General features: G+C 42.1%; 63 protein-coding genes and 3 riboswitches (1 of these 66 cut by a window edge). Of the genes, 17 read left to right on the top strand and 46 right to left on the bottom strand.

Annotated features, from left to right (window positions below; all coding sequences use genetic code 11):
• Both comJ and WCV65_RS07895 read right to left on the bottom strand, forming a co-directional pair.
• Positions 1–105, bottom strand: partial view of a competence protein ComJ gene (gene comJ, locus WCV65_RS07900; protein ID WP_338781397.1) — the beginning only. Its footprint begins 294 nt before the window's first position; 105 of the gene's 399 nt are visible here — the first part of the coding sequence; its start codon is at positions 103–105; its stop codon lies off the left edge, out of view.
• Positions 105–461 carry a NucA/NucB deoxyribonuclease domain-containing protein gene (locus WCV65_RS07895; RefSeq protein WP_231889963.1) on the bottom strand — a complete coding sequence of 119 codons (357 nt, stop codon included), beginning with the start codon at positions 459–461 and terminating at the stop codon, positions 105–107. The genes comJ and WCV65_RS07895 overlap by 1 nt, the downstream gene beginning before the upstream one ends.
• 395 nt (positions 462–856) lie before the next feature.
• Between WCV65_RS07895 and WCV65_RS07890 the strand changes: the two genes are divergently transcribed.
• Positions 857–991, top strand: coding sequence for a hypothetical protein (locus WCV65_RS07890; RefSeq protein ID WP_269449399.1), 135 nt, complete (start codon positions 857–859; stop codon positions 989–991).
• Between the two features lie 110 nt (positions 992–1,101).
• On the opposite strand, the gene WCV65_RS07885 is transcribed toward WCV65_RS07890, so the two are convergent.
• From WCV65_RS07885 to WCV65_RS07860, 6 genes are all read right to left on the bottom strand, one after another.
• A complete protein-coding gene (locus tag WCV65_RS07885) occupies positions 1,102–1,482 on the bottom strand; it encodes a hypothetical protein (RefSeq protein ID WP_338781395.1) in 381 nt (126 codons plus the stop codon).
• A 70-nt stretch (positions 1,483–1,552) separates the two neighbouring features.
• The gene (locus WCV65_RS07880) at positions 1,553–2,878 is read right to left on the bottom strand and encodes a polysaccharide biosynthesis protein (RefSeq protein WP_338781393.1); all 1,326 of its coding nucleotides are present in this window, start codon (positions 2,876–2,878) and stop codon (positions 1,553–1,555) included.
• A gap of 70 nt (positions 2,879–2,948) precedes the next feature.
• Positions 2,949–4,016, bottom strand: a complete 1,068-nt coding sequence (locus WCV65_RS07875; protein ID WP_338781391.1) for a Ger(x)C family spore germination protein — start codon at positions 4,014–4,016, stop codon at positions 2,949–2,951.
• The gene (locus tag WCV65_RS07870) at positions 4,013–5,107 is read right to left on the bottom strand and encodes a GerAB/ArcD/ProY family transporter (RefSeq protein ID WP_338781389.1); all 1,095 of its coding nucleotides are present in this window, start codon (positions 5,105–5,107) and stop codon (positions 4,013–4,015) included. The genes WCV65_RS07875 and WCV65_RS07870 overlap by 4 nt, the downstream gene beginning before the upstream one ends.
• A gap of 13 nt (positions 5,108–5,120) precedes the next feature.
• The gene (locus WCV65_RS07865; protein WP_338782208.1) at positions 5,121–6,596 is read right to left on the bottom strand and encodes a spore germination protein; all 1,476 of its coding nucleotides are present in this window, start codon (positions 6,594–6,596) and stop codon (positions 5,121–5,123) included.
• A gap of 286 nt (positions 6,597–6,882) precedes the next feature.
• The gene (locus WCV65_RS07860; RefSeq protein ID WP_338781387.1) at positions 6,883–7,503 is read right to left on the bottom strand and encodes a cell wall hydrolase; all 621 of its coding nucleotides are present in this window, start codon (positions 7,501–7,503) and stop codon (positions 6,883–6,885) included.
• Between the two features lie 282 nt (positions 7,504–7,785).
• Here WCV65_RS07860 and WCV65_RS07855 point away from each other — a divergent pair, with 282 nt between their 5' ends.
• Positions 7,786–8,262, top strand: coding sequence for a sigma-70 family RNA polymerase sigma factor (locus tag WCV65_RS07855; protein WP_338781386.1), 477 nt, complete (start codon positions 7,786–7,788; stop codon positions 8,260–8,262).
• A gap of 48 nt (positions 8,263–8,310) precedes the next feature.
• Here the strand turns inward: WCV65_RS07855 and WCV65_RS07850 are convergent, their stop codons facing one another.
• The 3 genes from WCV65_RS07850 to WCV65_RS07840 all read right to left on the bottom strand — a co-directional run bounded on the left by WCV65_RS07850 (position 8,311) and on the right by WCV65_RS07840 (position 10,139).
• A complete protein-coding gene (locus WCV65_RS07850; RefSeq protein WP_035408875.1) occupies positions 8,311–8,505 on the bottom strand; it encodes a hypothetical protein in 195 nt (64 codons plus the stop codon).
• 60 nt (positions 8,506–8,565) lie between these two features.
• Complete coding sequence (locus WCV65_RS07845; RefSeq protein ID WP_338781385.1) at positions 8,566–9,204, bottom strand: SDR family oxidoreductase; 639 nt, start codon at positions 9,202–9,204, stop codon at positions 8,566–8,568.
• 62 nt (positions 9,205–9,266) lie between these two features.
• On the bottom strand, positions 9,267–10,139 hold the full coding sequence (locus tag WCV65_RS07840; RefSeq protein ID WP_338781384.1) for a patatin family protein: 873 nt from the start codon (positions 10,137–10,139) through the stop codon (positions 9,267–9,269).
• Positions 10,140–10,387: 248 nt separating this feature from the next.
• Here WCV65_RS07840 and WCV65_RS07835 point away from each other — a divergent pair, with 248 nt between their 5' ends.
• Positions 10,388–10,570 carry a DUF2187 family protein gene (locus WCV65_RS07835; protein WP_035408884.1) on the top strand — a complete coding sequence of 61 codons (183 nt, stop codon included), beginning with the start codon at positions 10,388–10,390 and terminating at the stop codon, positions 10,568–10,570.
• 72 nt (positions 10,571–10,642) lie between these two features.
• On the opposite strand, the gene WCV65_RS07830 is transcribed toward WCV65_RS07835, so the two are convergent.
• Positions 10,643–11,440: a peptidoglycan-binding protein gene (locus tag WCV65_RS07830; RefSeq protein ID WP_035408887.1), complete on the bottom strand. Its 798-nt coding sequence runs from the start codon at positions 11,438–11,440 to the stop codon at positions 10,643–10,645.
• 211 nt (positions 11,441–11,651) lie between these two features.
• Between WCV65_RS07830 and WCV65_RS07825 the strand changes: the two genes are divergently transcribed.
• Both WCV65_RS07825 and WCV65_RS07820 read left to right on the top strand, forming a co-directional pair.
• The gene (locus WCV65_RS07825) at positions 11,652–12,143 is read left to right on the top strand and encodes a GNAT family N-acetyltransferase (protein ID WP_035408889.1); all 492 of its coding nucleotides are present in this window, start codon (positions 11,652–11,654) and stop codon (positions 12,141–12,143) included.
• Entirely contained in the window at positions 12,140–12,694 is a 555-nt protein-coding gene (locus WCV65_RS07820) for a GNAT family protein (protein ID WP_338781383.1), read from the top strand. Before WCV65_RS07825 ends, WCV65_RS07820 begins: the two co-directional genes overlap by 4 nt.
• Positions 12,695–13,011: 317 nt before the next feature.
• Here the strand turns inward: WCV65_RS07820 and WCV65_RS07815 are convergent, their stop codons facing one another.
• From WCV65_RS07815 to queC, 5 genes are all read right to left on the bottom strand, one after another.
• Positions 13,012–13,233: a hypothetical protein gene (locus WCV65_RS07815; RefSeq protein ID WP_035408895.1), complete on the bottom strand. Its 222-nt coding sequence runs from the start codon at positions 13,231–13,233 to the stop codon at positions 13,012–13,014.
• A gap of 168 nt (positions 13,234–13,401) precedes the next feature.
• Positions 13,402–13,899, bottom strand: a complete 498-nt coding sequence (gene queF / locus WCV65_RS07810) for a preQ(1) synthase (RefSeq protein ID WP_035408903.1) — start codon at positions 13,897–13,899, stop codon at positions 13,402–13,404.
• A gap of 13 nt (positions 13,900–13,912) precedes the next feature.
• Positions 13,913–14,644, bottom strand: a complete 732-nt coding sequence (gene queE, locus WCV65_RS07805) for a 7-carboxy-7-deazaguanine synthase QueE (RefSeq protein WP_338781382.1) — start codon at positions 14,642–14,644, stop codon at positions 13,913–13,915.
• Positions 14,637–15,077: a 6-carboxytetrahydropterin synthase QueD gene (queD, locus tag WCV65_RS07800; protein WP_035408911.1), complete on the bottom strand. Its 441-nt coding sequence runs from the start codon at positions 15,075–15,077 to the stop codon at positions 14,637–14,639. The genes queE and queD overlap by 8 nt, the downstream gene beginning before the upstream one ends.
• Entirely contained in the window at positions 15,074–15,733 is a 660-nt protein-coding gene (gene queC / locus WCV65_RS07795; RefSeq protein ID WP_338781379.1) for a 7-cyano-7-deazaguanine synthase QueC, read from the bottom strand. Before queC ends, queD begins: the two co-directional genes overlap by 4 nt.
• Positions 15,734–15,885: 152 nt before the next feature.
• Positions 15,886–15,930: riboswitch (PreQ1 riboswitch) on the bottom strand.
• Between the two features lie 82 nt (positions 15,931–16,012).
• Between queC and WCV65_RS07790 the strand changes: the two genes are divergently transcribed.
• Positions 16,013–17,353, top strand: coding sequence for a DUF2254 domain-containing protein (locus tag WCV65_RS07790; RefSeq protein WP_338781377.1), 1,341 nt, complete (start codon positions 16,013–16,015; stop codon positions 17,351–17,353).
• Positions 17,354–17,535: 182 nt separating this feature from the next.
• On the opposite strand, the gene WCV65_RS07785 is transcribed toward WCV65_RS07790, so the two are convergent.
• The 9 genes from WCV65_RS07785 to WCV65_RS07745 form a co-directional block, all read right to left on the bottom strand.
• Complete coding sequence (locus WCV65_RS07785) at positions 17,536–18,000, bottom strand: hypothetical protein (protein ID WP_338781375.1); 465 nt, start codon at positions 17,998–18,000, stop codon at positions 17,536–17,538.
• Between the two features lie 11 nt (positions 18,001–18,011).
• The gene (locus WCV65_RS07780) at positions 18,012–18,779 is read right to left on the bottom strand and encodes a hypothetical protein (protein ID WP_338781373.1); all 768 of its coding nucleotides are present in this window, start codon (positions 18,777–18,779) and stop codon (positions 18,012–18,014) included.
• A 140-nt stretch (positions 18,780–18,919) separates the two neighbouring features.
• Positions 18,920–19,048 carry a DUF6254 family protein gene (locus WCV65_RS07775; RefSeq protein ID WP_231889954.1) on the bottom strand — a complete coding sequence of 43 codons (129 nt, stop codon included), beginning with the start codon at positions 19,046–19,048 and terminating at the stop codon, positions 18,920–18,922.
• A gap of 52 nt (positions 19,049–19,100) precedes the next feature.
• Complete coding sequence (locus WCV65_RS07770; RefSeq protein ID WP_338781369.1) at positions 19,101–19,400, bottom strand: hypothetical protein; 300 nt, start codon at positions 19,398–19,400, stop codon at positions 19,101–19,103.
• On the bottom strand, positions 19,363–19,602 hold the full coding sequence (locus WCV65_RS07765) for a hypothetical protein (RefSeq protein WP_338781367.1): 240 nt from the start codon (positions 19,600–19,602) through the stop codon (positions 19,363–19,365). Before WCV65_RS07765 ends, WCV65_RS07770 begins: the two co-directional genes overlap by 38 nt.
• 102 nt (positions 19,603–19,704) lie before the next feature.
• On the bottom strand, positions 19,705–21,057 hold the full coding sequence (locus WCV65_RS07760) for a hemolysin family protein (RefSeq protein ID WP_338781365.1): 1,353 nt from the start codon (positions 21,055–21,057) through the stop codon (positions 19,705–19,707).
• A 568-nt stretch (positions 21,058–21,625) separates the two neighbouring features.
• Positions 21,626–22,198, bottom strand: a complete 573-nt coding sequence (locus WCV65_RS07755; RefSeq protein WP_338781363.1) for an HAD-IA family hydrolase — start codon at positions 22,196–22,198, stop codon at positions 21,626–21,628.
• A gap of 21 nt (positions 22,199–22,219) precedes the next feature.
• Positions 22,220–22,951 (bottom strand): metallophosphoesterase family protein, encoded by a 732-nt coding sequence (locus WCV65_RS07750; protein ID WP_338781361.1) that lies wholly within the window; start codon positions 22,949–22,951, stop codon positions 22,220–22,222.
• Between the two features lie 45 nt (positions 22,952–22,996).
• On the bottom strand, positions 22,997–24,034 hold the full coding sequence (locus WCV65_RS07745) for a hypothetical protein (protein WP_035408931.1): 1,038 nt from the start codon (positions 24,032–24,034) through the stop codon (positions 22,997–22,999).
• A gap of 203 nt (positions 24,035–24,237) precedes the next feature.
• Between WCV65_RS07745 and WCV65_RS07740 the strand changes: the two genes are divergently transcribed.
• Entirely contained in the window at positions 24,238–26,382 is a 2,145-nt protein-coding gene (locus tag WCV65_RS07740) for an AAA family ATPase (protein ID WP_338781358.1), read from the top strand.
• 201 nt (positions 26,383–26,583) lie between these two features.
• Positions 26,584–26,709, top strand: coding sequence for a hypothetical protein (locus tag WCV65_RS07735; RefSeq protein ID WP_338781356.1), 126 nt, complete (start codon positions 26,584–26,586; stop codon positions 26,707–26,709).
• Between the two features lie 129 nt (positions 26,710–26,838).
• Here WCV65_RS07735 and WCV65_RS07730 read toward each other — a convergent pair whose 3' ends face one another.
• On the bottom strand, positions 26,839–28,533 hold the full coding sequence (locus WCV65_RS07730; protein ID WP_338781353.1) for a M3 family oligoendopeptidase: 1,695 nt from the start codon (positions 28,531–28,533) through the stop codon (positions 26,839–26,841).
• A 198-nt stretch (positions 28,534–28,731) separates the two neighbouring features.
• On the opposite strand from WCV65_RS07730, the gene motA reads away from it, so the two are divergent.
• Both motA and motB read left to right on the top strand, forming a co-directional pair.
• Positions 28,732–29,523, top strand: coding sequence for a flagellar motor stator protein MotA (gene motA / locus WCV65_RS07725; RefSeq protein ID WP_035408941.1), 792 nt, complete (start codon positions 28,732–28,734; stop codon positions 29,521–29,523).
• The gene (gene motB / locus WCV65_RS07720) at positions 29,516–30,277 is read left to right on the top strand and encodes a flagellar motor protein MotB (protein ID WP_035408944.1); all 762 of its coding nucleotides are present in this window, start codon (positions 29,516–29,518) and stop codon (positions 30,275–30,277) included. Before motA ends, motB begins: the two co-directional genes overlap by 8 nt.
• 38 nt (positions 30,278–30,315) lie before the next feature.
• Here motB and WCV65_RS07715 read toward each other — a convergent pair whose 3' ends face one another.
• The 3 genes from WCV65_RS07715 to WCV65_RS07705 form a co-directional block, all read right to left on the bottom strand.
• Positions 30,316–30,753: a MarR family transcriptional regulator gene (locus tag WCV65_RS07715; RefSeq protein ID WP_338781350.1), complete on the bottom strand. Its 438-nt coding sequence runs from the start codon at positions 30,751–30,753 to the stop codon at positions 30,316–30,318.
• A 70-nt stretch (positions 30,754–30,823) separates the two neighbouring features.
• Positions 30,824–31,828, bottom strand: a complete 1,005-nt coding sequence (locus tag WCV65_RS07710) for a phosphotransferase (protein ID WP_338781348.1) — start codon at positions 31,826–31,828, stop codon at positions 30,824–30,826.
• 13 nt (positions 31,829–31,841) lie between these two features.
• Entirely contained in the window at positions 31,842–32,789 is a 948-nt protein-coding gene (locus WCV65_RS07705; RefSeq protein ID WP_035408953.1) for an aldo/keto reductase family protein, read from the bottom strand.
• Between the two features lie 251 nt (positions 32,790–33,040).
• On the opposite strand from WCV65_RS07705, the gene WCV65_RS07700 reads away from it, so the two are divergent.
• On the top strand, positions 33,041–33,772 hold the full coding sequence (locus tag WCV65_RS07700; RefSeq protein ID WP_338781344.1) for a ZIP family metal transporter: 732 nt from the start codon (positions 33,041–33,043) through the stop codon (positions 33,770–33,772).
• Positions 33,773–33,815: 43 nt separating this feature from the next.
• Here WCV65_RS07700 and WCV65_RS07695 read toward each other — a convergent pair whose 3' ends face one another.
• The 8 genes from WCV65_RS07695 to WCV65_RS07660 form a co-directional block, all read right to left on the bottom strand.
• Positions 33,816–34,076: an aspartyl-phosphate phosphatase Spo0E family protein gene (locus tag WCV65_RS07695; RefSeq protein ID WP_035408963.1), complete on the bottom strand. Its 261-nt coding sequence runs from the start codon at positions 34,074–34,076 to the stop codon at positions 33,816–33,818.
• Positions 34,077–34,475: 399 nt separating this feature from the next.
• Complete coding sequence (cbpA, locus tag WCV65_RS07690) at positions 34,476–35,132, bottom strand: cyclic di-AMP binding protein CbpA (RefSeq protein WP_035408966.1); 657 nt, start codon at positions 35,130–35,132, stop codon at positions 34,476–34,478.
• 227 nt (positions 35,133–35,359) lie between these two features.
• Entirely contained in the window at positions 35,360–35,692 is a 333-nt protein-coding gene (locus tag WCV65_RS07685; RefSeq protein WP_338781338.1) for a hypothetical protein, read from the bottom strand.
• Between the two features lie 155 nt (positions 35,693–35,847).
• The gene (locus WCV65_RS07680; RefSeq protein ID WP_338781336.1) at positions 35,848–36,384 is read right to left on the bottom strand and encodes a cupin domain-containing protein; all 537 of its coding nucleotides are present in this window, start codon (positions 36,382–36,384) and stop codon (positions 35,848–35,850) included.
• Between the two features lie 14 nt (positions 36,385–36,398).
• The gene (locus WCV65_RS07675; RefSeq protein ID WP_338782207.1) at positions 36,399–37,016 is read right to left on the bottom strand and encodes a methylthioribulose 1-phosphate dehydratase; all 618 of its coding nucleotides are present in this window, start codon (positions 37,014–37,016) and stop codon (positions 36,399–36,401) included.
• Positions 37,017–37,024: 8 nt separating this feature from the next.
• Positions 37,025–37,687, bottom strand: coding sequence for a 2-hydroxy-3-keto-5-methylthiopentenyl-1-phosphate phosphatase (locus tag WCV65_RS07670; RefSeq protein ID WP_338781334.1), 663 nt, complete (start codon positions 37,685–37,687; stop codon positions 37,025–37,027).
• Positions 37,684–38,913, bottom strand: coding sequence for a 2,3-diketo-5-methylthiopentyl-1-phosphate enolase (locus WCV65_RS07665; protein ID WP_338781332.1), 1,230 nt, complete (start codon positions 38,911–38,913; stop codon positions 37,684–37,686). The genes WCV65_RS07670 and WCV65_RS07665 overlap by 4 nt, the downstream gene beginning before the upstream one ends.
• A gap of 82 nt (positions 38,914–38,995) precedes the next feature.
• Positions 38,996–39,109: riboswitch (SAM riboswitch) on the bottom strand.
• 96 nt (positions 39,110–39,205) lie between these two features.
• Positions 39,206–40,390: a pyridoxal phosphate-dependent aminotransferase gene (locus tag WCV65_RS07660; protein WP_338781330.1), complete on the bottom strand. Its 1,185-nt coding sequence runs from the start codon at positions 40,388–40,390 to the stop codon at positions 39,206–39,208.
• A gap of 103 nt (positions 40,391–40,493) precedes the next feature.
• Between WCV65_RS07660 and WCV65_RS07655 the strand changes: the two genes are divergently transcribed.
• The 3 genes from WCV65_RS07655 to mtnA all read left to right on the top strand — a co-directional run bounded on the left by WCV65_RS07655 (position 40,494) and on the right by mtnA (position 43,909).
• Complete coding sequence (locus tag WCV65_RS07655; protein WP_338781328.1) at positions 40,494–41,300, top strand: carbon-nitrogen family hydrolase; 807 nt, start codon at positions 40,494–40,496, stop codon at positions 41,298–41,300.
• A gap of 76 nt (positions 41,301–41,376) precedes the next feature.
• Positions 41,377–41,539: riboswitch (SAM riboswitch) on the top strand.
• Positions 41,540–41,635: 96 nt separating this feature from the next.
• On the top strand, positions 41,636–42,829 hold the full coding sequence (gene mtnK / locus WCV65_RS07650; RefSeq protein ID WP_338781326.1) for an S-methyl-5-thioribose kinase: 1,194 nt from the start codon (positions 41,636–41,638) through the stop codon (positions 42,827–42,829).
• 18 nt (positions 42,830–42,847) lie between these two features.
• A complete protein-coding gene (gene mtnA, locus WCV65_RS07645) occupies positions 42,848–43,909 on the top strand; it encodes an S-methyl-5-thioribose-1-phosphate isomerase (RefSeq protein WP_338781324.1) in 1,062 nt (353 codons plus the stop codon).
• 121 nt (positions 43,910–44,030) lie between these two features.
• Here mtnA and WCV65_RS07640 read toward each other — a convergent pair whose 3' ends face one another.
• The 3 genes from WCV65_RS07640 to WCV65_RS07630 form a co-directional block, all read right to left on the bottom strand.
• Positions 44,031–44,615, bottom strand: a complete 585-nt coding sequence (locus WCV65_RS07640; protein ID WP_338781322.1) for a metalloregulator ArsR/SmtB family transcription factor — start codon at positions 44,613–44,615, stop codon at positions 44,031–44,033.
• 431 nt (positions 44,616–45,046) lie between these two features.
• Positions 45,047–45,523 (bottom strand): methylated-DNA--[protein]-cysteine S-methyltransferase, encoded by a 477-nt coding sequence (locus tag WCV65_RS07635; RefSeq protein WP_338781320.1) that lies wholly within the window; start codon positions 45,521–45,523, stop codon positions 45,047–45,049.
• A gap of 3 nt (positions 45,524–45,526) precedes the next feature.
• Positions 45,527–47,731 (bottom strand): PAS domain S-box protein, encoded by a 2,205-nt coding sequence (locus WCV65_RS07630; protein ID WP_338781318.1) that lies wholly within the window; start codon positions 47,729–47,731, stop codon positions 45,527–45,529.
• 313 nt (positions 47,732–48,044) lie between these two features.
• Here WCV65_RS07630 and WCV65_RS07625 point away from each other — a divergent pair, with 313 nt between their 5' ends.
• Positions 48,045–49,052: an acyltransferase family protein gene (locus WCV65_RS07625; RefSeq protein WP_338781316.1), complete on the top strand. Its 1,008-nt coding sequence runs from the start codon at positions 48,045–48,047 to the stop codon at positions 49,050–49,052.
• Positions 49,053–49,439: 387 nt separating this feature from the next.
• On the top strand, positions 49,440–51,212 hold the full coding sequence (locus WCV65_RS07620; protein ID WP_338781315.1) for a radical SAM protein: 1,773 nt from the start codon (positions 49,440–49,442) through the stop codon (positions 51,210–51,212).
• An 18-nt stretch (positions 51,213–51,230) separates the two neighbouring features.
• Here the strand turns inward: WCV65_RS07620 and WCV65_RS07615 are convergent, their stop codons facing one another.
• The 4 genes from WCV65_RS07615 to WCV65_RS07600 all read right to left on the bottom strand — a co-directional run bounded on the left by WCV65_RS07615 (position 51,231) and on the right by WCV65_RS07600 (position 53,234).
• A complete protein-coding gene (locus WCV65_RS07615; RefSeq protein WP_197491616.1) occupies positions 51,231–51,404 on the bottom strand; it encodes a hypothetical protein in 174 nt (57 codons plus the stop codon).
• Entirely contained in the window at positions 51,401–51,568 is a 168-nt protein-coding gene (locus tag WCV65_RS07610) for a hypothetical protein (protein ID WP_338781312.1), read from the bottom strand. The genes WCV65_RS07615 and WCV65_RS07610 overlap by 4 nt, the downstream gene beginning before the upstream one ends.
• Positions 51,569–51,659: 91 nt before the next feature.
• Positions 51,660–51,800 (bottom strand): hypothetical protein, encoded by a 141-nt coding sequence (locus WCV65_RS07605; protein ID WP_338781310.1) that lies wholly within the window; start codon positions 51,798–51,800, stop codon positions 51,660–51,662.
• An 87-nt stretch (positions 51,801–51,887) separates the two neighbouring features.
• On the bottom strand, positions 51,888–53,234 hold the full coding sequence (locus WCV65_RS07600; RefSeq protein ID WP_338781308.1) for a TrkH family potassium uptake protein: 1,347 nt from the start codon (positions 53,232–53,234) through the stop codon (positions 51,888–51,890).
• Positions 53,235–53,415: 181 nt separating this feature from the next.
• On the opposite strand from WCV65_RS07600, the gene WCV65_RS07595 reads away from it, so the two are divergent.
• Complete coding sequence (locus WCV65_RS07595) at positions 53,416–55,137, top strand: methyl-accepting chemotaxis protein (RefSeq protein WP_338781306.1); 1,722 nt, start codon at positions 53,416–53,418, stop codon at positions 55,135–55,137.
• Positions 55,138–55,192: 55 nt separating this feature from the next.
• Here WCV65_RS07595 and htpX read toward each other — a convergent pair whose 3' ends face one another.
• Positions 55,193–56,071 carry a protease HtpX gene (htpX, locus tag WCV65_RS07590; RefSeq protein WP_338781304.1) on the bottom strand — a complete coding sequence of 293 codons (879 nt, stop codon included), beginning with the start codon at positions 56,069–56,071 and terminating at the stop codon, positions 55,193–55,195.
• Positions 56,072–56,089: the final 18 nt, after the last annotated feature.

The following is a 56,089-nucleotide window of genomic DNA, read 5'->3' as shown; positions in this document are numbered from 1 at the left end:
AAGAGCACTCTCCGGCCAGTCAAAATGAGGACGCTTCATCCCTTGCTGGTAAACCGTAAACTGATGATAAGAAATAAGAATTTCTCCTTGAGCTAGTACATTCATTATTGAACGATGAATAATACTTTCGTTCCATCAGGATAAGCCTCAAGCTGATTTCCAACCCATGAACCTGAGCCGCGGTTATCTGAATAAGGTACGTAGCGGATATCTGCTCCTGCTCCGCCTTCTTCACACATAGCCATTGGCCATTCATCACGGTCATAGCCTGATTTTGTAGGGATCCCCTTTAAGGATTCCGCACGGTTTTGATCCGCACCGGCACGGTCAATTGTGCACACATCGGAGTGTCCTGCAGCGATTGCATCAATAATGTGATCGCCCGTTAATGGATATCTGTCTAAAGGAAAATATAAGACCTCATCATACGCACTTGCAGCTTCTGCTTTATTCTCTGTCAATGGAGCTTGTACAGCGGATCCGGATACAAGGGCAGCAGCGAGCGCAGCACCAGCTGCTAAAGTTTTTAACCATTTCATGTTTTTGTTACCTCCGATGTCATTTTTTACTACCCTTTAAATTTAAATGACAGATGATAACGCTCCATTACCCCAATCTAAAGGTGGTGTAAATAATAGCTTTCGATTATGTAAACCTATGCTGAATTAACTGAGTCCTTTTGCATGAAACCCCCCAACTTTTGCTGAGTAATAAATATTTATGAGCTTTCATTTCAAAGGAAGCAGGGAAATTGGCAGTGCTATCATAAACTAAGTATAATATAATTTATAGAATATTCAGTTTTTTATATTTCCATCATTACCTGGGGACAAATACGATAAGGAGGCATTAGCTTATGGCTTTAGTTATTATTTGTAAAACTTGCAGCGGATCAGGCAAGCAAAAACGCATTTCATTTTTCCCCCTAAATACAAAGTGCAGCAGCTGCAATGGAACAGGCAAACAGGCGGCAGCAACATTTAAAGATTAAAAAAACGGCTTCATATTTATAAAAGCCGCTTTTTTGTTCCTAATCTATTTATATGACTCCTTTTGAATCCATTGCTGCTAAAAATGACTGCGGTGCTGCAGAATAATTTACTACATTTGCATCGTGTTCAATCGACTTTTCTCTTTGCACCCTCTATGGTCAGACAGGGCATAGCCTTTAACCAAAATACCTTTCCTTTTAAAAAACCGGATACTCATATTCCGTTCAAGTTTTGTAGCCGCGATTAAGTAGATTTCCTGTCCATTAATATCATTAAATGCTTTTTGCAAATAAGAATAAGGAATATTCATACTCCGCTCTAAAGTAATGACCTGACGATTGTTGTAGTCCCTTACATCAACAATCGGAATACCCTCCATCATCTGGATAGGCAGGCACGGAATATTCCGTACGGGAATGTATCTTCTATACCATTCCCTTGTTAAATAAAGGATTAGGGCAATGGCTGCTGCTGCGGCGAACACGGTCAAGGAAATCCTCCTCATTTTTCAATTGTACAGCAATTATAATCTCCACATGAAAGATATTCAATTTGCTTGCTCAAGTGAACCGGTTACTTGAAATCAGGCTCATCGATAATCCAATTTTTCTGCATATCGTCACATAATGAAGGAGAAAAAGGAGAATAATGCCCATGTTCATACCAAGAATAATTCCCGTCATTTGAAATTCTCCCATGGAACCGAGCACGTACATCATCAAAAACGAGACAACATGGGACCATACTGAATGATAAAAAGCATCCTTAACAAGTCCCAATCCAATTAGATAGGCTTGAAGCGGATGAATAAAGAAATGAAAAAGAAAATAGGGCCATAAAAGCTGTAAATAAAGAGAGGCATCCGGGGATTTAAAAAATAAATGGGTAAGGGGCTCAGCAAACCAGTACATGAGGTAAACAGCTGGGATCCCGTATATACATGTAATCCACATGGATTGCTGCAGCAAGGTCCGCAATCTTTCGCCATCCTGTTTAGCATACGCTTCTGAAACATTAGGCAGCAATGCGACCATTAATGAATGAGATAAAAACGCAGGAAAGAATCCAATGCTCATTGCAACTCCCGCTAGAAGACCGTACTGTTCAGTAGCCATTACGCTTCCTATACCAGATATCACCAATGCTCCTTTTATCAAAAACGGCTGAATAGCATTTGTAATCGCATTAAAAATGCGAAGAGCTGTGGTGGGGACAGATACCGCCATTAAACTTTTCCGGACCTCTTTTTCATTCATTTCGTGATAACGCCCATGTTTCATCATTCTGTATTGAATGAGGTATTGAGTAAATAAATAGAAGAAAACGACTGCTTCACTGCCGATTAATACAGCCAATGCTGTAAACAAAGCGGTACTCTCACTGAATTGCATGCCATGAAAAAGAAAATAGAGCGCAAGAAGCTGAACCGCTTTTCTCAAAAAATTGGAAATAGCGATTTTGTCCATCTGCTGAACTCCCATAAAATAACCCCTGGCAATGGAGGAGAAAGATACAATCGGCACAAGCAAAAACATCATATAACGGACGAGTGGATGGTATTCCGAGAAGATCGGAAGAAATGGCAGAACAACTAATACAATAATCAGGATCATCCCTGTAAGCTTATAGACAAACCTCAGGGCATGCCTAAGCATACTGTAATGATATTCCTTCTTCTGCTCCGCAACAAATTTCGATATGGAAATAGGAAGCTCCAAACTCGATATGACCACCACGAAAAAAATAATCGGCAGCATTTGCATGTACATTCCCATTCCGTGTTCTCCCAGTTCTTTCGCCAGAATCATATTCAAAAAAAACTCCAGACACTCGCCAAAGAAAGCCGCCAGCGCCAGTAAAAAGGCACCCTTTGCAAATGAACTCATCCAACGCACTCCCATCTTAATCCCGCTTTTTAATCCTATGAGAGAGGCGGACAAATTATTTAACGTTCTATTATTCAATTACACCGGATTCATTGACAATAATTTCTGCCTTAACTTCGGTCTTTATATTTGGATATTGTTTTTTCCATTGGTCAATCTTGAAATTCCTAAAGGTATGGGACGCTTGATCACCTATTCCAATTGGATCAATATCCAATTCCTGAAAGTGCTCCATCATTGACAGACATTCCTTTTCAACGGTATCTTTGAATTCACTTTCCACCTTCTTGATAACCTCCGGCGTGATTTTGCTGCCTGTATACTCCCGGATATGGCCTTCGAGTTTAATATCAATCTTCACAATGTCCTTCGAAGCCATTCTCAGTTTTTTATGGGACGTGATACTTTTTACAGAAACTTTCACTCCATCCTCCAGGTTCATCGTATAGGTTCCCTCCATATATTGATCTGTCAGAAGTTTAAAGAAAATCATTTTATCGCTCGGAACTTCAGATACCATACGATCCTCATTAAATAGAGCCACTCCGGTGATTTCCAGTTCATCCTTGCCTGAGAGTTCAAGGATGGGAAGATAAGCATCCTTTCCCTTGTCATACATATTGTACAAGAACAAATGGAGGTTCTCCCTCGATAAGTCCCTGCTTTCAATATTGTGCCGAATTAAATTGCTCAAATATACAGCGGTTCCGCGAATTCCATATTGGCCTTTTAAAATTTCTGAAGCGCTTTCTCTAGCAACTGCGAGGTATACCCTCGATCCTACACTTGCATCCCTTTGCAGTGAATCAAGCAGATCTTTGAACCCTTTCTTGGCCAGATCTACTCCGAACAGAGCCACTTGAAGCTTGCCATAAACCAGCGGATCTGAAGATTTACGCTGAAGGTTGGTCAGTAAATCCCTTGAAAGAACCGCCTTCTCCTCTAGTATTTCACTTGTTACAGGCTGCTGCTTTTGATAAACGGGGACAATTACGGTTCCGGTTATTTCCCCATCTTCAGTTGCGTCATACCCTGAAGCAAGGATGATGTTCACGTCATCGATAATTTCTTTTTGTATACATCCGGTTTGACTGACGAGAAAAAGAAAAAGGATCGAAAGCTGAACGATTCTGTTCATCCTGCACCACCTTGATTTTTAATCTTTTTCAGGAAAAACTGCAAAAATAAAATCAACGGAATGTATAGATAAAAACACAATCCTATATCCCCCATGACTGTGTTTAAATGATCAATTTGCTCACGGGTGTTAAACATATTCACCGCAATTAGCGTAAGAATCAGCACAAGGATTAATGTTTTCTTTTGGGAGATATTGATCGTCTGTTTGATGCCTCTGCTTGCACACCATAGGGTTAGGCATACATTAGGAAGAATAACTAAATTCCAGTTCGCAATGCCAATGTACTCAAATCGTTCTACAAAAGGGATTTCAACGATTTTCCACATTGTTAATGTTGCCCAGATATTCTTTTGAAGCTGCTCCTCATTGAAAAACACAATGGTGATAACCAAAATGAGCAAGTATAAGAAAGTGGTAAAAAAAATTGCTCCATGAGCCCATTTTTGGGATTTTTCCGGGTTTTTAATAAAGGGGTAATAGACTAGTAATGCTTCAAAGCCAAGAACAGTTAATGCCATACTTTTCGTTCCTTCTATTATGTCTCCGATCGAGTGATCAAACATTGGAAATAAATTTACCCACTCGGCAAATTCAAGAGGGAAAAAGTAGGTAATAATCAGGTATCCCGGCAAAACCACTCCAAAAAAACAAATGCCCGTCACTACCCGGAATCCTCCGGTTACAATGTAGTAGACAAGTGCAAGGAAAAGGATACTAAAAATCAAAACATTCATATCCGGGAACATCCAAACCTGAATGATCTCAATAAACGTACGCAGTACACCAATCGCAAGCATAGTGAAATACAGCGAAATCAAAAGATTTAGTCCTTTACCGAGCCATTTGCCGAATATACGATGATGAATGTCATGAATGTTACCTTCAGCTCCCCTTAAAATACGGTAAATCATCCAGACCATAATGTGTGAAAAAACACCTGATAAAATGACGGAAATCCACGCATCCTGACCGGCAACCTTTACAATGATTCTTTGAAAGCCGAGTACTCCGACCCCGAATTGAAGAGAGTGAATCAGATAGAAGACCATAAAATGAGAGACTTGATATTTTTCAGCAATTTTAGTCATATCGAATCACTCCTCACTCATCAATATCTTTTTTCTGAGACGCCCTTTTTTTATCAAACCGGATTGGCTGTTTCGTTCGAAGCTGAATCGGCCTTTTTGACATCATGGAAAACGGAAGCCTGATCAGCGCATCTTTCATGTCAGCAGTTCTTGGCGGATAGATTGGTTCTAAAAATGGTCTTCCAAGTGAAGATAACTTCAATAAATGAGTGGCCAGAACACAGAAACAAAAAACAATTCCAAGCAATCCATAGAATTCTGCAAACAGCAAAAATGGAAAGCGTATTAGACGTATCGTGTTGCTCATTTTGTAAACAGGCGTTGTAAAGGAAGCCAATGCTGCAAGTGCAACAATAATCAGGAGGACGTTACTCGTTAGTCCCGCCTCAACAGATGCGGTTCCGATTACGATCCCGCCTACAATCCCGATCGTCTGACCGACCTTTGTCGGCAGTCTCGCCCCCGCTTCACGGAGCAGCTCAATCGTCAGTTCCAAAAAAATGGCTTCGAGAATTGGAGGCAGCGGGATCTCTTCCCTTGAACTGACAAGCGTATTCAGCAGGTCCCTTGGGATCAGTTCATAGTGGAAATTTAATGTAGCTACATAAACCGGCGTAACTAATATAGAAAAGGCAACAGATGCTAAACGAACAATCCGGAAGAAGGATGCGACGATATAATTAAAAAAATAATCATCAAATGCTGTGAAAAACTCAATCAGCGTACTTGGACCAATCAGCACCTGCGGTGAACCATCCACCACAATCACAATCTTGCCCTCTGAAAGTATCGAAACCACCCGGTCTGGCCGCTCTGAGTCCAATAGCTGCGGGAAGGGAGAATTTTGATTATCAGACATAATCTCTGTCAAAACAGAACTATCACTAATGTGATCAATCTCAATTCCATTCAGTCTCTGCCATACCGTCCGCACATTTTCATCATTGGCGATACTCTCCATATAAATGACAGCGACCTTCGTATGTGTCAGCTTGCCAATGTTGATTTCTCTGATTCGCAGCTGATCTGATGGCATGCGCTTTCGAATAAGATGAATGTTCGACTCTAGTGACTCAACGAAGGCCTCCTTCGGTCCCACCACGCTAAATTCAACCTCAGGAAGGCTAACCTGCCTTGCTTTTTCCATAAACACCCGAATCAGCAGGGCCGACTGTCCGTACTCTGAAAGGCTTATCATAATAAAGCCCTGCAGCAGCTTCTCCTTCACTACATCGGTGTCTGAAGTTAAAATAATATTTTCTACTGGCACGGCATTCTTTAATTCCTCAAGCGAGGTCCAATTAACTTTTGATAAAACCGCGAGAACGCTTTCATGAAGCATTTTCGTATCAACCAGTGTCCGGAAATAAGATATCCAGTACTTTGTCGATACGCCCTTGCTTCCGAATTGAATAAAATCAGAAGAACTCCTCAAGACTGCCATTAGCTCAGGCATTGAGGTTTTCGGTGACCCATCCATGTTTTTCATTAAATCCACAAGCCTCAACCCCGGTCTCATATAATTAGGGTTATTTTGCGAAAAATGGGAGAAAGTTATACAAAAATGCGGAAGACCTTGGCCGCGTCATTCGGAACGCAGCCATTTCTTCTCACGTCCGGGCCAGCTTTCACTGAATACGAGCCATGTTTCCTCACATCCGGGCCAGCTTTCACTGAATACGGGCCAATCGACAAACTCTCTCAAAAACGGCCAGCTCCTAAGCGCATAACAAAAACCCTTCCGCGTGCAGCGGAAGGGTTTTTGGGCATTCATTTTACATTGAAAAACTGTGATTTCCGATGGTTTTTTCTATTTTTCTTGTTTTGATCCATTCGCTTTCTGCTGTTTCGGGATTAAAGAAGTAGAGGTAATTTACAGATTTTTTTCGGAGCGCTTCTTCGGCAGCTTTTTTGGATGCTTCATCTGCCTTGTTATGAATCGTTCCATTCCCTACCGGAGAAAATGCGTTTTTCTCGTATATAACATCCTTCACAGAGTCTGGAAATTCCCTGCTTTCTACTCGATTCAGGACTACGGAAGCAACAGCAACTTTCCCTTCATATGGCTCTCCTTTTGCCTCAGCATGGACAAGCTGGGCAAGAAGCTTCTTTTCCTCTTTAGACACAGCGATACTCGGTTCTTCTCTGTCATTGCCCGGCTTCGAGCTTCTTTCAGGGATCCTGAGTGTATCACCCTCAACGGCAGTATTCCGCTCTATATGATTCCATTTTTTTATATCGTCAATCGAAACAATGTATGCAAAGCTGATTTGCTCCATTGTTTCTCCTTTTTTCACTGTATGCGCCATTTTTGCAGACGCTGGTGCTGCGCAAATGATAAATGCTGCACAGGCTATGGCAGCGATCTGAATCATTTTTCTCGTCGTCTGTTTCATTTCAGCCCTCCAGCCTTTATTAAAATTTCATATGCTTCAGCCTACCAGCTTTTCCGCTTCAAATCATTAGTGAAAAGTTTCCAAAAAATTTCATTCTTAATTGCGCCAAGCGCTTCTATTCAAACACCATACCGCCCAAAATCGAATCTCATATCCATAATTCCTTTGAAAATTCATTTCTTATATAGAGTAAAAGTAAATTTTTGCTCATAAAAAAAGAAATTTACTATGTAATTACCGGCGGAATAAAAATGAGGATGCATCCCATCAGGGAAGAAAGAATTGAACTATTCACAACTGCTTGAACGATATAAACCAATGATATTACATTTACTGAAAAGGCTGTCTATCTACAGGAATCATGAGGAATTCTTCCAGACTGCTTGTATCGCCCTTTGGGAGGCTTCTAATCAATACATGCCCTCAAAAGGATCAATGGATGCCTATTTTTATTTGTATATTAAAGGAAAGCTCATGAACGAAATGACTCGCCAAAACCGGCTTTCAGAAAGAGAGGATCTAAAGGACGATTTCAGTTATGCAGAGGATTGCCATATTTTAAAAGAAACCGAAGATCAATTTGACTGGGGGGAACTGGAGAAAGATCTTACTCTTAATCAAAAGAAGTGGATGCATGGATATGCCTATCTTGGACTTACCATTACAGAAATCGCAAGTCTTGAGGGTGTCACACCTGCTGCTGTAAAGAGCTGGAGAAGAGATGCACTGAGAAAACTGAAAAAACAGCTTACAAAATAAAGCTTCAAAAAATAAGAGGATTTCGCCATTATCCAGGCGAAATCCTCTTCAGCTTCTCGCTGTTGCTATATAGCGGTAAACGGTGTTGCCTCCATGCCTGGCAATCCCGCGAAAATGCTTAAAATCTTCTCTTTTAACAAGGACTTCACGAACAGGCAGGAAATCCTCCTTCGATACTTGAAATTCCATGCGCTCCCCGTTTTTCAGCTGATCGAGCATCTCGTTAATTGTTTGGTGATCCATACAATAGCCTCCCTTACCTGATTAAGTTTACAGGGGGAGCTTTATTCATTCAATGGATTTTTACATAATCGATTGAATTGCTTCAGAAATGCTGCGGTCTCCGCTGATAATTTCAAAGGTTTGATTTTGTGTAGATGGTTCACTTAAACAAGCGACTAGCACCTCTGCAACATCTTCACGCGGAATGGAACCTTCTGGGTTTACAGACTTGGAGGCTGCAATTTTTCCTGAACCTTCGTCATCTGAAAGTGCTCCGGGACGGACAATGGTATAAGGGATTTCAGCATTTCTCAGATACTCATCCGCAACGGCCTTGGACCGCAGATAAAGCTTCATCTCTTCAGGAGCCCTTTCAGGCGCGTCCGTACCGATTGAACTCAGCATGACAATTTTTTTTACGTTATGTTTTTTAGCTGCATCAATCAGTTTAATAGCTCCGTCCTGATCAATGGCGATTGTCTTATCATCACCGGTACTTGAACCTGAACCAGCCGCAAAAATAACAGCATCCGCTTGCTGAACAGCTTCTGATACGTCTCCTTCTAAATCCGCAATTACAGTCTGAGCTCCTTTATGTTCAAGCTCATCCGCCTGCTTAGGATCACGAATCATAGCAATCGGCTGGTAGCCTTGTTCTATTGCTTTTTCTATAGCCAATCGTCCTGTGCTTCCATTGGCACCTGCTATTAATACTTTCATTGTTATCACTCCTCTGCTCGTACTGTTCCCTACTGAAGAGCTAACTAAACCGATGAACTTTTTTACTTTGATATTGGCTGCCCGCTTTTAGCAAGCCATGTTTGAAGATCCTCTAATAATCTTTTCGCATCCTCTATTCCCTGTCTGTATAAAGCATCCAGTTTTACAGGGTCTCGTTCAATTCTTCCAACCTCGAGCCTTTTTGACGGACGGATGACGAAAATATGCCCTTTCGCTTCCTGTTCATCTATATACGAAAGGGTGTCATTATACATTCTGTAACGTTCAAGGATGGCTTTTGCGAGCAGAGGATGCTTTCTGAGGGTCCGTTTAACCATCCATTGGGCTTTTGGCTGAGATTTCACATACCCCTTATTTCTAGTAAGCACCACGACATTTCTTTCAATCCCATCCTGTTCCGCCTTTTTGAGTGGAATGGAATCGACAATGCCTCCATCCATGAGCATTTTTCCTCGAAAAGGAACCATCGGTGCAATAAATGGAAGTGAGCTTGAAGCGCGGATAATCGTTAACAAATCCCCCATCGTCTCAGGCTTGTCAAAATAAACAGGTTTGCCTGTTTCACAATCCGTCGTTCCTATTACCAGCTGCTCAGGGTTATTGGAGAATGCCTCAAAATCAAAAGGAACGAGCCGATTCGGTATCTCATCAAAAATATAATCCATGCCAAACAGCTGTCTGCTTCTAATATAATTTTGAAGGGATAAATACTTCGGATCCCCAGCATAGTCAATATTAACTGTCCGGTTTCGGTCCATTTGCCTTGATAAATATGAAGCGGCCATACAAGCCCCTGCTGATACCCCAATTACATATGGGAAATAAAGTTCATTTTCCATAAAATACTCTAAAACTCCTGCGGTATAGACACCTCTCATACCGCCGCCTTCCAGCACTAAACCTGTTTGTTCCACTTCCCCTTGCTCCTTTCATAACTTCCTTTGTATATAACTCCCGCTGTACGCAATCAGAACATAAAAATGAAAGTTTGCCGTACTTATATGTAACCCTCCCTGTTATGATAGCACAATAGAAATACTCTATCTCAAATCAGGACTTGACACAGAGAGACAGCGCTGTCAAAATAGTCTTTACTTTATTGGCAAAATAGTGCAAAATGTTTTCTAATGGGGGTATTTAGTACGATTGAAGGAGAGAGGAAATGAAGATTGCTAAAGTTGGAAACCTTATTGAATTTAAAAACGGCTTGCGTGGTATTGTTGAGAAGGTGAACGAAAATTCAGTAATCGTTGATTTAACGTATATGGAGAATTTTCTTGACCTTGAACTTGAAAGACGCACAGTCGTAAATCATAAAAACTATAAGATCCTCAAGGAATCCTAAAGCGGGCTCCTTCTTTTCACTCGTAATATCTCATGACCAAAGGGATGGCTTATATGGCCATCCCTTTTCCACTTACTGATACACTTTAACTTTTACTTGTCTGCTTCCCCAATTCATTGCTTCATTGAGATCTTTAAAGAAAACATCAATCTCACTTCCATTAATTGCTCCGCCTATGTCACCTGCGACAGCTTTACCATATCCCTCAACTTCAACGGTTGAGCCAAGCGGGATCACATTAGGATCCACTGCAATCACTTTGGATTCCTCAAAACGGTTCAAATCGATTCCCATTTTAGTCACTCCTGAACAGCCCTGGCAGCTCGCGGTATAGGCTGTACTGTGAACAGTTACTTCTTTCACTGCACCCGAGGCCGGATTTACTCTTTTGTTCAGTTCATTTAACGTTCTTGGTCCAGCAATTCCGTCCGCTGACAGACCTTTACCGGATTGAAATTTAGACACAGCGCTTTTCGTACCCTTCCCGTATATTCCATCCGCTGATCCTGAATATGTACCCCATGCTTTTAGCTTGTTTTGCAAATCAGCAACAGGCTTGCCAATGTTTCCTGGCTTAAGTACTTTAATTTTTGCAATGGTTTGAGGGCCGGCCACTCCATCTGTTTTTATGCCTGCTTTACTTTGAAAATCACGAACAGCTTCTTCTGTGATTGTCCCATAGTTTCCTGTATTATCGTAATAAGGATAGACTTGTTTAGTCATCAAGTAGCTTTGAAGTTCTTTAACATCCCCATTAGACATACCTTTATGAAGCAGCTGATCTCCTAAAGCTGCCTCCCCTTTAGACGGGGCAAAAATCGCTGTTCCTAAAAGACAAACTCCTATTAAAGCCGTGGTTTTTCTTATCATGCTGTACGTTCCTCCTAAAATTCTAAATCAACATCTAAAATCTTCGTCCTGTTTTTCCGTTTATAATGGCACCCGCTCAAAAACAAAACGGACGCCCTATAAATCTTCCATTATCTTCTTCTTTTTCTGTCTTTTTTCATAGAAGGAAATATTTCAGCAATATTTACCCGGTCCATGGTAAACTAAAGGGAAATTTTAGGAGGGTGAAAAAATGATTAGACCTCTTCTTTCAGAAGATGCATCTAGGCACCTTGAGCTTTTGATTGCATTGGATCAGCAAACAGATACCATGCTGTATGAGCATGGAGAGCGTTCCACAGATGCAGGTGATTATCGGAATAAGCTTGATGCTAATCTTAATAAACAATTGTTCATATGGATTAGCGAGGATCAGGATGTTTATCATGGACATCTTGCAGTAATACCCTGTCAGCTGAATAGAAACCGTCATAAAGCATCCGTCGTAATAGGCTTGCTTCCTAAATATCAAAACATGGGCATTGGCGGTAAATTAATGGATGCTGCGCTCGAATGGAGTATGAATCAGGGGCTTCATCGTCTGGAGCTGACCGTTATGACACATAACGAGCCCGCCATCGCTCTTTATAAAAGGAAGAAGTTTGCGATCGAAGGAACAGTAAGGCATTCTTTGCTTGTAAATGGGGAATGGGTTGACGAATACATAATGGGGAGACTGCTATGAAATTTCCTGAACTGAATACTGAGAGATTGCGATTAAAAGAGATTACGCAAGAAAATGCCGGGGATTTACTGCAGATTTTCTCAAGGAAAGATGTTCTTCAATATTATGGAATGGAACCACTGAGAGAACTGGCAGAAGCAAAACTGCTGGCAAAACGTTTTTTTGACGGCTGGCATAATGAAACTTCGATCCGCTGGGGCATGGAGTACAATGAACAGCTAATCGGCACCATCGGATACCATAACTGGAACAAAACACATAAGCGGGCGGAAATCGGCTATGAAATTCACCCTGATTTCTGGAGAATGGGATTGGGCTCTGAGGCATTGCAAGCAGCCGTCGAATTCGGATTCAAGACACTAGGTCTCCATCGGATCGGTGCCACCGTCCGTTCAGAAAACAAAGCCTCACTTATGATACTGGAGAAATTCGGGTTTGAGAGAGAAGGAATACTGAGAGGATACCAGCATAGCGGAGGAGCATTTTACGATTTGGTGATGCTTTCAATCGTTGCAGGGGCAGAAGGAGAAACGGGTTTCGTTTCAGCATAAGGATATTGGACGATCGGAAATTCTGTCCTTTTGATAGAGTTATTCTGGCTAAAGTGAAGAATTTGGCTATTTTTCATGTAAACCAGCTATTTTTCCGGGTACCTTACTTATTTTCCTGTTGTAGCTCAGCTATTTTTCGGTTATATCGGCTATTCTTTCGATATATCGACTATTTTTTCAATATATCGGCTATTTACTCAATTTATCGACGATTTTTTGAATATATCGGCTATTTTCTCTGTATATCGACTATTCGCCAACATTCGACACGAAGTGAAAAGGCCGTACATGGAGAGTCTCCTGTACGGTCTCTTCATTTAAAAACCTGCTTTGACTGTATTTACTTTATCATCTTCAACCGTGACCAGCTTCACATCCCGCATAAAAAAGCTGAGCAGGTCTCCGCGCTTGTCTTCGAACGTAATTCGTTCCTCTTCACTGAATCTCATTGCAGCGGATGTCTTATCAAACTCACTCTCTACTTCCCTCGTCACATAAAAATCATTGCTGAAGTGATAGCGGATTTTGTATTTGTTCATTTTCTCCCCTCCCATTTCCTTGTTCTTACCTATTCAACAATTCCACTAAAGACTCCTTGTTCATCCACCTTTTTTATTTAGAATTAGTCCTATTCCTATCTCTTACTTGTAATAGGATGAAAAAACGGGTCAAAAAAAACAGCCTTCCAAAAGGAAAGCTGTCAAACGTTAACGATTATCCACTTTCTCCGGATACAAATCATGATTCATTAAACGGTGTTCCGCCATTGTTTCGTACTTCGTTCCAGGCTTCCCGTAATTCGTATACGGATCGATGGAGATTCCGCCTCTTGGTGTGAATTTCCCCCAAACTTCGATATAGCGGGGATCCATCAGGTCAATCAAGTCGTTCATGATAATGTTCATGCAGTCTTCATGAAAATCGCCGTGGTTTCTGAAACTGAAAAGATATAGCTTCAAGGATTTGCTTTCCACCATCAGCTTGTCTGGAATATAGCTGATATAAATGGTTGCAAAGTCCGGCTGTCCTGTTTTCGGGCACAGGGACGTAAATTCCGGACAATTGAATTTAACAAAATAATCTCGGTTGATATGCTTATTTTCAAAGGATTCGAGAATGTCCGGGGAATACTCGAATAAATAGTTCGTTCCCTGGTTTCCTAATAGAGTTACTCCTGTCAGTTCTTCGTCTTTTCTTCCGCTCATTTTCATTTCTCCTTTATACGCCGCGTTTATTTCCCCATAACAGCGTGTGCAGCTGGGGGAGAACGCGGACAAGATTTAATTGTTCATCCTCCATTACCTCATCGATTAGCCATTGGTAGCGGCTCATCAGTGTTTTCATCAAGGCTTCATCATTTGTTGTGGCTGTATCGTCATTTCCGACCTGCAGATAAAATGGAATACCGGGATACGTCAAGTGGACCTTTTTTGCAAAGGCGAGATCCTCAGCATTGAATACAACAACTTTTAAGCTAGCTGAAGAGAGGGTACCAGCATCCCTCAAACGGGTAAAAATACTGCTTAACACATCAAAATCTGTTTTCATCCCTGAGCTTGGGGGCTTAGGGGATATGGTAAGGTCATCGATTTCCGTAAACCAATCCTGGTAGCGGCTTCCCTGCGTTTCAAGAGCAATTTCGATGTCCTTTTCTTTCAGCCGTGCAATGACCGGCTGTAAATTTTTCAATAGCGCCGGATTTCCACCGGATACGGTCACATGCGAAAAACGGTTTCCGCCAATGCGGGTGAGCTCTGCCCACACCTGCTCGGCATCCATCTGGATGATTTCATTCTTCGCGGAACCGTCCCATGTAAAAGCGGAGTCACACCACGAACAGGAATAGTCGCAGCCTGCCGTTCGAATGAACATTGTTTTCTGGCCGATGACCATCCCTTCCCCCTGGATCGTCGGGCCGAAAATTTCAAGAACCGGAATCGTTTCAGCCATTGCTTTTCACCTTCTTCGGACGAAAGACCACATAGCTTGTCGGTGTTTCTCTGACAAATACCTGTACACAGACAGGCTTGCCGGGAAGCTGATCCAATTCTGCCTGAATCACTTCACTTATTTTTCGGGCAACTACTTCTGTCGTCGGAAAATCTTCTGGACTCCCGGACTGAAAAAGGGCATGCTCATTTAAAATCGTATGATCAAATTGTCCATGAACAAGATTTTTCAGCGTTTTGAAGTTTACAAGAAACCCTGACTCATCAAGCGTGTCTCCGGCAATCGTAACATTCACAAAATACGTATGACCATGAACATTCCGGCACGGGCCTGCACTCTCATGAGGAACATAATGGGCGGCAGACAGATGCATGTCTTTATTGAGCTCATATTGATAGTCATGGTTCACTTGAGGGTAAATCTGCTGAATCATTGCGCCGCCTCCTTTTTGTTCAAATAGGCTTCAAGGCCATTTTTTCGTAACACACATGCCGGGCATTCCCCGCAGCCATCTGCCGGAATTCCGTTATAGCATGTGAGGGTTTTCGTCCGGACATAATCAAGGGCTCCCAATTCATCTGCAAGCTGCCACGTTTCTTCTTTGTTAAGCCACATAAGCGGTGTGTGGAAGACAAGCTGCTCATCCATGGCCAGGTTTACGGTCACATTGCATGATTTTATAAATTGATCCCGGCAATCCGGATAGCCGCTGAAATCTGTTTCACAAACACCGGTAATGATATGCCTGGCCCCAATCTGATTGGCCAGAACGGATGCGAATGATAGAAACAGCAAATTTCTGCCAGGAACAAAAGTCGATGGGAGCTCGCCTTCTTTTTGTTCAATTACAATATCATTTCTTGTCAATGCGTTCGGTGCAAGCTGATTCAAAAGGGACATGTCCAGGACGTGGTGCCGGATGCCCTGCTCTTTTGCAATGGATTCGGCAATCTCAATTTCAAGCTTGTGGCGCTGATTATAATTAAATGTGACGGCTTCTACTTCTTTATAATTCTTTAGTGCCCAGAACAGGCATGTTGTGCTGTCCTGTCCTCCGCTAAAGACAACTAACGCTTTTTCTTTTTTCATGTTGAATCTCCTCCTGTTGACGGAGCTTCCAGTCACAACCATGTTTATCATGATTCAATTCGGTGAAATAATAAAGGCACCCCAATAGAGGTGCCTTAGCGAATGGTCTATAAAAAAACAAAAACAATATCCAAGGAACGCCTTTGATATTGCTGTCCTTAGTTTTTTATAGAGGGTTGTGCTAGAACCTCTCCCGTTCATTTGAAACGGATTTGTATTTAGCTGACCTGTTCACTATACATTAAAAATGGCCGTCTGCCAATAACCGGAGGAGCATTTATGGAAAAGAACCGTTTTTTGCAAGTAAGAGCCAGCTTCTGGTTTATCCCTTTGATTTATGGAATGATTGCCCTGTTACTGGCATATGTGAGTATGGCTCTTGACCAATATGCTTCAAAACATACGGAATTATACGATTACATACCTGACCTGTTTCTATCTGATATGCAGCTTGCTCAAACCATTTTAAGCTCGATCGCCACATCGCTATTAACCATGACGACCATCACGTTTTCTTCTATTTTGGTCGTGTTGACTACTTATGCAGCCCAGTTTTCTCCAAGAGCTTTGCAGAACTTTACGTCTGACCGCAGCTCTCAGCGCGTTCTTGGCATGTTTACCGGCGGATTTGTTTATACGATTGTACTATTGCTTTTAGCAAAGGGTAAAAGCGGCGATTTGTTTATTGTCCCCGCTCTAGCCATCGGTGTTGCTTTCGCATGCCTTGCTGCGTTTGTCTACTTTATCCATCATTCGGTCGCGTCAATTAAGGTCAGCAACCTGATCTTTCAAATCGCAAGCAAAACAATGAAGGCGTGGAAGGAAAATTATGAAGAAGATCAAAGCCTTAATGCCATGAGAGATTACGCTGGAGCGGAAGAAATCACTTCAGGAATAGACAGACAGCTGAAGAGCAAAAAAGCCGGATACATACAGCACGTGCAAGTACGGGAATTGATTCAGGCAGCTGAAAAATCAAAGATAACCATAAAAGTTGAAAAATCATTAGGCAGCTACGTAGATGAAGGAACACCTCTGCTTACCTATTGGGGACAAGATGAGCTAAGCGATGCTGACAGCCTGCTGAATCAGATTCTGATCATACCCGAGCAAGAGCCTGTCAGGGATGTGGGGTTTGGCATCCAAAAGCTTTCAGAGATTGCCATTCGATCCATTTCTCCGGCATTTAACGATCCATATACAACTGCAAATGCGGTTGAGCATATTGCACGGATTCTAACCCGTCTTGGGAAAAGCTACACTCCAACACCCTATTATACGGATGAAGCACAAAGACTGCGTGTCATTTTTCATAAACCCTCCTTTGAGGATTTGCTTTATAAAAGCTTTTATCTGATCAGACACCATGGAAAAGAAGACACAGCCGTTATGCATTCCATTTTGTCTGCCCTTACCATAGTGGCGGAAAACAATGAAAAAGAAGTAAAAGACATCATCTGGAAATTTTCATGCTATATTCTTGAAGGGCTGCAAGAGGTTGATTGGATCAGCCTTGATCGGTCCTATCTTAACCATCAGTTTCAAAAACTGGCTCACGCCTGCTGCAGAGATGGTCAATTTGAGGGAATTAAAAAGGGGATTTCTGATGAGAGCAAATGATTAGTATTGAAACCTCCGTGATACCTTGTGTGATCATTCCGGGGGCTTTGCTTTTTGTATAGGTGCTATGAACAAATATGGGTTATGCTGATTGGAGCGGAAGGTGAGAAAGCACTGGAGCAGGTAAAAAAAGGTATAAAAAGGCGAGACGCATTAAAAGACCACCTGAATACAGCTTTTTCTTATTTTTTTACTGTTCCGATTCCTTTCGCACCATGACTCTGAATGATTTTTTTTACCCGTTCTGTCAATGAATCCTCAATATGCAGAATAATAACTACCTCTTTTTCATGTTTTTTTAAGAAAGGCTCTTTTCTTTTTTTCTTGTATAAATATTCGACAGAAAAGCCAGATATCATACCAAAAATCAGTCCAATCGAGCCCCAAATGACTGGTCCCCAGAATAAGGAAAGACCATAAATAACCCCTAAAAGCATGAATACTGCCCCAAAAACACCAGCTAAATCCAGCAGACTCTTTTGATCATCAGAGAGATCCGTATCAAACAGGGTTTGAAATTCTCCCAGTCGTTCCATAGGAATGGCCATAATCTGCGTTTGATGGACTCCCGCTTTTTCTATTTCTGTTAAGAGCAATTCAAGCGAAGTAGAGTATGTGAAAGTTGTGATTAAGTAATTCAGCTTCACCACGTCCTTATCTACAGCGGCATTTTGAAATCCCGGTTCTGATAGCTGGCTTTCAAATGCTTTTCCAGCTCTCTGTCAAAAAGCTTATTGTATTCAACTGTACTAACATAACTGTCATAAGCGAGAAAAACATATAATGAAGGCAAAAAAAGAAACCATTGAGGATTTGCCGTTTGGGAAACAAGTTCAAATTCGCCTCTTACAGTATATAGGACACATTTATAAAGACCAGAATAATAGGCGATAATGATCCATAAGAAAACACCAAATACGATGGATGGAAGGCGATTTAGATAAAAATGTCCAAGTCCCGGTGTAAGCAGAGACCAAAATAAGGCATAGCCAGGTTTTCGTTTCTCAAGGACATTGATTTCAAGAGGATTTATATTTTTCATTTGAATGGGTGCGCCTTCCCGGACCGACAAAATATAGTATTTATTGTACTCAATGGCCTGCCTGTAACTATCCCAAATGATAAACACATAAAACGTTACATAAAGCCATAGCCATTCCTCATTCATGACCTTTAAGGCAGCTTCCGGCCTGCCTGTCATACTGTAAAAAATCCCCTCATTTAAATGAGCTATATTATTTGCAAAAACTTCCCAGACCATTAGCAAAAAGCCGGTTATGTATTTCCCTAATAGGACGTGGCCAAATCCCGGAAAGGATGCAGACCACCAGGCAACAATAAATGGATTTCTCAAATGAAACAAGTTTGTCATGTATGGATTGACGGTGGCAATCATCCTCCGTCGCTGAGAAGAATTTACAGGCACCAGGCTCCCTCTTTTCTTAAGGAATCCGTACTATTTTGTCCAATAGCATCCATGCTATTCTATAGGATGCATTGTGCCGTATGGATTCAAATTAGACTTTGCAAAATTAAGAAAAAAGCTGCCTTTTTAAGAGGCAGCCATTAAGACCTTTTTGAATCCTTATCTGTTTCCCTAGATAGCTCTTTCAGTGATTTCACTTCACCATGAGGGTGCTGGGCTTGCTTATGATCCTTCCATTGTCGTTCTTCCTGTTTTTTAGATTGGCTCATTGTATTCATCCTTTCCTCTCGATTACCTTTAGTTTCTTTAAGAAGAGAGGATTTATTCTTCAGGCTTTTCAAGATTGGTTTTTCTGAAAACATAATATAGCCCAATGATGATAGCGGCAAGCGGCCAGAAACTTCCTCTAAAGGAGAGAAAATGTTCCGCAAAAAAGAAGCCGCCAACTGCGGAAAGCACGCAGATCGGAATGAGCAGCCCTCGCTCCCTGCCTCCAAAAAGCCAGAGCTCAAACAAGCCAAAAGCAGCAGCAAGGAGATAAACTGGCCATGTGCTGCCTGCGTAATTCCAGCCTGCAGCTGTTTCAAAAATGAACAGCAGCCCTAAGACAAGTAAAGACACCACCCGGCAAAAGGAGGCCCGCCTTCTCCTTTTTGCAGCCTCCAAGGAAAAAAGCGATATGAAAGGCACCCGAAAGAATTAAAAGTATAAACGGCCATGCATATACTCCAATTTCCGTAAAAATCCCTAAAGATTTTAAAAAGTAATACAGTCCAAACAGAATAAGAAACAAACCAAACAGCTTTTTATGGTTACTGCCCATATTCTCCCCTCCTGTCTGCATCTTTCTATAGTTTATGCATTGCTTTTTCGGAAAAGAGTAAAAAAAAACACCTGCTTTAAAAGCAGGTGTTTAGTGGTTCTTTCAAGTTGTACTTGCTACACTTCGATCTACTTGTTCAAGAACAGCACTTGGACTTTCCTGAACTTGCCTTGTCAGTTCCAAATATTTAATGTGATGATTTTCCATGTCCCGAACTTTAAATGTAAAAGACCCAAATTGAACTGTATCGCCTTTTTGGATATCAAACTTTTCAGTCAGCACCCAGCCGCCAATTGTATCAACATCTTTATCATCAATTTCGAGGCCGAACATATCGTTTATTTCACTTACTAGGACTTTCCCATCTAAAATATAGCGGTTGTCGTTGATTTTTTGAATGTTAGGAACTTCATCTGTATCAAATTCATCACGAATTTCTCCAACAATCTCTTCTAAAATATCCTCAACCGTTACAAGACCGGCTGTTCCCCCATACTCATCAATCAGGATCGCCATGTGGATGCGTTCCTTTTGCATCTTCACAAGCAGGTCCTGAATCGGAATCGATTCAATCACTTGGATAATCGGACGAACATATTCCTTAAGAGAAAAAGAATCCTTGCTGTTTTTCTGAATTAAATTCGTGAACACCTCTTTGATATTCACCATTCCAATAATATGGTCCTTATCGCCGTCTGTTACCGGATACCTTGTGTATTTCTCATTTTGCATAATTTCGATATTTTGATCCATTAAAGAATCAATAGACAAGGAGACGATTTCCGTTCTGGGAACCATGATTTCCTTTGCAATCCGGTTATCGAATTCAAAGATTTTGTTGACATATTTAAATTCAGATTGATTAATTTCACCGCTTTTATAGCTGTCTGAAAGAATGATTCGAAGCTCTTCTTCACTATGTGCCAATTCATGCTCAGATACAGGCTTTAGTCCGAATAAACCAGTTACAAATCTGGCAGAGCCGTTAAGGGCCCATATAAAAGGGTACATAATGGTATTGAACAAAATGAGCGGACGCGCGAGCAGCAAGGTAATTTCCTCTGCTTTTTGGATCGCTAACGTTTTAGGAGCCAATTCACCAATAACGACGTGCAAAAAGGTCATGATGGCGAATGCAAAAGCAATAGAGATAACCGGTGTCAGTGCCTCTGGCAAACCAAGCTGAACAAATAGCGGTTTTAGCATATGTTCAAAAGTTGGTTCCCCAAGCCACCCGATTCCAAGCGCTGTCACAGTAATTCCAAGCTGACAGGCTGATAGATAGCCATCCAAATTGGAAATGACGCGTTTTGCTGCTTTCGCGTTTTTATTTCCTTCCGCGATCAGCTGGTCAATACGAGAACTTCTTACCTTTACAATAGCGAATTCAGATGCCACGAAAAACGCGGTTAATCCAATCAATATTGCAATGAGCAATAAATTTACTATGTCCAAATATGTTCCTTGTTCCGTAATTTACGGAAAAGGAAGTCACCTCCTGGGTTGATTATAAAATGGCCATCATCAATTGATGGCGGTGCCGGATTCAGCGGCAAAAGTAAACCGTTCCAAGGTTCTTACAATCGGCTTTGAGCCGACAGATCATTCATTTTACAATATTGTATGAATAATCTAAAAAACTGCCTTCCACTCAAAATCCGTCAACATGCATCCGAAGTATTTCATCGGATGGTTCCGGCCGTTAATTGTGGCCGATAAGCATGAAGCAGCCTGATACGGGAAAACCGATTGATCGGCTGGATCCCTTAAATACTTCAACATGTTCACTGCCCCATCTTATCACCCCAATCTTTGTATAGTTACTAGAATCATATACGAAAGAAAAGTATCCAGTCAAACATAACAGTTTTCCAATTTCCTTATAAATATGACGAAAATTCTAGAAAAATACTTGGTTACCATCTTATATCTCATTTTTTCATTGGATTGGAGGGTTTTTCATTATCCAGTCCCCAGACGAGCTATAACAAAAAAAAAAGCGCAAGCGCTTTTTTTGTTATAGCTATTTAAAGGAAGGAGCTACTTTATATGCAAATTGCCGGTAGTCAATTAAATAAAAATCGGCCCCCTCCGAATCATTTTGAAAAAGACACGTTTTTATTCCGAGCTTTTTCGCCGGAAGAATATCCAGTTCCCGGTCACCTATAGCAAGATCAATATGGTGTTTTTGATGAAGGTATATATAAGATGCCGGATCTGGCTTTCTGGGATATCCATCATCACCTGCTACAATTTCATCGAAGTAATGCTCCCACCCGTAATAATTTAATATTGCATCCACTTCACTTCTTGTTTTATGAGTCATGATTACATTTTTTGATGCGTGTTTCAGCACCTTTTCTACATATGGGAAGGGCGGCTTTAAAACAGGAGACAATGCCTTTTCATTTCGTTTAAAATCGGCAATATCCTCGTCTGTCATCCCAAAGGTGCTTGCAGCATGAGAAAAAGATACCTTCAGCTGCTCAAATATATGCTCTTTTTTCACTTCAGACTTTAAAAGCTTGTACATCGTTTCGGTAAACGCCGGGTACGTATTGAACAGTGTCCCGTCAAAATCCCATAAAATATGCATGTCAACTATCACCCTTATCCTTCAGCTAAGTCCTCTGTACTTAGCCGTAGTAAGTTCCTGAATGTATTCCTTCAAGTCAGGCATATCAGCTTCCCGGGCAATCCGGATTGATCGTTCAATATCATACGGAACCCGGATAAGCTGGATAGAGAACGGTCCTTCCGCCTCTTCACCTTCAAGCCCCTCAAGAACGGCATAGGAGGCCTGAGTCATATCGAGCGGGTTCCCCACACTGCCTGTATTAAACAGCATTTTTTCCTTATATTGGTAAACAAAAGCCTGATGAACATCTCCATAGCCTGCTACATCTGGCCGCTTTGAAGATTTTCCAGTCATTTCTGTATCTTCGAACATGCTCATTCTTCGTTCAATTGAATCCCATGGCTGAATCCTTGTATATATGCTATAAGGCGAAGCATGAAATAACCGGATTAGTCTGCCGCTCATGGTCAGTTCAGCTGAAAAAGGAAGCTTTGTTAAATAGCGGCGGTCCTCATCAGTCAGCTGATTCTGATGCCATTTCAATGTCTCAAATTCGGGATCCTTTGTTATAAAATCATCCCAATTTCCTTTAACCGTAATTTCACAATGCTTTTTAACCATCGCAATCGCGTCATGAGATTGAGGACCTTTCCCTACCAAATCTCCCAGGCAAATAATTTTTTCGATTCTTCTATAATGAATATCGTCCAGAACGGCTTCAAGAGCCGGGACATTACCATGTATATCTGAAATAACAGCTATACGGTTCAATCGACTTCACTCCTTCTTCCAGACAGATTCCATTCTACCATAAGATCATCCCCTCTTTGGTTTCTTTTTCAGAAGCAATGCTCCTAGAAATAAAAGGCTTATGTACCCAATGACTGGATAAATGGCAGAAATTAATTTCCCATATCCAATAAAGCTTAAGAAAAAACAAACCGCCAAAATGATGGCAATCATCACCATTCTGGGAACCTTGAAAAATTGAGAAAGAAGACGCTCCATCCCGTATAAATTTCCAATAATAGAGGTGAGCACTTCTCCGAAAATTACCAGCACGTACAAATAATAAGCAGCCGAAAAGACTGTATTCATTACCTCAGCCATCGGAACTTCAAACTTTACAGCACCTGGGACATAAAGAAGAGCTAAGTGGCTGCCAAGCATAATGATCATTAATATCAGTCCGCCGAGCCTTCCTCCTTTTTTTAGTACGTTCTCATCTTTTATCTCAGCTGCAAGGGGGACGAGAACAGCCTGAGCAAGTCCGAGGTTATAGGCGGCATAGCAAACAGAGGAAACGGCCCAGCCGCTATCGGAGAGCCTAAAACCGGTCAAGACAGTCTTCAATCCCCCCTCTGTTATAGAGCTTGTCATGACTACCAGACTAAGCAGAAGCAGCATCGGCACAACCAGCATATTAACACCGACAACTCCATGCAAGCCCTTCGCCATAATGATTAAAGTTAAAAGAATGCTAATCAGCACCCCGACTGAGTGCGGAAGCGCTAATCGTTCTTCAAATATCGCTCCAGCTCCCGATACCATGACAGAGGTTACCCCAAATAATAAGAGCAGCATGACTGCGTTTACTGCCTGCCCTGCATGCTTTCCTAATAAAAATAGATTCAATTCTTTAAAGGAGGGAGCTTGAATTCTTGATGCAATCACCATCAGCTTGGTTCCAAGGTGAATAAACAAACTTCCTGCAAGGAGAATCCCGATGGTTCCCGCCGCACCAAAACGGGTAAAGAATTCCACAATTTCTTTCCCAGTTGCAAAGCCTGCCCCGACAACTGTTCCAACATACACAAAAGCAATCTGCACGATGATAAAGCTCTTATTTTGCATGACGGTCCATCCCTCCTCTTCTATATAAAGCTATGAGACAAGTTCCTTGAAAAGAAGGATAAAGATGGATTAAAGTTCTTTGCAACCCCAAAAAATTTTCTCAAACAAAATACTTGAAAGTCAAAAAAGGTCAAATTATAATAATAGTCAAAGATAGTCAAAGATAGTCAAAGTTAGTTAAATTTTAAGGAGGTTGTTTTTTTATGCAATGTCAAAACTGTAAGCAAAATCAGGCAACCGTTCAATTACATGTTCAAATTAACGGAGCCCGTAAACAATTACAGCTCTGCAATACATGCTTTTCACATTATGAAAGTCAAATCCCTTCCGGCGGTATCAGCGGCGGAGGATTCTCTTCCTTCCCGTTTGATCAATTCTTTAAAAATGCTGGCAGTCAGGATGAAGGGACATCTGGTGCAGAGAATCAAAAATCAGGCCGCAATGGCGGAGGGCTTCTTGACCAAATGGGCCGCAATCTTACCCATGCTGCCAAAGCGGGGCTTATCGATCCAGTCATTGGCCGGGAAGATGAAGTAAACAGGGTGATTGAAATTCTTAACCGGCGCAATAAAAACAATCCGGTTCTTATTGGTGAACCCGGGGTTGGTAAAACAGCTGTAGCGGAAGGTCTAGCATTGAAAATTTCTGAAGGAAATGTTCCATCTAAATTGAAGAAAAAAGAAGTGTACTTGCTCGACGTAGCATCACTCGTTGCCAATACGAGCATGCGCGGCCAGTTCGAAGACCGGATGAAAAAACTCATAGCTGAGCTTCAATCACGTAAAAACGTCATTTTATTTATAGATGAAATACACCTAGTAGTCGGAGCGGGATCTGCGGAAGGCTCTATGGATGCAGGAAACATTTTAAAGCCTGCACTTGCACGGGGTGAAATGCAGCTAATTGGGGCAACGACTTTAAAAGAATACCGCCAGATTGAAAAGGATGCTGCTCTGGAGCGCCGCTTCCAGCCAGTCATGGTTCACGAACCATCCTTGGATAAAGCCATTGAAATCCTGCAAGGCATTCAGTCAAAATATGAGGATTATCATGGAGTTACATTCAGCGATGAAGCCATCCGGGCTTGTGTAACTCTTTCTCACCGCTACATTCAAGATCGTTTTCTGCCGGATAAAGCGATTGATTTGCTTGATGAGGCCGGTTCAAAAGCCAATCTGAAAGCAGACCGGGTTGAGGAAGCCGATATTCACGATCAGCTCAGCAAACTCGCGAAAGACAAAGAAAAAGCGGCAGCAGAAGAAAACTATGAGCTTGCGGCAAAACTCCGCCACGAGGAGATTCTTCTTGAAAAACAGCTTGAGAAACAGGATCATCAAGAAAAAATGATTGTTGGCCTCAGCGAAATCCAGGCCATTATTGAACAGAAAACCGGTATTCCTGTTGGAAAGATTCAAGAAGATGAACAGGCTAAAATGAAGAATCTTGAAGATAGTCTTGCTAAAAAAGTTATCGGCCAGGAAGAAGCGGTACAAAAAGTAGCAAAAGCAATACGCAGAAGCCGTGCCGGGTTGAAACGCAAAAATCGTCCTATTGGGTCATTCCTTTTCGCAGGTCCTACAGGTGTGGGGAAAACGGAGCTGACCAAAACATTGGCAGAAGAGCTTTTCGGAACAAAAGACTCCATGATTCGACTTGATATGAGTGAATATATGGAAAAACACGCTGTATCCAAAATTATCGGCTCCCCTCCTGGATATGTGGGACATGATGATGGCGGACAGCTCACAGAAAAAGTCCGCCGAAATCCATACAGCATTCTGCTTCTCGATGAAATTGAAAAAGCTCATCCTGATGTACAGCACATGTTCCTTCAAATCCTGGAAGACGGGCGTTTAACGGACAGTCATGGACGCACGGTCAACTTTAAGGATACGGTCATCATCATGACCAGTAATGCAGGCACTTCCGAAAAACGAATGACTGTAGGATTTGATACAGAAGCAACAGCAGCCATAAAAGAGAGCACTCTGCTTGATTCACTTGGAACATTCTTTAAACCCGAGTTCCTGAATCGCTTTGATGCAATCATTGAGTTCCAATCCCTCGAAAGAAAACATATGCTTTCGATCGTTGAGCTCATGCTTGAAGAACTTCAAGAAACTTTACATGAAAAGAACATGAAGCTAACCGTTTCTGATGAAGCAAAAAACAAATTGGCTGAACTGGGATATCACCCTGCATTCGGTGCACGGCCTCTTCGCCGGGTCATCCAGGAACAGCTGGAAGACCAAATCACTGACCTGCTCATTGATTACAATGAACTGGATCATGCAGCGGCAAATGTGGAAAATGGGAGCATCACTGTTTCGAAATCCGATAAAATATAGAGGTCTTTCTGAAAAGTTCTCCTTAGAGAAAATAATTGAAATTGCCCCCCCGTATGAGCATTCGGGGGGTTATTTTTTATAAAAATTTGAACAATTCCTCCTGACTCCTTTTTCTTTATTAAAAACAGGCATCTATCCGATTCTTTTTTATTGCGATCTCCTTACAATGAGAAGGTATGAAAAAGGAGGAGCTTCAGCATCATGAATGAATACGGACTTTGGAAGCTAAAAAAACTGGAAGAAGAGAAAGCAGTTCAGTTAATCTACCTGGAGCAGCTTAAAGAAGAATTCAAAGAGATGGAACGTAAAGCGGAGAGGAAAAAATAAAAAGGCAGTTTATGATCCATACCGGTTATTTCAATGCCCGCTCCCCATTTTGTCAAATCCCCGCCTATCCCAAATAAAATGGCCAAAACAAACAGCCCTCCGGTTTAGAGGGCTGTTCTTTTTCCTTTATTATAATGATTTGTCATCCACTTGATGCAGCCACTCGGTAATTTCACCAACTACGGATTCTACGGTGCCTTCATCAAACGGTGATTTCAGGCCAGCTGCTTCTACCAGTCCAAGGAATGCTTTGCTTCCTCCCTCCTTGCACAGGTTCAAATAGCTGCTCCAAGCCGCCTCTCTGTCTTCATGAAGCTGTTTCCAATACTGAAGCGCACAAATTTGGGCCAGGGTGTAATCAATATAATAGAAGGGCGAATTATAGATATGACTTTGCTTTTGCCAAAAGCCCCCCTGCTCGAGATAATGGCTGTCTTCGTATTCACGGTGTGGAAGATATCTCTTTTCCAGCTCTCTCCACGCAAGGTTTCTCTCCACTGGTGAAGCATCTGGATTTTCATAGATGAAATGCTGAAATTCATCAACTGCAACTCCATAAGGGATGAACTTAAGGGCTCCGCTTAAATGTGAAAATTTATACTTTTCCGTATCCTCTTTAAAGAAGAGCTCCATCCAGGGCCATGTAAAAAACTCCATGCTCATAGAATGGATTTCACAGGCTTCATGTGTCGGCCACTGATACTCCGCAACATCAAATCCGCGGCTCATGTAAACCTGGAATGCGTGCCCGGCTTCATGTGTCAGCACATCAATATCCCCTGAAGTACCGTTAAAATTAGCGAAAATATATGGTGACTCATAGTCCGCAATATACGTACAGTAGCCCCCGCCTGCTTTGCCTTTTTTAGCAAGCAAATCAAGAAGATTTTTATTCGCCATGAATTGGAAGAATTCATCTGTTTCAGCTGAAAGCTCCTTGTACATTTGTTTGCCGTTATTCACAATCCAATCAGGATCTCCTTTTGGGACTGCATTTCCTGATGTATATTCAACTGCCTCATCATAATAGACCATCTCATCCATGCCAAGGCGGTCTTTTTGCCGCTCATATAAGCTTGTCGCGATTGGAACGATATGCTCCACTACCTGTTTGCGAAATTTGCTCACCATCTCAGAGGTATAATCAATCCGGTTCATCCTTGCATATCCCAGTTCCGTAAATGTACGGAAGCCAAGCTTCTTCGCAATTCTGGTGCGGATTTTCACAAGCTTGTCATAAATTTCGTCGAACTTTTCCGATTGTCTCGAAAAAAATGCAAATTTTGCTTCGCTTGCCCGTTTGCGCAAATTCCGGTCTGTAGACTCTGCAAGGGGCTGAAGCTGCACGAGGGTGTATTCTTTCCCGTCAAATTCAATTTTCGCTGAGGCTACAAGCTTCGTATATTCACTGGACAGCTTGTTTTCCTCCTGCAGATCTTCAAGAACCTCTTCCTTAAAGGTCTTCAGCTGGGTTTCAGCAAGATCAAAAAGCTGCTGCCCCCATTTCGATTCTAATTTTTCACGGTATTTCGAGCGGACAAGCGCCTCGTAAAACTCCGTTACAAGCGCCTGGATATGCGGCTGAAGATCGTCCATGAAATCCTGCTCTTCTTTGTAAAAGTCATCATTCGTATCAATTGAATGTCGGATATAGCAAATGTTTGACATCGTATCCGCTGCATTCCGGATTTTATAAATTTTTTTCATCGCCTGATCCTGATCTTCAAAACTATCAGCTTCTTTAAATAACTGGAGGGCTTCCTTAAATTCTGTCTGTATTTGATTAAGATCTGGTCTTTTGTATATGTATTGTTCAAAACGCATGGTAACACTGCCTTTCCTATGAAATAACCTTCCTTTAGTAATTCTTCATCCAGTCTTAAAATCCCTTCTCAGGATGATTTCCTTTTTCCTATTAAGATTGGCACGATTTATCCGATATAGGTAGTAGACAAAGGGCTCATACCCGCACCGGTGCATTAAGAAAACCGGAATACAGATGTACAAAGGTTTGGTGAAGACATGGATAAAACAACACTCATAGGTCTCATTTTAGGAATCGTAGGAGTTGGTGTAGGGATGGTCCTTAAAGGGGTTAACCTCTCTGTACTGATCAACCCTGCTGCGATTCTAATCATCATCGTCGGAACTGCAGCCGCTGTTGTTACAGCTTTTCCGGCAGACGAAGTAAAAAGAGTCCCAAAGCTATTCGGGGTCTTATTTAAAGAAAGAAAAATACCGTCCATTCAAGAGTTGATCCCCATGTTTTCTGAATGGGCACAAGTCGCCCGGAAGGAAGGTCTCCTCGCACTTGAAGCAAAGCTTTCAGATGTGGATGATGTGTTCCTGAAAAATGGATTGAGCATGGCTGTTGACGGACAGAATGCGGATTTTATCCGAGATGTGATGAGTGAGGAAATAGAAGCGATGGAAGACCGCCATGCATCAGGAGCAGCTATTTTCACTCAAGCAGGCACATACGCTCCAACACTAGGAGTTCTTGGAGCTGTAGTCGGACTGATTGCCGCTCTCTCCCATATGGACAAAACAGATGAACTTGGACACGCAATTGGAGGAGCTTTCATTGCGACCCTTCTTGGAATTTATACAGGATATGTCCTCTGGCACCCTTTTGCAAACAAATTAAAACGCAAATCCCGCCAGGAGGTTAAAATCAGAGAAGTCATGATCGAAGGCGTCCTCTCTGTATTAGAAGGACAGGCACCAAAAGCAATTGAACAGAAGCTGGCAACGTATCTCCCTGCCGGTGAAAGAGCAAAACTAAAGATGGAGGGTGAGAATTCAAATGGCTAAACGGAAGAGAAAAGAAAAGCATGATGAGCATATGGACGAGTCATGGCTCATTCCTTATGCCGATCTTTTAACTCTTCTTCTCGCCCTTTTCATTGTCCTTTTTGCCATGAGTTCCATTGATGCGAATAAATTTCAAATGATGGCAAGGGCTTTCAACAGCACCTTTGAAGGCGGTACTGGAATAATGGAGTATCCAAGCCCATTACCGGATGGAGAAATGGAGCAGCTGGATGTGACCAAGATCGAGCCCAAAGAACAGCAGGAACAGAAGCAAGAGCTTGAGAGGCTGAAGGAAGCGGAGAAGAAAATAAATGAATATATCACTAATAAAGGCCTCAATGCTAAACTGAAGACCTCCCTTACTGATGAAGGTCTTCTGATCACCATCAACAATGATATTCTTTTCGAATCAGGGAGCATTTATGTGCGGAAACGGGATGAGGATCTGGCAAAAGAAATCTCCCAGCTCCTTGTCATGGAGCCCCCGAGAAGTATTATTGTCAGCGGTCATACCGATAATATTCCCATTAATAACGGGGTATTTGATTCCAACTGGGAACTTAGTGTAATGAGAGCTGTCGAGTTTATGAAGCTGCTGCTTACAAATCCTAAGCTGTCTCCGGAATTGTTCAGTGCAAAAGGATATGGAGAATTCAAACCAATCTCTAACAATAAGACCGCTGAAGGAAGACAAAAAAACCGCCGTGTTGAAATCCTCATCCTCCCTTTGGCCTCAAAAAACGCGGCCGAATAAAACAAGATAAAAAAAAGACCTTCCGTAAATGGAGGGTCTTATTTTTGATCCTTTGCATGAAAACCAATGCGTTTCATCATTTCAATAGCCTGTGCTTTTTCTTCTTCTGAGAGAATACCGATAATGTCATCGATCTTCTGCTGATGAGATGGAAATATGTCTTCGATGAGAGCTTTTCCCTCATCGGTTATGTGGGCGTAAGTAACCCTGCGATCTTTATCACATGCTTTGCGGGCAAGAAAGCCTTTCTGCTCAAGCTTGTCCACTACATAGGTAATGCTTCCGCTGGCCAATAAAATCTTTCCTCCGATTTGCTGAAGGGGCTGATCGCCTTTATGGTAAAGCAGCTCCAATACACCAAATTCGGTTGGGTTAAGCCCAAAAGAAGTAATATGCTTGTTCATTCTGTCGTTAATCGCGCGGTAAGCCCGGGACAAAACAACAAATAGCTTTAGTGATTGTTCTGATTCATTCATTTTATATCAATCCTTCAAATTTAGAAAATCTTGAATTCCAACTAAATCATAGTAAAATATCCATGCGAAGTCAATAGAACGGTTTCAATAAACGTTCCATTGAAATGATTTCGCGATCCTCTTCTATCCTTTGTTTAATAGCGGACATCAAATTTCGATAAGTCTCCTCGATTTCTTCCGCTCCAAATTTTTTTAATAAAAATGTGTAAAGGACAAAGTCCCTCAGCTTAAGGAAAATAGAAATGCTATTTGCCATTTCCTCAGTAAAACTTCTTTCCTGTTCATATCCCTTTAAAAATCCACTGAAAAAGAGTGTGCATTTTTCCACAGGATTCGGCTCTCCATTCTTTTCAAGAGTCCAGGCATAGTAATAGAGGGGAATGGCTACGTCACTTGCAAACCAGTGATAGGAGCTGTCATCAAAGTCGAACAAATAAAGCTCCTCCCGGTGGTAATGAAAGTTCCCTGTATGCAGGTCAGAATGGATAAGGCCGAAATTGTTTTTTGTAAGTCCATTAAGCTTGCGAAGCAGTACATTCTTATGCTGAAGAATTTCATCCGAAACGTCCGGTTTATACCGCTCTATATCAAGCAGTTCTTCTTCGTTCCAATGCGGTCTGCGGGGTTTGCCTAGAGCGGGCTCATATTCAATAGAGGCGTTATGCATTTTCCCTATCGTTCTGCCCCATTCAATAAACAGCGGTTCAATCCATTGGGGCCCATCTGCGGTAATTCGATCGCCCATCGCTTTTTCAAATAAACAGCAGTAAAATTCGGTTCCTGTTTCTAAAGGAATCACATGGACATTGGCTCCATTTGAGTTAAATGGCCGGCTAACACGAATGCCTTTCCTGTGTAAAAACTCAATCCATTCCAGTTCAGCCAGAAGCTGATCTAAGCTCCTGTGGCTGGAATGGGTAATTCTTAAAATGGCAGGAGCTCCATCAAGCTTAACTTCGTACACATAATTTTCCGCTTCGCCGAGTTTTTTAGCAATTTGAGCATCCGCACCAAAAAAATGAGCAGCCTCCTTAATGATTTCTTCATTAAATTGCTTCCGAACAGACGGTTCCATCTTTCTTCTCCTTTTATATAGCAAGAATGCTTTCAATTTCATTTAGGACTTCATAAGTGAGAATGACCTCAGAAGCTTTTGCATTCTCTTCAATTTGCTCTGGAGTAGAAGCTCCGACAAGCGTACTTGCAACATTGGGGTTTCTTAAGGTCCAGGCAAGTGCCAGCTGTGCCAGACTAATATCTAGACTGGAAGCCAGCTCAGAAAGCATAGACACCTTCCGATTCATAATATCATTTAAAATTTCCTTAACCCACGTGTTAACCTCTTCGTTGGATGCACGGCTTCCCTTAGGAATTTTGCCTTCCATGTACTTCCCTGTCAGTACCCCTTGAGCAAGAGGCGACCAAACAACTTGGGAAATTCCATTTTTTTCGCTGATTGGCATAATTTCTTCTTCTATATCACGGTGAAACATATTGTATTGCGGCTGGTTAACAACGATTCTCTCGAGCAGATAACGGTCTGCTACATGAACCGCTTCCTGAAGCTGTGCAGCTGACCATTCACTTACTCCTGCATAAAGGATTTTCCCCTGTCTGATTAAATCATCAATGGCTCTAAGTGTTTCTTCGAGGGGAGTTTCCGTATCATACCGATGGCAATAAAAGATATCTATATAATCCAAGTTCATTCTTTTCAAGGAAGAATGGACTTGCTCCATAATATGCTTTCTGGATAGACCTCTGTCATTCGGACCATCCCCTACCGGCCAAAATGCCTTTGTAGTTACAACATAGGATTCTCTTTCAAACGATTTCAGTGCCTTCCCCATAACCTGTTCAGCCATTCCTTTTGCGTATACATTAGCACAATCAAAAAAGTTAATGCCCGCTTCATATGCACTATGTATAATCAATTCCGCCGACTTTTCGTCGATCGTCTGCCCGAATGTAAGCCAGCTCCCAAGACTGATTTCCGACACCTTCAATCCTGATCTCCCTAACCTTCTATAATTCATCCCAATCCCCCCGTGTGTAATCGTCTACGCTTGTAGAGTGTTTGACAGAATTCCTTAAAATCACTCTAAACTTATCAGAAATTTCCAACATCGTAAAGGGAATTTGGAGTGAAACCATTCTACGAAAGACGACATAATCGGCCCGTTGACAGAGAATTGTCGAAATGAAACGCAGGCTTTTTAATTTACAGGCAGTTTGTGGTACATTTGAATGAGCTGGGAGAATAAGAAATGGAATGTTGAGGTGACACATGGACGACGTTTTTACCGGAAGTATTCTATCCGCCCTATCAACTGGATTGGGCGCTGTACCTATCTTATTTTTAAAAAATACACTCACTCATAAATGGCGCGATATCCTGCTGGCTTTCTCAGCTGGCATCATGATGACCGCCTCCATGTTCAGCCTCATTCCTGAAGCATTAAAAATTGGAGGAATGCTTCAAGTCGTGGCGGGATTATTTTTAGGAGTAATGGTTCTTACCATATTGGAGAAACAGATTCCCCATATTGATCTTGAGCATTCGAGAAGCGGAATACAATTTGATGAGAAAGCAATGCTGATCATTGCAGCTATTACTCTTCACAATCTTCCTGAAGGATTATCCGTAGGTGTAAGCTATGCGGCTGATGCAAGCGAAACGGGGAATTTGATTGCTTTCGCAATAGGCTTTCAAAACGCCCCGGAAGGATTTTTAGTCGCCTTATTTTTAATCAGCCAAAATATCGGAAGAATGAAAGCATTCTTAATTGCAACTGCTACCGGAGCCGTTGAAATTGTAACATCACTGCTAGGGTATTATTTGACTGCTTATGTAAATACGCTCGTCCCATACGGACTTTCTTTTGCGGCTGGAGCTATGCTGTTCATTATTTATAAAGAGCTTATTCCTGAAAGTCACGGCGACGGAAATGAACGCACAGCAACCTATGCCTTTATTACAGGGATAGTGATTATGCTAATGCTTATTGAGGCCTTCTAATACGTAAACAGGACTGGAAGCTTATTTCTCCCAGTCTTGTATTTTAATGCTCTGCAGCAGCCTGCTGCGACTCTGATGCAAATCCCCATTTGGCCACTCGGGTGACCAGTTTTGAAAAGGGTGTGGACGTCCGGTCCTCCCCCCATTCAAGCATCTGAAATTGATTCAACAGCTCGTCCAATTCCTGGCTGTACTTAACGACTTCGCTGCTCGTAAAGCTTTTAGATGTGGCAGCTGAAATCATTTCCTCTCTTTTCGCATTAATTTTAGTGATCAATTCTTCTTTTTGTTCATGTACAATCACATTTTCTCCTCCTCATAGGATTTATAAAGCCGGGTATTTTCAAAAACCTAATTTTGTAAATTCCTAGAGAAAAATTTGCCGAATCATATATAAATATGTTACATAATTGTTAATATTTAGATTTTATTACTTTGTTCCCATTTTGCGAAGCAAGTAAACCTCTTTTTTATATAAAAATGTATAATTAAAATTCAATAAAATATAAAAAAGTATATTTTTCTAATGCTGTCCAAACTTTATGGAATACCCATAGAGCCTGATCAGACGTGAGCAGCGCGGCATGGAGAATAATTCAATCGGCGCACAATCTGGAGCCATCGCTTACGTTTTTAACGATAAAAGCCAAAACAAAAAGCCTGAGGAAGACATCCCCAAGCCCATTTGTTTTCTAATCTGAACTTAATTCCCTTTTAATGCGACAGCCTTTTCCTTATGAACATCATCAATTGAGGTGACGCGGAAATCCTTTTCTTCCAGCTTGCTGATAATCTTATTCAGCTTCTTTTCCGTTAATTCATGCGATAGATTTACAACAATTCTCCGCAAATAATCCCCATTATCCAAGGTCAGCATTCCCTCTATGTTAACATCCTTTACGGTACTTACCAGTTCCTTGATCGCTCCCTTATGCTCCTTTGTTGCGACAGTCATTAAATATCCGCCTGTCTTCATACCGAAGGAATCCTCCAGTACTTCCATAATATTTGTATGCGTCATGATTCCAGCGAACTCCTGATCTTCATTGATGACAGCTAGAAATGGCAATCTTTTAATCGTTAAAAATGCTTTAATAAAGGATTCTTCCTCTAAAATAAATGCATCCTCATCTTTTATAAGCGACGCAATTGAATCTTCATCTTTTCCATCCATCTCATGATAATACTCAAGGAGGGTTACTTTATAAATTAAACCGGCAAATTTTTTTCCGCCGTCACCAAGAACCGGAATGCTCCTGTATCCGGTTTCCTTCAATTGATCATATGCTTCCTTTACAGTACTTGAAGCATCACAGTACTTTACCTCTTCTTTTTTCACATAGTTATAACGGATTTTCATCATAGCCCTCCTAGTAAAGTAGACTGATAAGGATTTTAGAGAATTTTACACTTAAGGTGAGTATAAGTAAAGAAAATTATGATTTTTCAGTTAGTTAGTAGTCTTATACCTTTTAGTCTATGATTCTAATCCCATAAAAAGCTGTTATGTAAATTATAGTTTTGAATGACCGTATGATTGAGCTGCTGAAGAGATGAATTGGAGAACATACTAAAAACACCGGACAGTTACCGCGAGCTACTGTCCAATTCCGAGCTGCTTTCGGCCGTTCCGCCCCTCTTTCCAGCTAAACTTATTTTTCCAGCCGATCCCCTTTGTTTCCCAGCGGGTTCTGCCTTGATTCCAGCCGACTCCTTTTCTTTTCCGGCCGTTCCGCGCCTCTTTCCAGCCAAACTTATTTTTCCAGCCGATCCCCTTTGTTTTCCAGCCGGTTTTGCCTTGATTCCAGCCGACTCCTTTTCTATTTCGGCCGTTCCGCGCCTCATTCCAGCCAAACTTATTTTTCCAGCCGTTTCTCTCAATTTTCCAGCCGGAATGGCTAACAAGCCGGCTAAATTCACTCCCTCATCGGACAGGAAATTAGCTAGGGACAGATCCTGCTATACAGGTTTCATATAATATTTAAAGTGAACCACCCGCCGCCTAGCCCTCTGCAAAAATCAGCACAACGCTAACAAAAAAAAAGAAACGGAGAAGTATATTCCCCGTCTCTTTCTTATTTTGCTTCTAATTCTTCTTTATCGTAAATCGGCACCCAGCCCTCTTTTGTAACGAAAATTCTTACGGCTACGACTTTGCGGTCTTCCTGAAGTGTAAAATAGTGGCGGATGTTTTCAGGAACGGAAATTAAATCGCCTGGTACGAGCTCAACATTGAAGAAAGAACCGTCCTTTGCTTGGATAATGAAAACTCCATGCCCGCTGACAATGAATCTTACTTCATCATCTGTATGGTGGTGTTCCTGTTGGAAATTTTTCAGCAGTTCTTCAAGATTAGGAGTTTTGTCAGAAAGTGAAATGATATCCTGCGCCTGATAGCCGCGTCTTTTGGAGATATCCTCTATTTCTGTTTTGAAAACTTGCAGGATCTCTTCTTTTTCTTCATCAGACAAATCATACTTTTCCTCTAAATGTTCTGGAAGCTTTTGAATATCCCAGCTTTCATAAATGACTTCCTGCTTTTCTAAAAAAGCTGCGACTTGATCCTGATCGCTGAGTCTTTCACCTGTATTTTGAAAATAAATCGTTGCCATTGTTCTTCCCCCTATTAGTTAATTGATAAAGCGCTGAATTGCTTGAGTTTCAGATGATACGAGAATAGAAATTCGCAAGCTTCTAAATATTTTTTTGCTTCAAAGGCGTTTCTTCCCCATACAGTTATTCCATGATTCCTGATCAGAACGGCACCGGCATCTCCATGGACATGCTGGCCAAATACGCTGGCGAGCTCGGGAATGTCGGCATGATTCGGAATGATGGGAATGGTGAAGGAGGCATCTTCGTCCCAAAGGCCAAAAGCTTTAATAATTTCCTGTCCCGTGAAGGTTATCTGCCCTTCGTGAGCATATAGCTCAGAAATCACATTGTTGTCCACCGTATGAACGTGCAAACTGCATCCAGCGTTCGTTCTTGTATAGACCTCGATATGAAGCTGAGTTTCAGCAGATGGCTTCAATGCTGTTTCTTCCGCCGGCTGCCCGCTGCCGTCAACAAGCAAAAAATCCTCCGAACTTTCCTTCCTCTTATCTTTGCCGCTCGCCGTCACATAAAAGGTTAATGGCTCACTGGCCGTTTTGATTGCAAGATTGCCGCTTGTAGCAGGAAACCAGTCTCTTTCTGCAAGCTCCCGTTTCACTTCAGCCAGCTCACGCCAGCGCTGTTCCATAATCGTTCTCACACACTCACCCTCCTCTTCTCTAAAATGCTCACAACATCATGGAATGTTTCAAACGGTTCGAATGATAAATACTGTTCTTTCACCTTATCCAGCAAATAGTCCCTTGCAATGACAAAGTCAGCCATTTTTGCTGCTTCCAGGTCGGTAACAGAATCTCCGATTACAATAATTTCCTGATCAGCGCTGGCAATACCTCGAATGATGGAGGGTTTGCAGCAGCCGCACTCCATTTCACACCCGCTGTCTGCATCACATGGATGCGGCCATTGAATAAGGATTTGTTCCCCATGAAAGTCCGCCTCATTGCAATAGATTTTTTGCTGCTCAATTTGACTAGTAAGAAGAGGATGAACAAAAAAATCAATTCCTCCGCTTACAATGTACAATTCGATCCTCTGCTCTTTTGCATAGGCTGCAAATTCAATAAATCCTTCCCGAATTTCGGCTTGATTTAAAACATAAGCGGTGATTTCTTCTCGTTTAGAAGAAGGCAGCAGGGAAAACATTTTGCCGACCCCTTCTTTAACTGAAATGGTTCGATTAAGGACCTGATTCTTTAGCTCCTCCCATTCAGGAGGGGCAAACTGCTTCATGATTTCGATAATGTTGTCATTTTTTGTGATGGTTCCATCGAAGTCGCAAAATATGACTGGCTTCATTTTGCCGCCTCGTACTGGCCCCAGAGCTTTAGGGCCTTTTCCAGGTGCTCATTCGTCCTTGCTTTTTCTTCAAGTGTTATGCCTTCAAGAACCGCATCAACGGCTGAACGAAATGCTGCTGCTCCTCCTTTAGCCCCGTTCGGATGGCCATGAATCCCGCCCCCCGCATTGATGATGCTGTCATTTCCAAAATCCTTCATGATAACCGGCACCAGTCCAGGATGTATTCCAGCTGAAGGTACTGGAAATACTTTTTTAAATGGAGAGGAGACTGTACATTCCTCAGCTATTCCGAGGGCCTCTTTTCTCTTCAGTGCCACACTGCCGTATGGAGACGGAAATAAAGAAAAATCTGCTCCAGCCGCGCGGATTAGCTTTCCCAGAATTAGAGAATACGAGAACCCATATCGGTCTGATGCTGCGAACGCCCCGCTCACAGCAGGATGAGCCATGATAGGAACCGGTACTTCATCATCCTCTGCCAGTGATTGCAAGACATCGAGCCCGTAAGCATGAACATTGAATAGTAAAGCAGTGGCTCCAGCCTCTGCAGCGAATCTCGCTTTGTCGCGGATTTCAGACGTTCTTCCTGTAAGATTGACAGCATATAGAGCATTCTTTCCTGTCTCTTCCTTCAGCTGCTTTATGATTTGGCCGCCTCGCTTCACTCTTTCAAAAAATGGAGTCAGCGGATTTTCAAAGAGAATTTCATCATCCTTTACTAAATCCATCCCGCCGGCAAGCTGATCAAACAGCTGCTCCTCTAAATAATGTAAATCCTTGCCAATCACCCCTTTAAAAATGCTCATTAGGAGCGGCCGGTTATATACGTTAATCCTCTCTCTAATTCCTTCAATGCCAAATTTAGGCCCTGGAAAATGCTTTGCCAATGAATCAGAAAAGTCTAAGTCTAATAGCTTCACTTCACCGTCCAATGAAAGTTTCCCGAAAACCGTGGTTAATATGGCCGGCAGGTCGGAACTGAAATTGACTGAAGGATAAGCAATTTTAATAAGACCCTTTGTATACTTTCCTTCAAGATCTGTGTCTTTCTCCAGTTCTTCCGCTGAAATGACGGTTCCCTTATGCTTTTTCAGCTGCTCTTTTTCAAGCTCGGGCAAATCAGTCCAGGAACCGATTGTCAGTCCAAGAGCAATTCCTTCTGCTTTTTTTTCTAAATTTCCCTTCCGGTCATGAACAAGATAGGTTGCGATAATTTCACTCATTTTTTTGTCCCTCGCTTTTGGTGAAAAAATAAAAAGCCCCTTCATCACAAGAGAAGAGGCTTTGCATCATTCATTCTGCAGTACCTTATCCCTCAGCATGTCTGCTGCAAGAATTAGCACCGTGCCTGAACATGATTCGTTCGGGTCGGTTGCCGGGCTTCATTGGGCTAGTCCCTCCACCTGCTCTTGATAAGTACAATATAGACCTGCATGGCATCTGCAGGTTTAAATTTTCAATTAATTTGGATTATTACAGGAATTGAGTGCTCTGTCAACCTATTTTTTACTTTGCTTAATCGGCCGTCACAAATATCCCAAGCTTTGAAATGCGGGCAGCTGCTTCCTCAATCCGTAATTCATCTGTCAGCAAACCAACTCGGAGATATCCTTCTCCATATTGCCCAAAGCCATTGCCCGGTGCGGTGACTACATGCGCTTTCTCTAAAAGAATATCGGAAAACTCCTGTGATGTGTATCCATCCGGCACCTTAAGCCAGGCGAAAAAACTTCCCTTCGGCGCCTGAATATCCCAGCCAATGCCGCGAAAAGCGTTTACCAGTGTATTTCTTCGTTTCTCATACATTTGGACAAGTTTTTGTGTGCTGCCTCTCTCATCGAGCAGCGCTGCCTCAGCTGCATCCTGAACCGCACCAAACACACTAACATACATATGGTCTTGATATAAATTGATTGCATTTATGACGGATGGATTACCTGCCGCAAAGGCCACCCTCCATCCTGCCATATTGAATGTCTTGGAAAGCGTATAAATTTCAATTCCGACTTCCTTTGCGCCAGGTGTCTGGAGGAAACTGACGGGTTTTTCTCCATCAAAACCAATGGCTCCGTATGCGAAGTCATGCACGGTGCAAATATGATGCTTATTGGCCAGGTCAACCGTCTTTTCAAAAAACGCTTTATTCGCGGCAGCTCCTGTTGGGTTGTTTGGATAGTTCAGGAACATAAGCTTCGCAGAGTCCAAAATGGCAGACGGAATTTCCGTATAGTCCGGCAAAAACTGATTTTTCTCAAGCAATGGCATCGTGTGCATCTTCGCTTCTGCCATTTCGACTCCAGACCAGTAATCCGGATACCCTGGATCCGGTATGAGAGCAATCTCCCCTGGATTCATCAGACATTGAGGAAGCTCCACAAGACCTGCTTTCCCTCCAAAAAGGACCGCAATTTCCGTTTCTGGATCCAATGTAACCCCGTATTCTCTTTCGTAAAATCCTGCGGCTGCTTCCTTTAGTGATTGTTTTCCTCTGAATGGAGAGTACTTATGATTGGCCGGATCACCCGAAGCCTTTTGTAGTGCTTGTACAATATGCTCAGGGGTGGGCTGATCAGGATTCCCCTGGCCGAGGTTGATTATGTCATGCCCGGCTTTCACTTTGGCAGCCGCCTTCTGTGCTAACGAGGCAAAAAATTGCTCAGGCAAGCGATTAAGCAAGCGCGATGGTTCAAAAAACTTCATTTTTTTCACCTTCTCAAAAAATTCTTGAAATTCTAGTCCAAAATCATATAGTGTTAGTAACAAAAAGTAAAGCTAAAATTTACCTGAAGGAAGCTGGTCTGAAATGAAACGAACCATTTGCTGCATACAATTCGATATTGCCTTTGGGGATCCTGAAGAGAATAAAAAGCGTGTGTCTCTTGCAATGGAAGAGGCAATAAGTAAAGAAGCGCCGGACTTTCTCATTCTTCCGGAATTGTGGAATACAGGCTACGATTTGACAAGACTTGAAGTCATCGCAGATGAAGAAGGCATTGACTCTAAAGCTTTCCTTTCAGAGCTTGCAAGAAAGCACAGCGTTAATTTGATAGCGGGGTCCATTGCGAAAAAATCCGGCCATGAAGTAACCAATACGATGCTTATCTTTGATCGTGAAGGAAATCTGATTCATGAATACAGTAAGCTGCATTTATTTAAGCTGATGGATGAACATCATTATCTGACAGGCGGGAGAGAAAGCGGGCTATTTATGTTAGACGGTGTACACTGTGCAGGGTTTATCTGCTATGACATCCGTTTTCCGGAATGGATGCGCGAGCATGCCGCAAATGGTGCAGAGGTGCTCTTTGTTGCTGCAGAGTGGCCACTTCCGCGCCTTCACCACTGGAGATCCCTTCTTATAGCGAGAGCCATTGAAAATCAGGCATATGTTGTTGCCTGCAACCGCTCCGGTTCTGATCCTAATAATCAGTTTGCCGGTCATTCACTCGTCATTGATCCATGGGGAAATGTAATAGCTGAAGCTGGGGAGAGTGAAGAAATACTGAGTGCGGAATTGGATTTTAATGAAATTGCGGGGATTCGAAAACAAATTCCTGTTTTTCAGGACCGGCGTCCGGAATTTTATCAATCATTTGTAAAAAGGGATTGACAGTACTGCTCTTAAGCTGGTAACATTTTCATCAAGTGATTACGAAACAATTAAAACATTCAAAAAATTAAACATACTCTTATCGAGAGTTGGGAGAGGGAATTGGCCCGTTGACCCCAACAGCAACCGACCGTAATACCATTGTGAAATGGGGCGCAGCAGCAAGCGCCGGGGCTTATCGCTCCGCAAGGCACGGTGCTAAATCCGTCAGAAAGCAAATGCTTTTTGGGAGATAAGAGGTGCGAAGACTGCCTCTTCAAGCCTCTTTCTCAAAATGAAAGAGGCTTTTTCATGTTCAATAAATTTTTTATCACCACCTCAGGAGGGAAAATTACATGGCAATCGCAAATACATCGCTTTACGAACCGCTTATTGAAAGCACTGCCTCAGCACTTGCAGTAAGGCTTGGACTTTTTGAAGACAATCTTGTTCTTAATTGTGAGGAAATCGGAGATGGAAACTTGAATCTCGTATTCCATATAACCGATCCAAAATCGGGCAAAGGAGTTATATTGAAGCAGGCCCTCCCTTATGCAAAAGTAATCGGCGAATCGTGGCCGCTTACATTGGACCGGGCAAGAATCGAAAGCAGCGCCCTTGTTAAACAGGCAGAGCTTGCTCCGGGATTGGTTCCTGAAGTTTATTACACTGACCAGACACTTGCCATTACTGTAATGGAGGATCTTTCACATTTGCAGATTGCAAGAAAAGCACTGATGGATAGAAAAAAACTTCCGCTGCTCGCTGAACATATCGGAACGTTTTTGGCCCGTACACTTTTTTACACAAGCGATTTCGCCCTGAAACCACATGTTAAAAAACGGCTTGTTAAGCAATTTACGAATCCTGATTTATGCAAAATCACCGAGGATTTCGTTTTTACGGATCCCTTCTTCGACTTTGAATCCAATGATTTTGAACCGGAGCTTCGGGAGGCTGCTGAAAAACTTTGGGAGGATACACACGTAAAGCTCGAAGTTGCTAAATTGAAAAGAAAGTTTTTGACGGAGGCAGAAGCACTTCTTCACGGGGATCTTCACACAGGCAGTATTTTTGTAAGTGAGACGGAAACAAAGGTTATTGATCCTGAATTTGCTTTCTTTGGACCGATTGGATTTGATCCGGGCCAATTCATCGCAAATCTGCTTCTCAACGCGTTATCTCGAGAAGAACAGGATCAGGATTTTATTTTCGAGGCCATTGAAAAAGCCTGGAACACATTTGAAGTGGAATTTTCGGCAGCGTGGAAAAAGGACAGCTTAGAGCGTTTTTCGGAAGTAGAGGGCTATCTTGAGCATACGCTGGAGCAAATTTTTGAGGATACGATCGGATTTGCAGGGTGTGAAGTCATCCGCAGAACAATCGGGCTTGCCCACGTTGCAGATCTCGATACCATTGAGCCCTACAGCCGCAGAATAGAATCAAAAATCCAGGCACTGGAATTAGGGAAAAAATTAATCAAAAACCGCCTCAACATCAATGAGCCTGGCCAGCTAAAACGCTTTTTCCGGCATGCAATTGCCCGTTAACTAGGAGGATTTACGAACATGACAAAACACTCTTTCACAATCCCCCGTTCTGTAGAATGGAAGGAAACCTATATTTCTTTGCTAGACCAGCAAAAGCTGCCTGGAATTACCGAATACATTGAATTAAATTCAATCCAGGAGGTCTGGCATGCTATCCAAACCTTGAAGGTCAGAGGGGCACCGGCAATCGGCATTGCAGCTGCATTCGGACTTGCGCTGTCTGCATCACGTTACGGGGAATCAGACATTAATTCTTTCCTGGCTAAACTCCATGAGGAAAAAGACTATCTGGCTGGATCACGGCCAACAGCTGTTAATCTTGCCTGGGCACTCAACCGTTTAACCGCCTCCTGCAGCCAGGTGAAATCGGTGAATGAAGCCAAAACCAATCTGATCCATGAAGCCATCCAAATTCAGGTAGAGGATGGGGAAACATGCAGGCAAATTGGACAGCATGCATTAAAGCTCTTTAATAAAAGTGACCGCATTATGACGATTTGCAACGCTGGTTCCATTGCTACAGCCCGTTACGGGACCGCTCTTGCACCCTTTTATTTAGCGAAGGAACAGGATTTTCCGCTTCAGGTATATGCCTGCGAAACCCGGCCTGTCCTTCAGGGGGCAAGGCTGACGGCTTGGGAACTGATGCAGGCTGGAGTCGATGTCACACTCATTACCGACAACATGGCTGCCTTCACAATTCAGCAGAAGAACATTTCCGCCATCATTACCGGGGCCGACCGAATCGCCCGCAATGGAGATACAGCCAATAAAATCGGCACATATAACCTGGCCATACTCGCTAAGGCCTTTGAAATCCCATTTTACATTGCAGCCCCCCTCTCCACGTTTGACTTCAGCATCGATTCCGGTGCAGAAATACCGATTGAAGAGAGAGATTCAAGAGAAATCACGGAGATTGCAGGCACAAGAATTGCACCTGAAGGAATAGAGGTTTATAACCCTGCATTTGATGTTACCCCAGCAGATTTAATATCAGGCATTGTTACGGAAAAAGGCGTTCTTACCGGGGATTTAAAGGCTGGAATCAAGGAGCTGTTTGCTGATAAAGTACGCTGAATTGGAGAAGATTCTTTAGCGCTCTTTATTAGCTGCCGGCAAAGTGAGACAGGCATTTTTTTAACCTGTTATACCCTGCCATGCCGGGCATTCCTCCCCGGCATGGCACCAGCAGCTACCATTAATTTCCCTCTATCCCGGCCCACAATTCCTTCGGGTTTAATTCATAAATGCTGTTGTCACGGTACATGATCCCATTTACAATAAATTCTCTCCTAATGGTAGCAAAGTCTTCGTGATACAATTTTATGGCTTCATTGATTTCCTTTTCTTTGTATTTTCTGCCTGGCTCGAAATCTTTTGCTATGTAGAAGAGCACCATAAGTTTGCGCTTTCGCTGAGAAGGTATGGTTTTAAGTTTTCCTTCTTTCGTCAAGTAGTTTTGAACGACTTTCATGTGTTCCCCTGTCAACTCCTTCATTCCATTCCCCTCTTTCGGCTGCATAAGCTGAACGATATCGCTTGCATGCTTTTCAATAACTTTTTCCTGCAGAAAGTAATAGATGGTGTTCTTTTCACGTTTTTGATGAACTAGATTCATCTCTTTTAATTTGGTCAAATGGTGGGTGATGGTTGGAGGGGTGAGGCCTAATATCCCCGCCAGAGCCTGACCGTGCTTAGGACCATCGGATAGGATTGCAATGATCCTCAGCCTGGTAGGGTCACCCATTGCTTTATGAAATTGGACTAAACGATTTAGCTGCACATGCACATCTCCTCATTAGACATATATCTAATTAGATAATAATCTTATCAGTTTGATTTGTCAATTATTTCTGCAGCTTAACAATCGCATCCGTTTGCTCTTTGGAAAGCAGATTCATCTTATGAAAAAGAACCGCATATGCTGCAACCTTTGCCGTTCTGCCAGGTTTAATCATGATTCCTCCTCCTTTTTCCCTAGGGCAACTTTTTTAGTTTTACTAAATAATATGTCGCTTTGTCACATTTGTGACAAGCGGCATATCAAACCTTAAAATTAAAGTTTGCTGCATAGGCACGATTGAATGGATATACCCGATTTTAGCTTTAAGGCCTCATCTGACCCGCTGCTCCTTTAAAACATTATTTTCTAATCAAAAAACAAAAAAAACCGGATGTCCTATAACACCCGGTCTTACATCTTATTGAAACAGATTATCTAAACTCTACCTTTTCCAATCCCAGCAGAATCGCTTTCAGATCGGTTTTCGTTCCTGCATAACCCGTTAGCGATTTGTTTTTTCCGATTACTCTGTGACATGGCACAAGAATTGGCAGTTTATTTGCTTTGTTCGCTTGACCCACAGCCCGGACAGCCTTTGGACTGCCGGCCTTTTGTGCTAGTTCTGCATAGCTGAGAGATTCCCCGAAAGGAATTTCTCTAAGCGCATCCCAAACCCTCATTTGAAATGGCGTTCCTTCTGTAGAAAAAGGAAGCTCAAAATGAGTCCGTATTCCGCTGAAATATTCCTGAAGCTGTTTTCTCGCTTCAATCAGGACAGGGTATTCTGCAGGTTCCCCATTGAATGGAGAAAGCTCCGTTTCCGGAAGCAGAACCTGCGTAATTGAAGTCCCGTCTGAAACAATCGTCAGCACACCAATCGGTGAGTTGTATTGAATGAAACCTTTCATTTTTCACACCTCATTCGTCCCTGCGGGAAGGGTAATGTAGAACGTCGTCCCTTTTCCTACCTGACTTTCCACTTTCACCTTCCCGCGATGTTCTTCTATTATTTTATAGCTTACCATAAGTCCGAGGCCAGTACCCCGATCCTTCGTTGTATAGAAGGGTTCCCCCAGTCTTTTAAGCTTATCTTCAGGTATTCCATTTCCTTCATCCTTAATGGATATACAAAGACTGTCCGGCCCCTTCATTTTAAGAATCGTTAGGACTTTGCCTCCGCCCGGCATCACTTCAATAGCATTTTTCAATATATTGATAAACACCTGTTTCATTTGATTTGGCTCACAATAGATGGAAGGAATTTCGCCATCGGTAATGAGCTCCATCTGAACATTTGAAAATATGGCCTGTGCGTTTAGAAGCTCCATTGTATCTTTCATAATTTTTACGATGCTGTTTTGCTCAAAGTGGATGGCTTGTGGTTTTGCGAGAACAAGAAATTCCGTGATAATCGATTCAATCCGGTTCAATTCTGATTTAATGACATTAAAATACATGCTGAAATCGTCTTTTACACTGCCTTCAAGAAGCTGGATGAAGCCTTTAAGGGCTGTCATCGGGTTGCGTATTTCATGAGCTATGCCCGCGGCAAGCTCTCCAACCACATTTAGTGTGTCTGACTTCCGCAGCCGTTCTTCAAGCTCCTTCCTTTCAGTTATATCTCTGAAAATGGCAAGATGCATGTTTTCATTTAAATTCAGCTTTAAGGAAAAATCCAATATCCTTGTTTGACCGTGCTTAGATGTCAGGAGAATTTCTTCTGTACCTTCTTCTTCCTTTTGAAATTCCGCAAGAAAGTCGGAAGGCTGCTTGCTCTCATCCGGGAATAGCATAGCGTACAGGTTGCACTGTTCGATTTCTTCATGCGGCATTTCAAAAATTTTAGCTGATACAGGATTTGCAGCCATAATGTCGTAATTGCTGTCAAACAGGATAATTCCTTCCAGCGCTCCATTAAAAATTTTCCGGAATTTCTCTTCACTCTGCCTTAATTCTTTTTCCATCCGATTCCGGTCACTTACATTTCGGAGAATGGTCAAATGCTGTCCTTCAAACACATTCGCCTTGGACGTGAATTCCAAATGCTTGCATTGCCCATTAGGCATATAAAAATGAAGTTCCTGACGAATCGATCCCGTTGTCATATATTGTTTAAAGGCAGAAAGATAGCGGGGATCCGCTAAATCCAGGAAATCCGTTATCGAACTCTTAAGAAGCCCTTCCATTGGGAGCTCGAAAATACGTGTTGCCCACCGATTCGCCTTTAAGATCTGCCCTTTTTTATCCCAAATAATAATCGCATCCATGGCATTCTCAAATATTTCACGGAAGCGTACTTCGCTTTTATGAAGCTTGGCCTCCATGGATTTTTTTTCAGTAATATCCCGCATGATTGACATATAGTAACCATTAAGTACATTAGAGGTCGCTGTGAATTCAAAGATCTTACGGGTACCGCTCTTCAGTCTTACAGGCAAATCCCCTTTAGCTTTTCCAGCTTTAGAGAGGAGGGACCACGTCTCTTCAATTTTATCGCGGCTCTCTTTATCGATAAAATCTTTCAGTTTATAGGAAGAAAGCTGATTTTTTTGAAGTTCAAAGCTATGGCAAAATGAGGTATTGGCATCCACCAGCCTGCCATGGTGATCATATATAACAATCCCGTCCAACGCGCGATGAAATAGATCCTGAAACATTTTTTCATTAATAGACCGTTCTCTCTCCAGCATTTTTTTCGATGAAACGTCACGCATGATGGACAAATCGTAATCTCCAATAGCTTTTCTTTTAGCGGAAAACTCAATAAATTTCAGCTGTCCATTCTTAAGCTTAATAATTATCTCCTCACTGAGTGAGCCTGTTTCAGATAGCTGCTCCCGCTGCCTTTTAATCTCCTCATTAGGAAACATGGCAAGATAATCATATAACGATTTTTCCAACAGCACTTCTTTCCGTTCATTAAACAGACTGCATGCTGCTTCATTGACATCTATAAAATTCATATTTTGATCAAAAATAATAATAGCATCCAAAGCCTGGTCGAAAATAACCTGATGTTTGGCAAGCTCTGCCAGCAAATGCTGATTTTCCTTTTTAAGACGGTCCAGTTCGCTATTAAGCTGAGCAATTTGCGCCTCTTCTATTAGCTGACTCATCCCCCGTACACTCCCTTTTTTCCCCATATCATTTATCATTAATTTCTACATTTAATTCTATTGTCCTCCCATCCTTGCTGTATTAAGTCGCGATTTGAAAAAAAACCGCCATTTAACGTAAATATGGCTGGTTTGTTTCGTCTGATACATATTTCACAATTGTGTAACAAGCTGATTAAATCCGTCTCACAATAGCTGCTAAAGGCAGGAAACACATTTTATTTTGTTTTACACTGGTCTGGCATGGGTAAAATGTATTTACAGAATTACAGGAATTGCCGATTTAAAAGCATGTTCAGGCAGGTGATGTGAGTTGAAAACAAGAGACAGCTACTTTGATAATGCGAAATTTTTATTGATTATTCTTGTCGTATTTGGCCATCTCATCCGTTCTTTTATAGACAATAATGATGTCATGCTTCACATTTATAAATTTATCTACACGTTTCATATGCCAGCCTTTATTCTCGTTTCAGGCTATTTTGCCAAGGGATTCAGGAAAGAAGGCTATGTAGGGAAAATTGCCAAAAAGCTGATTGTTCCCTATTTGATTTTTCAGGGGATTTACTCTGTTTATTACTATCTGATTCAGAAGCAGGATAAAATCGAACTCAACCCTCTTGATCCTCAGTGGTCGCTATGGTTTCTGCTCAGCCTGTTTTTCTGGAATCTGATGCTGTTCCTTTTCACAAAAACAAATTGGAAAAACGCACTTGCTCTATCATTCTTGCTTGGGATAGGAATCGGGTATGTTGATTTTGCGAATAACTTTTTGAGTATCGGCCGTACATTTGTGTTTTTTCCGCTCTTCTTGATCGGGTATTATATGAAAAGAGATCATTTTTACAAATTGACTTCTGTAAAGGGAAGAACCATTTCACTCCTTTTTCTTGCCTTTACATTCAGTATGTATTTCTTTTTGCAGTTTGATTTTGAATGGCTTTTCGGCTCCAAGCCCTATTCGGCATTTGGCCAGGAGATTGCAGTCAGCGCCCTCATCCGTACAAGTTTTTACGTGATGACAGTCGCTTCTACTCTAAGCTTTCTGGCTATCGTGCCCCAACGGGAGGCATTCTTCACGTCATGGGGCACGAGAACCTTTTACGTATACCTCCTGCACGGTTTTATTATTAACGGGATTCGTAACAGTCCGGCAGTTGAATGGCTGGCTGATTACCAAAGCATCGCCATTTATGCAGCTGCAGCAATTGCTGTAACTTTCCTCCTGTCATCGAACTTCGTAAAAACCTGGACAGAGCCGATGATTGAGTTAAGGGCAACCAGTTTAAAAAGAAAATGGAAATCACTCCAGCAAACGTAGTTTAAGGAGTATTTAAAAATGCCTTTCGAAGAGCACGAATATGACAACCCGGAAAAGCTGGCATGAGCATTTCCGGGTTTTTGTATTCCATTAATGATTACTAAGGATTACGAATTGTAACATTGTTCATGATCCATAATTGGCAAGGCTGATTGGAAAGGAAGGCGCGAGACTCCTGCATAGAGCAGCGGGACAGGTGAGATTCAGCAGGCGCAAAACGGCGAGGAGACTCACCTGCCGCCCAAGGATAAGCAAGCGCCTGCTACCTGCAATCAACAGCCAAGTTTAACTGAGCTTTTATGAAAAATGTTTCCCCAGCGCTGTTATGTGTTAAAATAGGTAATGTTTTAAAGAAACAACTATTCTTATTAAAAGTGGTGTAAAAACATGAACATTGTGCTCAGCACATTAAACGCAAAATACATTCATACAAGCCTGTCGATCCGTTATCTTAAAGCATACGCTCAGCCGGAATATGAGCCGGAGCTTGCCGAATATACGATTAAAGATCCATCCATTAATATCGTAAGCGACTTGTTCAAACGCAATCCTGATGTCATTGGATTCAGCTGCTATATTTGGAATATCGAAGAAACGATTAAGGTTATCAATATGCTGAAGAAAATTAAACCGGAGCTTGTGATCGTCCTTGGGGGACCCGAGGTTACCTATGATGTTCTGGACTGGATGGAAAGAATCCCTCAAGCTGACTATATTGTGATTGGCGAAGGGGAACAGACGTTTAAACAGCTGCTTCAGGCAATTGATCAAGGTCTTCCCATGAAAACGGTGAATGGAATTGCTTACCGTGAGGACGGTAAAGTCCGAATTCAGCCGCAGGCAAACAAGCTTGATTTAAAAGAGCTTCCATCTCCATTCCGTTTTAAAGAGGATCTCTCAAGCCTTTCTAAACGGGTAACATATGTAGAAACAAGCCGGGGATGTCCATTTAGCTGCCAATTCTGTCTTTCTTCTATTGAAGTCGGCGTCCGCTACTTCGATCGCGAGAAAGTGAAAGAGGATATCCGATTCCTGATGGAGCACGGCGCTAAAACCATTAAATTTGTTGACCGGACCTTTAACATTAGCCGAAGCTATGCAATGGAAATGTTTCAATTTCTTATTGATGAGCATCGCCCTGGAACCGTCTTTCAATTTGAAATTACAGCGGATATCATGAGGCCGGAGGTTATCCAATTTTTAAACGATAACGCTCCAAAAGGACTGTTCCGCTTTGAAATCGGTGTTCAGTCTACGAACGATGAGACAAATGATCTCGTCATGCGGAGACAGAACTTCAGCAAATTAACGAGGACAGTTATGATGGTAAAGGAAGGGCAGAAAATCGAGCAGCATTTAGATCTTATTGCTGGCCTCCCCGAAGAGGACTACCATTCATTTAAAAAGACTTTCAATGACGTATTCGAGATGCGCCCTGAGGAACTTCAGCTCGGATTCCTGAAAATGCTTCGCGGCACAGGGCTGCGTTTACGAGCCGCTCAGCATGATTATGTATACATGGACCACTCGCCTTACGAAATCTTAAAAAACAACGTATTAACCTTCGATGATATATCACGGATTAAGCAAGTCGAGGATGTTTTGGAGAAATATTGGAATGACCATCGTATGGACGAAACGGTTGAGTATCTTGTTCAGCACGTGTTTCCATCTCCATTCGATTTCTTCCAGGATTTCGGAACGTTTTGGGATGAACAGGGGTGGAGCAGGATTGGCCATCAGCTGGAGGATTTGTTCAAAAGGCTCCGTGATTTTATTGAAGCAGCCGCACCTGACCACCTTGAGGCAGCCACAGCATTTATGACGTTTGATTATTTGAAAAATCAGCGCTATAAACCAAGAAAAGCATTGTGGGATGATGCAATGCTTGCTAAAGAAGAGCGCGATTTATTTTACAGGCAGCTTATGGATCAGCCGGAGCTTCTCGGGGCAGCTTATCAGAAGAATCCGCTTTCTGAGAAAGATTTGTACAAACATACAATCGTCGAAAAGCTTCCATTTGACCTGGGAGAATATAAGATGAATGGCACCGTTGTAATGAATGCAGCAACATGGATTCTCGTCCATTACGATCCTTCAGAGAACCGTCCGCATATCTTTACTGCAAACGAAAGCCCGGATCATATCCGGGCAGTCTGAAAGTGAGAGCTAAAGCTCTCACTTTTTCTTTTTGTCTGATTTTGATTTGCGTTTAAGCTCTTCCTTCAATTCATAAATTTTGGCGGAATTTCCATCACCGAATTCGCTGCCAAACTCCTGCTCCAAAAGATCAGCATTCATTGGTTTTTTATGATTTTGAAGGTCTTTGCTTTTGACGTGCTTTTTACTCATCGGTTACTCTCCGACTTGCCCTGCATTCCTTTTTTGGAATTGCGGTTTGCATATTTTTGAGGGTTCTCATGATTAAATTCTGCAGCAATCTCTGTCTTTGCCATGCTTTCGGATGGAGTATTGTTGTTTTTTAGAGCTTGATGGCTTGCAGCTTTTCGTTTCATAAATATCCCCCTAAAAATTGAATGTACAGCAGCGGAATCATCCGCAAGGTTAGTTTAATCCGGTTTAATCTTTTTCATCCTTCCAGTTTCTTCAGTTCTTTTCCTGCTGGCCATACGCGATCAGCACAATTTCTTCGCCCGTCCGGCTGCGGAAGTCTTCTTCAAACTGCTGCAGCTGACTAAGCTCCTCTGAATTCAATTCTGCAACCGGAAACTGCTTTTTAGCATTCATCCCTTATCACTCCCCTCACCTATGAGTGTTTCCTTCACTGGAATTCTTATGAATGCAAGGAGAGAATGAGAGGCTTAATTCTAATTATTATCCAATAATGATTCTTTCTGTAGGATATTTGAAATTGGCTTCAATTTCCTTTTTCCCCATCATAAGAAGGAGAGTAACAATTCCAATTCTGCCGATAAACATTAGTAAAATGATGATGATCTTTCCAATAGTACTCAAATCCGCTGTTATTCCAAGTGACAGCCCCGTCGTACCGAAGGCTGAAGACACTTCAAACAGGATCTCAAGAAGTGTAAAAGACTCTGTTGCAGCCAAAATAATAGTGGAAGCAAAGCAAATCATCACAGCAACAATGGTTACAACAAGGGACTTTGTAATATCAGCTTCATGGACTTCTCTTTTGAAGAGCTTTAAGGATTTAGCTCCCCGGGCAAAGTGATAAATAAAGAGAAGATTAAGCGCAAACGTGGTTGTCCTGATCCCTCCTCCAACAGAACTCGGAGAAGCACCGATAAACATAAGCAGGCACATAAACAGCAGAGTGGAATCACTAAACTGTGACACATCCATCGTCGCAAGGCCGCCGCTTCTCGTTGTTGATGACTGAAAAAGTGCGTAAAACAAGGATTCATGCCAGGGTTTATCCTTGAAAAAATGCTGAGAATCAAGGAGCAGGATGCCAATGGTTCCAAAGGCAAGCAAACCAAGAAATGTTATGGATGTTACTTTAGCAAAAAGTGTAAACCGGTGTTTTTTTTCATGAAAGAGGTACGTTTTAAGCTCAATTAAAACGGGAAATCCAATTGCTCCCAGCGTCAAAAGCAAAATGTTAATAAACTGTATGAAATAATCCTTTGCAAAGGGGATGAGCGATTGCCCGGTTATATCAAACCCTCCATTTGTCGTTGCACTGACTGAAGCAAAAAAGCCATGAAGATATGCTTCCTGCCAATCAGGATAGTATTTAAGCATATATGTACCCAGAATAAGCCCGCCAACAATTTCAATAGCCAGAATTAAAATAAGAATTTGTTTCAACAGGTTTACCAGACCTGAAAGGTTTGACTGATTCTGATCGGTCATGATCAGCTTTCTTTCCTTCAGTCCAATCCGCCGTCTTAAAACCAGCCATACAAATGTGCTTAGTGTCATAATTCCAATTCCGCCGAATTGAAGAATGAAGGCAAGAATAAAGTACCCAGGTGTCGTAAATGTATCTTTAATAGATATAGTAGAAAGTCCAGTGACACTTACAGCACTAACCGAGGTAAATAAAGCATCAATAAATGTCCATTCCGCTTCCGGTCTCCTGGCCAGGGGCAGGCTTAATAGGAGGATGGAAACCGTTACTGCAATAAAATAGTACGTCACAATAAGTTTGGCAGGTGAAAGCTTCTGCCTTCTAAGCCTCAGATCAATTCGCATAAGTAACCATCCTTTTTTTGATCAGCTTCCATGAAAAAAATAAGGGATTAAAAAACCCTTTTAAAACTTTTAGTGTAAAGCGTTTACAAGCCATGGGGCTTTGCATTAAAATATGATTATTAAATTTATACCAATTTTCCTATTTTTTTCAACAAAATTCGAGTGAACGGGGTTCAAAACAATGTACTTGAGAAAAAAATCATCGATCGGCCGGAAATATGGACTAGTCTTTTATACGTGTCTTACTCTAATCATTATTGCCTTTATCTTTATTTTATTTTCCTTATCTTCCACTCTTCAAACCGTTAAAACAGCAGAGAGAAAGTCCGATGATGCATTAAAAGTCGCTGCTGCCTCCGCAATTTTCAAGCAAAAATACATCGTGATTACTGATTACCTGACAAAGGCGGCACCTGAAAATGAGAGCGCCTACACAGATCAGGTAAAGGAAATGAATCAAACATTCAGCCAGTTGAAAAACAGCATATCCAACAAAGAACAGGTGCTGCTTCTTAATGCCGCCAAATCGATGAATGGCGAGCTGGATAAATTGTTTGAAAACCGCATAAAAACAGAGCTTCAGGCGGTGTCAAGCAAAGGCGGTGTTTTGGACCCCCTGAAACAAATAGAGCTTCAAAACCGTGCTGCTGTAATTAGGGACGTCAGTAATGAAAAGCTGATGGCACTTGGAAGACTGATTTCAGAAGACAGAACGAAGATGATCGGCCAAACTGAACAAAATTCCAAAAACCAAATCTTGCTTTCGTCAGGGTTTATTGCAGCCTCGATTCTGTTATCTGTTCTTTTGCTGTCGGTTGTAAGCAGAAGAATCCGCAAACAGCTCTCACAGGCTGTCAGCATGTGCAAGGAGCTTGCAGCAGGCAATCTCCTTACAGAGGATTTGCATTTTAATTCCAAAGATGAAACGGAAGATATCTCGATTGCGATGAACAGTCTTAAAGCGGAACTTAAACGTTCGATTCAGGAGATCTTCGCCCTTTCAGAGCAAGTCAGAGGCATGTCTGGTCATTTGAAGGAAAACACTGAATCAACCTCTGAAGGTACCGATCAGATAACACAGTCCATCCTCCAATTAGCTTCGGGTTCTGAACAGCAGGTGCAATCCATTCAGCAGGCAGCATCATCCGTTACTATGATTGCCGCACAGCTGAATGTCGCAGCAGCAGAATCAAATGAAGCAAGCCTTTTGAGTGCTGATTCATCAGTTAAAATCAAACAAGGCAAAAACCATGCAAATGATGTAATGATTCAGATGGAAACCATCTTGAATCATGTAGAACGTCTCGAGAAAACCATTCAGAATCTTGAAGAAAAATCACAAACAATTACGGCCATTGCCTCCATGATCACGAGTATTTCAGAACAGACCAATTTGCTTGCACTAAATGCAGCCATTGAAGCTGCTAGAGCAGGCGAGCACGGTAAAGGATTTGGCGTTGTTGCATCAGAAGTTAGAAAATTAGCTGAGCAGACAGCAGGCGCAGCAGGCAGCATTCAGGAAATCCTCCAATCAACCCAGCTGGAAACCGCTTCTGCTTCTAAGCTTATGAAAGAGAGCTCCGAAGCTGTTGCAAAGGGAAATCAGCTGGTTTTAGGAGTCGACGAATCATTTAAAACCATCTCTACTCATATTAAACAGCTGGAGAAAAAAAGTCAGGAGGCTGAAAAAGCTGTTCTGAGCGTTAAGAAACAGATGGATGTCCTTAATGATGCAACAGGCCATATCGAAAATGTCAGCAGATTGACGAATGAGAGCATTGAACATATTGCAGCCACGACTGAAGAACAAAATGCTGTTATGCAGGAAATGCTTAATTCCTCCCATGTGCTATCATCACTTTCAAAGAAATTCCGAGCTTCTTTTTCAGCCTACAAAATATGAAAAGCTGGCCTCAAGTGAGGTCAGCTTTTTTTTAGCAGCTTGGGCTTTTCCTGGTTTAACGCTGTTCCAATCTAGCAATCCGATCCTGTAGGTCAGGGTGTGTGGAGAAAATGGAACGTTTTCGTTTGCTGTTTATTTTCAGAGTAGCAAGAGAAGTATCATCATCTCTTGTGCGCTGAGTATAGTTCTGAAGGCTTCTTAATGCATGAATCATTTTATCTTTACCTGCGAAGTCCGCTCCGCCGCGGTCAGCATGGTATTCGCGATAGCGCGAGAAGGCAAATACGACAAGACTTCCCAAAATAGAGAAAAGGATCTGGAATACCAAAATCGCAATAAAATGGACAACTCCTGCAAGTTCTTCGCGGACAAATCTTGATACTGCCCATGCGGCAACTCTTGCGAGGAACACGACAAATGTATTGACAATCCCTTGAAGAAGGGTCATCGTCACCATATCTCCATTAACGATATGGGCAATTTCATGGGCAAGAACACCATCAATAGCGTCCTCATCCATTTCTTCAAGCAAGCCGGTTGATACTGCTACGAGAGAGCGGTTCTTGGAAGGACCTGTAGCAAATGCATTTACCTCCGGTGAGCGGTAAATCCCAACCTCCGGCATGACCCGCATACCTGCAGTCCGTGCAAGTTGATGAACGCGTTCGACCAGGTCTCTTTCAATAGGGGAAAGATTGTCTTCAGGTTTTAATACCTGAACCCCCATCATCATTTTCGCCATCCAGCGGGAAATGGCCAGGGAGAATAAAGAACCTGTAAAACCTACAACTGCACTGAAGGCAAGCAAAGTTACAAGGTCGATTCCGCCAGAAGCCGTTATATAGTTGCCAACGCCTAAAACGGATAGAACGATCCCTATTGTTGTAATGACCAGGATGTTGGTTAATATGAATAATCCAATTCGTTTAAACATTTTTCACCTCATAGTTTC

The sequence above is a fragment of the Metabacillus sp. FJAT-52054 genome (assembly GCF_037201815.1).
GTDB classification, from domain to species: Bacteria; Bacillota; Bacilli; order Bacillales; family Bacillaceae; genus Metabacillus_B; species Metabacillus_B sediminis.
The sequence above is the reverse complement of the archived record's forward strand: the minus strand, read 5'-3'. Positions and strand labels throughout refer to the sequence as shown.

What these genes read in the sequence shown, in the direction of transcription:
- WCV65_RS07890 (WP_269449399.1), top strand. Translation starts at nt 857, where the DNA reads ATGGCTTTAGTTATTATTTGTAAAACTTGCAGCGGATCAGGCAAGCAA.
- WCV65_RS07880 (WP_338781393.1), bottom strand. Translation starts at nt 2,878, where the DNA reads ATGAGTTCATTTGCAAAGGGTGCCTTTTTACTGGCGCTGGCGGCTTTC.
- WCV65_RS07875 (WP_338781391.1), bottom strand. Translation starts at nt 4,016, where the DNA reads ATGAACAGAATCGTTCAGCTTTCGATCCTTTTTCTTTTTCTCGTCAGT.
- WCV65_RS07870 (WP_338781389.1), bottom strand. Translation starts at nt 5,107, where the DNA reads ATGACTAAAATTGCTGAAAAATATCAAGTCTCTCATTTTATGGTCTTC.
- WCV65_RS07865 (WP_338782208.1), bottom strand. Translation starts at nt 6,596, where the DNA reads ATGAAAAACATGGATGGGTCACCGAAAACCTCAATGCCTGAGCTAATG.
- WCV65_RS07860 (WP_338781387.1), bottom strand. Translation starts at nt 7,503, where the DNA reads ATGAAACAGACGACGAGAAAAATGATTCAGATCGCTGCCATAGCCTGT.
- WCV65_RS07850 (WP_035408875.1), bottom strand. Translation starts at nt 8,505, where the DNA reads ATGGATCACCAAACAATTAACGAGATGCTCGATCAGCTGAAAAACGGG.
- WCV65_RS07845 (WP_338781385.1), bottom strand. Translation starts at nt 9,204, where the DNA reads ATGAAAGTATTAATAGCAGGTGCCAATGGAAGCACAGGACGATTGGCT.
- WCV65_RS07835 (WP_035408884.1), top strand. Translation starts at nt 10,388, where the DNA reads ATGAAGATTGCTAAAGTTGGAAACCTTATTGAATTTAAAAACGGCTTG.
- WCV65_RS07830 (WP_035408887.1), bottom strand. Translation starts at nt 11,440, where the DNA reads ATGATAAGAAAAACCACGGCTTTAATAGGAGTTTGTCTTTTAGGAACA.
- WCV65_RS07825 (WP_035408889.1), top strand. Translation starts at nt 11,652, where the DNA reads ATGATTAGACCTCTTCTTTCAGAAGATGCATCTAGGCACCTTGAGCTT.
- WCV65_RS07820 (WP_338781383.1), top strand. Translation starts at nt 12,140, where the DNA reads ATGAAATTTCCTGAACTGAATACTGAGAGATTGCGATTAAAAGAGATT.
- WCV65_RS07815 (WP_035408895.1), bottom strand. Translation starts at nt 13,233, where the DNA reads ATGAACAAATACAAAATCCGCTATCACTTCAGCAATGATTTTTATGTG.
- queF (WP_035408903.1), bottom strand. Translation starts at nt 13,899, where the DNA reads ATGAGCGGAAGAAAAGACGAAGAACTGACAGGAGTAACTCTATTAGGA.
- queE (WP_338781382.1), bottom strand. Translation starts at nt 14,644, where the DNA reads ATGGCTGAAACGATTCCGGTTCTTGAAATTTTCGGCCCGACGATCCAG.
- queD (WP_035408911.1), bottom strand. Translation starts at nt 15,077, where the DNA reads ATGATTCAGCAGATTTACCCTCAAGTGAACCATGACTATCAATATGAG.
- queC (WP_338781379.1), bottom strand. Translation starts at nt 15,733, where the DNA reads ATGAAAAAAGAAAAAGCGTTAGTTGTCTTTAGCGGAGGACAGGACAGC.
- WCV65_RS07790 (WP_338781377.1), top strand. Translation starts at nt 16,013, where the DNA reads ATGGAAAAGAACCGTTTTTTGCAAGTAAGAGCCAGCTTCTGGTTTATC.
- WCV65_RS07775 (WP_231889954.1), bottom strand. Translation starts at nt 19,048, where the DNA reads ATGAGCCAATCTAAAAAACAGGAAGAACGACAATGGAAGGATCATAAG.
- WCV65_RS07765 (WP_338781367.1), bottom strand. Translation starts at nt 19,602, where the DNA reads ATGGGCAGTAACCATAAAAAGCTGTTTGGTTTGTTTCTTATTCTGTTT.
- WCV65_RS07755 (WP_338781363.1), bottom strand. Translation starts at nt 22,198, where the DNA reads ATGCATATTTTATGGGATTTTGACGGGACACTGTTCAATACGTACCCG.
- WCV65_RS07745 (WP_035408931.1), bottom strand. Translation starts at nt 24,034, where the DNA reads ATGCAAAATAAGAGCTTTATCATCGTGCAGATTGCTTTTGTGTATGTT.
- WCV65_RS07740 (WP_338781358.1), top strand. Translation starts at nt 24,238, where the DNA reads ATGCAATGTCAAAACTGTAAGCAAAATCAGGCAACCGTTCAATTACAT.
- WCV65_RS07735 (WP_338781356.1), top strand. Translation starts at nt 26,584, where the DNA reads ATGAATGAATACGGACTTTGGAAGCTAAAAAAACTGGAAGAAGAGAAA.
- WCV65_RS07730 (WP_338781353.1), bottom strand. Translation starts at nt 28,533, where the DNA reads ATGCGTTTTGAACAATACATATACAAAAGACCAGATCTTAATCAAATA.
- motA (WP_035408941.1), top strand. Translation starts at nt 28,732, where the DNA reads ATGGATAAAACAACACTCATAGGTCTCATTTTAGGAATCGTAGGAGTT.
- motB (WP_035408944.1), top strand. Translation starts at nt 29,516, where the DNA reads ATGGCTAAACGGAAGAGAAAAGAAAAGCATGATGAGCATATGGACGAG.
- WCV65_RS07715 (WP_338781350.1), bottom strand. Translation starts at nt 30,753, where the DNA reads ATGAATGAATCAGAACAATCACTAAAGCTATTTGTTGTTTTGTCCCGG.
- WCV65_RS07710 (WP_338781348.1), bottom strand. Translation starts at nt 31,828, where the DNA reads ATGGAACCGTCTGTTCGGAAGCAATTTAATGAAGAAATCATTAAGGAG.
- WCV65_RS07705 (WP_035408953.1), bottom strand. Translation starts at nt 32,789, where the DNA reads ATGAATTATAGAAGGTTAGGGAGATCAGGATTGAAGGTGTCGGAAATC.
- WCV65_RS07700 (WP_338781344.1), top strand. Translation starts at nt 33,041, where the DNA reads ATGGACGACGTTTTTACCGGAAGTATTCTATCCGCCCTATCAACTGGA.
- cbpA (WP_035408966.1), bottom strand. Translation starts at nt 35,132, where the DNA reads ATGAAAATCCGTTATAACTATGTGAAAAAAGAAGAGGTAAAGTACTGT.
- WCV65_RS07680 (WP_338781336.1), bottom strand. Translation starts at nt 36,384, where the DNA reads ATGGCAACGATTTATTTTCAAAATACAGGTGAAAGACTCAGCGATCAG.
- WCV65_RS07675 (WP_338782207.1), bottom strand. Translation starts at nt 37,016, where the DNA reads ATGGAACAGCGCTGGCGTGAGCTGGCTGAAGTGAAACGGGAGCTTGCA.
- WCV65_RS07670 (WP_338781334.1), bottom strand. Translation starts at nt 37,687, where the DNA reads ATGAAGCCAGTCATATTTTGCGACTTCGATGGAACCATCACAAAAAAT.
- WCV65_RS07665 (WP_338781332.1), bottom strand. Translation starts at nt 38,913, where the DNA reads ATGAGTGAAATTATCGCAACCTATCTTGTTCATGACCGGAAGGGAAAT.
- WCV65_RS07660 (WP_338781330.1), bottom strand. Translation starts at nt 40,390, where the DNA reads ATGAAGTTTTTTGAACCATCGCGCTTGCTTAATCGCTTGCCTGAGCAA.
- WCV65_RS07655 (WP_338781328.1), top strand. Translation starts at nt 40,494, where the DNA reads ATGAAACGAACCATTTGCTGCATACAATTCGATATTGCCTTTGGGGAT.
- mtnK (WP_338781326.1), top strand. Translation starts at nt 41,636, where the DNA reads ATGGCAATCGCAAATACATCGCTTTACGAACCGCTTATTGAAAGCACT.
- mtnA (WP_338781324.1), top strand. Translation starts at nt 42,848, where the DNA reads ATGACAAAACACTCTTTCACAATCCCCCGTTCTGTAGAATGGAAGGAA.
- WCV65_RS07635 (WP_338781320.1), bottom strand. Translation starts at nt 45,523, where the DNA reads ATGAAAGGTTTCATTCAATACAACTCACCGATTGGTGTGCTGACGATT.
- WCV65_RS07630 (WP_338781318.1), bottom strand. Translation starts at nt 47,731, where the DNA reads ATGAGTCAGCTAATAGAAGAGGCGCAAATTGCTCAGCTTAATAGCGAA.
- WCV65_RS07620 (WP_338781315.1), top strand. Translation starts at nt 49,440, where the DNA reads ATGAACATTGTGCTCAGCACATTAAACGCAAAATACATTCATACAAGC.
- WCV65_RS07615 (WP_197491616.1), bottom strand. Translation starts at nt 51,404, where the DNA reads ATGAGTAAAAAGCACGTCAAAAGCAAAGACCTTCAAAATCATAAAAAA.
- WCV65_RS07610 (WP_338781312.1), bottom strand. Translation starts at nt 51,568, where the DNA reads ATGAAACGAAAAGCTGCAAGCCATCAAGCTCTAAAAAACAACAATACT.
- WCV65_RS07605 (WP_338781310.1), bottom strand. Translation starts at nt 51,800, where the DNA reads ATGAATGCTAAAAAGCAGTTTCCGGTTGCAGAATTGAATTCAGAGGAG.
- WCV65_RS07600 (WP_338781308.1), bottom strand. Translation starts at nt 53,234, where the DNA reads ATGCGAATTGATCTGAGGCTTAGAAGGCAGAAGCTTTCACCTGCCAAA.
- WCV65_RS07595 (WP_338781306.1), top strand. Translation starts at nt 53,416, where the DNA reads ATGTACTTGAGAAAAAAATCATCGATCGGCCGGAAATATGGACTAGTC.
- htpX (WP_338781304.1), bottom strand. Translation starts at nt 56,071, where the DNA reads ATGTTTAAACGAATTGGATTATTCATATTAACCAACATCCTGGTCATT.